Below are 49712 nucleotides of genomic sequence, written 5' to 3'. Positions count from 1 at the left end.
GGGCCGAGCCATCATGCCTCGGCCCCCTCATCCGTCTGCGCCAGCCCGCGGGCGCAAGGGGATCAGTCGCCGATCAGCTCCAGGACCTGGTCGTGCAGCAGTCCATTGCTGGCCACGGCGTTTCCGCTGAACGGGCCGGGGGCCCCGTCGAGCCCGGTGAAGCGTCCGCCGGCCTCCTCGACGATCGGGACCAGCGCGGCCATGTCGTACAGGTTCAGCTCCGGCTCGGCGGCCAGGTCCACGGTGCCCTCGGCCACCAGGCAGTAGGACCAGAAGTCGCCGTAGGCGCGTGTGCGCCACACGCGGTCCGTGAGCTCCAGGAAGTCGTCGCGGCGCCCACGGTCCTTCCACCCGCTGAGCGAGGAGTAGGACAGCGAGGCGTCCTCGAGCCGATCCACCGACGAGACGCTGAGCCGCTCGGCCTTGGCCAGGGAGCGCCCTGCCCAGGCTCCGGTGCCGGCACCGGCCCACCAGCGCCGCTGCAGGGCGGGGGCGGAGACCAGCCCCACGACGGGGACGCCGTCGTCGATCAGGGCGATCAGCGTGGCCCACACGGGCACGCCGCGCACGAAGTTCTTGGTGCCGTCGATCGGGTCCACGACCCACTGCCGGGATCCGGCGCCGGTGGTGCCGAACTCCTCGCCCAGCACGGAGTCACGATTGCGGACTCGGGCCAGCTGGGCGCGGATGAGCTGCTCGGCGTCGCGGTCGGCATCGGTCACCGGGGTGAGATCTGGCTTGGTCTCGACCTGCAGCTGCTGGGAGCGGAACCGCGCCATGGTGAGCGAGTCGACGGTGTCAGCAAGCACATGGGCGAGGCGGAGGTCATCCGTGTAGGAACCGTGAGGGCGCATGCGCTCCAGGCTAGCGGAGGCTCAGGTCCCCAGGGTCTTGGACTCGGTCTCCTGCTCATGTCCGGCGCTCAGCAGGCGGCGCAGGGACTCCAGCCGCTCAGGGCCGGCCTGACCTGCATGTCCGTGCGCGACCCAGTCGTCCAGGGCGCAGCCGGGTGCCTCCGCCAGATGCGTGCAGCCCTTGGGGCACTCGGCGATGGCCGGGCCCAGCTCGTCGAAGGCCTCGACGATCCGATCGGCCTCCACATGCGCCAGACCGAACGAGCGGACGCCGGGGGTGTCGATGATCCAGGTGCCGGCAGGGGCGTCTGGCATCCGCAGTGCCAGCGCCGAGGACGAGGTGTGCCGACCCCTCCCGGTCACGGCGTTGACGCCGCCGGTGGCCCGCTGCGACCCGGTCAGCGCATTGACCAGTGTGGACTTGCCGACTCCGGAGTGCCCGAGCACCACGGAGACGCTGCCCAGCAGCTGCTCTCGCACATCGTGGACCAGCTGCTGATCCAGCGGTAGCGAGTCCTCCTCCGCCTCGGCCGCATCCTCACCGGCGGCACCGGAGGTCAGCACGGTCAGCTCGAGCGCCCGGTAGTGCTCGATGAGCCACGACGGGTCCTGCAGATCCGTCTTGGTGATGACCAGCAGCGCCTCGAGGCCGGCGTCGTAGGCGGCGACCAGGGAGCGGTCGATGAAACCGGTGCGCGGCTGCGGATCGGCAGCGGCCACCACGATCACGAGTCGATCGGCATTGGCCACGACCACTCGCTCCACGGGATCCGTGTCATCGGCGCTGCGGCGCAGCAGCGTGGTGCGAGGCTCCAGACGCACCAGACGGGCAAGGGTGTCAGGACGCCCGGAGACGTCCCCGACGAGGCCGACTCGGTCCCCGGCCACGATGGGGGTGCGCCGCAGCTGCTTGGCGCGCACTGCGGTGACCAGGCGCTCGTCGTGCGAGGACTCGTGGACCACGACGGTGAAGCGGCCCCGATCCACGGCCACGACCCGCCCGATCACGGCGTCCTCGTGGGCCGGGCGGTCCTTGGTGCGCGGCCGCGATCCCTTCTTGTTGGCCCGGACCCGGACGTCCGACTCGTCCAGCTCGTCCCACGATGCCGCCCCGCGATCAGCGCGCGCCATGGCTGTCCGAGTGCTCGGCGGCGGGGGAGGAGTCGGTCTGATCGGGCGCGGCGCCGGTCTCCGGCATGGAGTCGGTGAGCATCTGATGCCACAGCTGCGGGAACTGCGGCAGGGTCTTGGCGGTCGTGGCGATGTCCTCGACCTGCACGCCGTCCAGGACCAGGCCGATCACAGCGGCAGCCGTGGCCATGCGGTGATCCTCGTAGGAGTGCATGACGGCAGGGTGCAGCTGCCCTGGCTCGATCCGCAGGCCATCGGGGGTCTCCTGCGCATGCCCGCCGATCCGTCGGATCTCCGCGACCAGGGCGGCCAGGCGGTCGGTCTCGTGCCCGCGCAGGTGGGCGATCCCGCGAAGCACCGACGGCGAGTCGGCCACCGCGCAGATCGCAGCGGCGGTAGGGGCGAGCTCGCCGGCCTGGCTGAGGTCCAGGTCCACGCCGTGCGGCGGCTTGGACGAGCTGACGGTGAAGGTGCCCAGCTGTCCGTCGGCCTCCGGCTCCAGGGTGACCTGGGCGCCGAAGGCCGGGAGGATCTCCTGCCAGTGGGCCCCGCCCTGCGTGGTGCGCAGCGGCCAGTGGGGGATCGAGACGGTGCCGCCCGAGACGACGGCCGCCGCCAGGAACGGCCCGGCGTTCGACAGGTCCTGCTCGATGCTCAGATCCACGGCCTGCACGGGCCCGGGAGCCACCGACCAGGCGGCGGGCTCGGAGTCCTCGACCTGCACGCCGGCCTCCCGCAGGCACTGCAGGGTCATCTCCACGTGCGGCATGGACGGCACGCCCGCGCCGGCGGCACTGACGTGGCGCAGCTGCAGGCCGTGCTCGAAGCGGGCGGCCACCAGCAGCAGTGCGGAGACGAACTGCGAGGACACGGAGGCGTCGATGCTCAGAACGCCGCCGGGCAGGGCGCTGCGCCCGATGACCGCGAACGGCAGACGGCCCGGCACACCGAGCTCCTCGACCTCCACACCGAGCCCGCGCAGCGCCTCGATGACCGGCCCCATGGGGCGGCGCTCGGCGGCGGCATCGCCGTGGAACTCCGTGCGCCCGGGCACCAGTGCCGCCAGCGCCGGCACGAAGCGCATGACGGTGCCGGCCAGTCCGCAGTCGATGCGCCGCGGGGCGGAGGCGGGGTCGCCTGACTCCCGGCAGGCCTCGGCGCAGGCTGCGGTGCCCAGCCGCTCGAACGGAATGGGCGTGACGAGCCAGTCATCGCCGAAGTCGCCGTGCCCCGGGACGTCCTGGACCTGCGCGCCGAGCTCGCGCAGGGCCTGGGCCATCAGCTCGGTGTCGCGGGAGCGCAGCGGGGCCCTCAGCCGCGACGGGGCATCAGCCACGGCGGCCAGCAGGAGCCAGCGATTGGTCAGCGACTTGGAGCCGGGGACGGTGAGAGAGGCCTGGACGGGACGGGAGCCGAGGAAAGGAGCCGGCCACAGCGCCATGGCTGCGACCGGCTCCTGGCCCTCGTGCTCCGTCGGGAGATCGCGGGTCACGCAGTGCTCCGTTCGGGGTTCGACGAGAAGGTGGCTCTGAGGAGGCGCTCAGTGCTTCTTCTGGGCCTTCTTGGCCGCCTTCTGCGCCTGCTTGATGCGCTCGGCGGCGCGCTTCTGCGCCTGCTCGGCTACCTTCTTGGCCGCCTTCCGCGAACCGCGGGTGGACTTCTCCGCGGACTTCTGAGCCTGCTCGAGGCGCTTGGAGGCATCCGCGGCGAAGCTGCTGGAGGACTTGGAGGCGGAGTCCACGAAGTGCTTGGCGCGCCAGGCCAGCGACGGACGGCCGTTGGTGTCCACGGTGGCCAGCATGGTGGCGCCGATCAGCGAGACGTTCTTCAGCCCGGAGCTGCGGCGCGCGGCCTTCTGCTCCTTGGTGCCGTGCTCGGCGGCCTGGAAGTCCAGGTAGGCGTTGAGGCTGGTGGTCACGACCAGCACGGAGGCGGCGGCGCGGGGGAACTTGCCCAGGCCGTAGGCCACCCCGGCGGTGACCTGCGCGGCGGCAAGGCCCTGGGCCACGACGGCGCTGTTGGACACGGCGGGCTTGGCCTGCGGGACGGCGCGCTCGACCCCGGACAGGACGGGGGCCAGGTGCTCGGCGGAGCGCGACGAGTTGCGGAAGGCGTCGACTCCGCTGACCACGAATCCGGTGGCCAGCAGCGGGCGGGCGATGATGCGGACGATGCTCATAAGGGGTCCTCCTGGATGTACTGGCGGTCCGGCGTGCGCGGACCGGTGGCCCTTCTCCTCACCCATCCTAACCAGGCTGTCGGACGTCGCACCGGCGCGCTCGCCCGAGATGTCGGGGACGCTGCCCGGGCGCGGCAGCAGGACGCGGGTTCGGCGGGGGCCTTCCCTGCCGCTGTGCTGTGATCGCGGCTCTCGCGGCCGTGCCCTCGAGAGCCGGGGTCACGGAATAGGCGAGCGCCGCGCACCGTTGCGCCCTGTAGAGAGGCCGGGGAACCGCACATCCCGGAACGAGACTCAGGGAAGCCGCAGGCCTCCCGCACCGAGAAGCCAGGGGAGGCAGGGACATGGCGCTGACAGCCACCCGCGCGGTCGAGCCGGAACCGGCGCGCCTAGACTTGCCGGCGATGAGTGAATCAGAGGACACCGCGGACCGGACCGAGCTGAGCGCGCAGGACGGCGTCATCGTGGAGGATTCCGGCCAGGACCCGGGGACCGACCCGGAAGCGAGCGCGCCCGAGGAGCAGACCGTGGATCTCGAGACCGAGACCCCGGAGCAGCGCGCCGAGCGCTTCGAGCGCGAGGCCATGGTCTACGTGGATCAGCTCTACGCGGCGGCGCTGCGCATGGCCCGCAATGCCGCCGATGCAGAGGACCTCGTCCAGGAGGCCTACACCAAGGCGTTCTCGTCCTTCCACCAGTACCGCCCCGGCACGAATCTCAAGGCGTGGTTGTACCGGATCCTGACGAACACGTACATCAACCTGTACCGCAAGCGCCAGCGCGAGCCCAAGCAGTCGGACACCGAGACGGTCGAGGACTGGCAGCTGCACCGCGCGGAGCAGCACACCTCCTCGGGACTGCGCTCGGCGGAGGTCGAGGCCCTCGACCATCTGCCCGACTCGGACGTCAAGCGCGCTCTGCAGGAGCTGCCGGAGGACTTCCGCATGGCGGTCTACCTCTCCGATGTGGAGGGCTTCGCCTACAAGGAGATCGCCGAGATCATGGCCACGCCGATCGGCACCGTGATGTCTCGGCTGCACCGCGGCCGTCGGCTCCTGCGGGAGATGCTCAGCGAATACGCGGCCGATCGCGGGATCGACACCACCAAGGGCGGTCGGCGCAAGTCCTCGGCCACGCAGCGGGCCGCCGCCGACACCACGTCCGCCGCCAGGGCACGGGCCGCCCAGCGCACCACCGATGAGAAGCAGAAGGACTGACCATGACCGACCCCCAGCGCGACGCTCACAACGACGGCACGCCCTGCGGCTGCTCGCAGGCTCAGCTCGAGCGGATCCACGAGTACCTGGACGGCGCTCTGACCGTGGATGACGTCCGAGCCATCGCCGAGCACCTGGACGACTGCCCGGACTGCACGAACGAGCATGACCTCGAGCGAGAGATCCGCATTGCCGTGCGACGCTCCTGCGCGGAGACCGCCCCGCAGACCCTGCGAGCCTCGATCATGTCCCGCATCAACGAGGCCTGCGGCCGCACCGGCGCGGAGGCCTCGTCGCAGTCGGCCCCGGCGAGCCCGCAGTGAGCCGACGCGCGGGGCTGCGGCTTCCGCGCACATGACGAAGGCCCCGACCGGAGGAGCTCGAGGAACTCGAGCCGCCCTGGTCGGGGCCTTCGTGCAATGCTGTCCCAGTCCTGCCCGGGAACGGGCTCAGGAGTTGGGGCGCTTGCCGTGGTTCGCGTTGTTCTTGCGACGGTCCTTGCGCTTGCGTCCACGCTTGCTCATGCGTGCCTCCTCGGTCGAGTGGTCGGGGATCCGGCGGGGGCGGACGGCGCACAGCCGCCCGCAGCCTTCCGCGGACATCCGCCCATTGTTCCACATCCGCGCAGGCGGAGGGAACGAGACGGCGCCGATCGCGCGCGGATCACTGCGGCTCGGGCAGATCCAGCCAGGAGTACCAGCCGCGGTGCAGCACGAGCCAGGCGATGAGACCGTAACCGGCCTGGCCGGGGCGGCCGTCGTTGGCCGAGAGGTCCTTGCGCCACTGCTCGTGGTGCTGCAGCGGGTTGAAGGTGTCGACGTAGATGTGGTTGCGCCGCGTGACCACGTCCGCGAAGGCCGCCGAGAGATCGGCGATGCGCCGGTTGCGATCCGGATCCAGCGTGGGCGGAGGCCCGACCACGAGCACCTTCACGTTGGACTGGGCCGCAGTGTCGACCATATTGGCCATGTGCAGGCGCGAACGCGCCGTGGTGATGGACAGATCGACGTCGCGCGTGGACGGCGCGATCACCAGGCGGTTGTCTGCGCCGGCGGCGAAGCGGAGGGATGCCTCGCCGAACCAGCGGTCGTTGAGCGCCTCGCTGCCCTCGCCGGGGGCGGCGAGGACGTAGGAGGAGATCGGGACCACGTCATGGGGCGTGCGGGCCAGCACCCGGCCGTACCAGCCCAGCGCACGGGGGTCTCCGGCGCCGGCCAGCAGCTCGTCGCCGACCGCGACCATTCTGATCCTGCGTTGCTCCACGGGGTTCCTCTTCTTGATGTTCAGCACGGATGGTTGATGGTTCGGTCCCGATCGGGCCTCGGGGGAGGGCCTCGATAGAACCGCCGGTGACTCAGGCACCCGTCTCGCACAGCCTGTGCGGCCGCTGTGGCAACGGTACATCCTGCGGCGCCGCGCACGGGCACCGCGCGGGACATGGGGCGACGGGTGACGTGTCATCGTGACGACGGCGCCCGGCCCTCCTGCCGCCGCAGCGGGAGGCGGACCGGGCGCCGTGATCAGGTGCGCCTGAGTGACGCGGGGATCGGCTCAGCGGCCCTCGAAGAGCTCCTCGATGAGAGTCTCGAGCTCGAGCGCGTGGCGCTTGGCCGAGCCGGCGGCCGGGGAGGCCGAGGCCGGGCGCGAGATCAGCGAGACGCGGCGGTCGAGGTCCGGGACCAGGTTGACGGCCATGAAGGGCCACGGGCCCTGGTTGGCCGGCTCGTCCTGCGCCCACACGACCTCGGCGTTCGGGTACTTGGCCAGCTCCGCGCGGATCTCCTCGCTCGGCAGCGGGTAGAGCTGCTCGACGCGCACGATGGCCGTGCTGCGATCGTCGCTCTTCTCGCGGTGCGCGGCGAGGTCGTAGTACAGGCGGCCGGAGACGAGCACCACGCGGGTGACCTTCTCGGCATCCAGACCGGCCTGGTCCTCGATCACCGGGCGGAACGTGCCCGAGGTGAAGTCCTCGACCTGCGAGCTGGCGGCCTTCAGCCGCAGCAGCTGCTTGGGGGCGGCCACGATCAGCGGCTTGCGCGGACGGACGTGGGCCTGACGACGCAGCATGTGGAAGTGGTTCGCCGGGGTCGACGGCTGCGCCACGATCATGTTGCGCTCGGCGCACAGCGCGAGGAAGCGCTCGATGCGGGCTGAGGAGTGGTCCGGGCCCTGACCCTCGTAGCCGTGCGGCAGCAGCATGACCAGCGACGAGCGCTGGCCCCACTTCTGCTCGGCCGAGGAGACGAACTCGTCCACGATCGTCTGGGCGCCGTTGATGAAGTCGCCGAACTGCGCCTCCCACACGGTCAGGGCGTCCGGACGCTCGACCGAGTAGCCGTACTCGAAGCCGAGGACGCCGTACTCGGAGAGCAGCGAGTTGTAGATCGCCAGCGACTCCTGATCATCGACCAGGCCGTTGATCGGGATCCAGGACTTGCCGGTCTCGTTGTCGAAGAGCACCGCGTGGCGCTGGGTGAACGTGCCGCGCTGGACGTCCTGGCCCGACATCCGCACCGGGATGCCCTCCATCAGCAGGGATCCGAAGGCCATGATCTCGCCCATGCCCCAGTCGATGCCGCCGTCGACGGTCATCTTGGCGCGGCGCTCGAGCAGCTTGGTGAGCTTGCGGTGGACCGTGAAGTCCTCCGGCGACTCGAGGTGGGCCTGGCCGATACGACGGGCGGTGTCCACGGAGATGGCGGTCGAGCGGGGGATGGAGATCCCGGAATCGGCCTGCTGGGCCGAGGGGCGCTCGATGTTCGAGATCGCGGCGGCATCGCCGGTGACCAGCGGGGCCTCGGAGGTCTGGGCCTCGTGGGTCTCGGTGAACACCCGCTCCAGGCGCTCCTGGTAGTCCTTGAGCGCGCGATCGGCCTCGTCCTGGCTGATGTCGCCGCGGCCCACGAGGTTCTCGGTGTAGACCCGGCGCGTGGAGCGCTTCTGATCGATCAGGTCGTACATCACCGGCTGGGTCATCGAGGGGTCATCGCCCTCGTTGTGACCGCGGCGGCGGTAGCAGATCAGGTCGATCACGACGTCCTTGTGGAAGCGCTCGCGGTACTCGAAGGCCATCTGGCCCACGTGGGTGACGGCCTCGGGGTCATCGGCGTTGACGTGGAAGGTCGGCACCTGCACGGAGCGGGCGACGTCCGTGGCGTAGGTCGAGGTGCGACCGGCCTCCGGACCGGTGGTGAACCCGATCTGGTTGTTCACCACGACGTGCACCGTGCCGCCCGTGGCGTAGGCGGGCAGCTCGGCCATCTGCATGACCTCGTAGACCACGCCCTGACCGGCCACGGCGGCATCGCCGTGGACCTGGATGGGCAGCACCGGGAAGGTGCCGTCGCCCTCGGGGCCTGCCCCGAGGACATCGGTCTTGGCGCGGGCGACGCCCTCGATCACCGGGTCGGCGGCCTCGAGGTGCGACGGGTTGGCACCCAGGTAGACCTGGGTCTGGTTGCCGGCATCCGAGGTGAAGGTGCCCTCGGTGCCCAGGTGGTACTTGACGTCGCCGGAGCCCTCGGCGCGGGGATCCTGGCCGCCGTCGAACTCGCGGAAGACCTGGGCGTAGGACTTGCCGGCGATGTTCGTCAGCACGTTGAGGCGCCCCCGGTGGGCCATGGTGATGGCCACGCCGGCGAGGTTCTGATCGGCGGCATCGGAGATCACGGCGTCGAGCAGCGGGATCAGCGACTCGCCGCCCTCCAGCGAGAAGCGCTTCTGGCCGACGTACTTGGTCTGCAGGAAGGTCTCGAAGGCCTCGGCCGCGTTGAGGCGGCTGAGGATGCGGAACTGCTCCTCGCGCGAGGGCTTGGTGTAGCCCTTCTCCAGGCGCTCCTGGAAGAACTCGCGCTCCTGGGGTGCGTCCAGGTGCATGTACTCGATGCCGATCGTGCGGCAGTAGGCATCGCGCAGCAGGCCCAGGATGGTGCGCAGGGTCAGCATGCGCGCCCCGCCGAAGCCGCCGGTGGGCCACTCGCGGTCCAGGTCCCACAGCGACAGGCCGTAGGTGCGGATGTCCAGATCCGGGTGGGCGCGCTGTTCGTAGCCCAGCGGGTTGATGGCGGCCATCAGGTGGCCCCGGACGCGGTAGGCGTGGATCAGCTGCTGGATCCGGGCGACCTTGTTGACCTCGGTCTCCGGGTTCACCTGGTTGTCGGTGACCCAGCGCACGGGCTCGTAGGGGATCTTCAGCCCGTGGAAGACCTCGTCCCAGAACTCGTCGCCGAGCAGGTAGGACTCGATCAGCTTCAGGAACTCGCCGGAGCCGGCGCCCTGGATGACGCGGTGGTCATAGGTCGAGGTCAGGGTGATGACCTTGGAGATCGCATTGCGCGCCAAGGTGCGGGGGGAGGAGCCGCGGAACTCGGCGGGGTAGTCCAGCGCGCCGACGCCCACGATCGTGGCCTGGCCCTTGGACAGGCGGGGCACGGAGTGCACGGTGCCGATGCCGCCGGGGTTGGTCAGCGAGACCGTTGTGCCGGCGTAGTCGTCCATGGTCAGCTCGCCCTTGCGGGCACGGCCGACCATGTCCTCGTAGGCATCCCAGAACTCGCGGAAGGTGAGGTCCTCGGCGCCCTTGATGTTGGGCACCACCAGGTTGCGCGAGCCGTCCTTGTTGGGCAGGTCGATCGCCAGGCCGAAGTTGACGTGCGCCGGTTGGATGGCCACCGGCTTGCCGTCCTGCTCCTCATAGGTGACGTTCATGGACGGCATGTTCTTCAGCGCCTTGATGACGGCGTAGCCGATCAGGTGCGTGAAGGAGACCTTGCCGCCGCGGTTGCGGGCCAGGTGGGAGTTGATGACGATGCGGTTGTCGATCAGCAGCTTGGCCGGCACCGCGCGCACGGTCGTGGCGGTGGGGACCGACAGGGAGGCCTCCATGTTGGCGGCCACGGCCTTGGCCGGCCCGCGCAGCTTCACCGCCTTGTCCTGCGGCTCGTCCTGCGGCTGCTCTGCGGATCCTGCCGAGGTGGACTCCACTGGGGTGCTCTCCTGGGTGCTCTTGTTCGTGGTCTTCTGGGGGGCGGGCTTCGAGGCGGCGGCGCTCGGGCCCTTCTGCTGCGCCGCGGAGGACGGCGCCGGCTTCTTCCCCGGTGCCTCCGCCTCTGCTGCGGACTCGTTCGTCGTGGCCTCTGCCGGGGGCTTCGGGGAAGCTGCCGCGCTGTCGCGGCCGGAGGATGCGGCGCGGTCCATGGCCTCGAACACCGGCCACCAGTCACGATCGACCGAGTCGCGATCCTTCCGGTAGCGCTCGTAGAGGTCCTCGACCAGCCACTCGTTGCCCGCGAACTCTTCCGGGATCAGATCTCGTGGTGTGCTTGGCACGTGCCTTACGCCTCATTCTCTCGTCTGTGTTCCGCGGCCGCTTCCGGTCGCGTCCGAGGACCGCTGCACCGGTTCCGGGGGCACCGGCGGGTCATCGTCGAGACGCCGCCCCGGCCCGGTCCGGGAGGCGGTGGAACGCACTGCTCCCGGGGGCGGTCATACGGGGCATGAGTCTAGTGGGACGAATGGGCCAGGGCTAGCAGGCCGGGGGCGCCTAGACTCGTCGACGTGCGATTGCTGAACACTCCCGTGACCGATCTGACCTACGACGACGCCTTCCTGGTCCCGTCGTCGTCGCAGATCTCCTCGCGCTTCGACACCGACCTGTCCGCGCCCGATCCCACCGGATCCACGATCCCGATCGTGTCCGCGAACATGACCGCGGTGACCGGCAAGCGGATGGTCGAGACCATGGCCCGGCGCGGAGGGCTGGGCGTGCTGCCGCAGGACCTGCCGCTGGAGGTCATCGCCCGCGAGACCGCCTGGGTCAAGGATCGCCCCCGCCGCTTCCTCGCAGCGCGGGCCATGCGCGCCCAGGACTGCGTGCAGGAAGCCCGTCTCCGGATGGGCGAGTACGCCCACGGCGGCATCCTGGTGGTCGACGACGACGGCCGCCTGCTCGGCCTCGTCCAGGAGCAGCAGTGCCGGGAAGCCGACGGCAGCGCTGCACTGCGCACGGTCATGCGCACGGACCTGCCGGCGATCCCTGAGCAGGACCTGCTGGGCGATGATCCCTCTGCGGCCCCGGCGTCCCTGGTGCCGACCATGGCCGCCGTCAGCCAGCGCCTGGCGCAGGCCGGCACGGAGATCGCCCCGGTGGTCTCCGACGAGGGCCTCGCGCTCGGCGTGATCACCGCCCAGGCCGCCGTGCGTGCCACGATCTACACGCCGAACCTGGACTCCGAGGGGCGCCTGAAGGTCGCAGCGGCCATCGGCATCAACGGCGATGTCGCCGGCCGGGCTCGGGCGCTGATCGAGGCCGGTGTGGACGTGCTGGTGGTGGACACCGCGCACGGCCACCAGCAGAAGATGGGACAGGCGCTGGAGGCCGTGCGTGCGATCGGCGGCTCCCGGCCGATCGTGGCCGGCAACGTGGTCACCGCCGAAGGCGTGCGTGACCTGCTCGCAGCCGGGGCGGACATCGTCAAGGTCGGCGTGGGCCCGGGTGCCATGTGCACGACCCGCATGATGACCGCCGTGGGGCGCCCCCAGCTGTCGGCCGTGCTCGAATGCGCCCAGGCGGCCGCGGAGCTGGGCGGGGCCGTGTGGGCCGACGGCGGCGTGAAGCATCCCCGCGACGCGTCCCTGGCGCTGGCGGCAGGCGCCAGCCAGGTCATGGTCGGGTCCTGGTTCGCCGGGACCTTCGAGGGTCCGGGGGAGCTGAAGCGATCCGCCGACGGCCGCCTCTACAAGGAGAGCTTCGGCATGGCCTCCACGCGCGCCGTGCTCAGCCGCACCGCGGGCCTGGAGGCCTTCGAGCGCTCGCGCCGGGCGATGTTCGAGGAGGGCATCTCGAGCTCCAGGATGTACCTGGACCCGCGTCGTCCGGGGGTGGAGGATTTGATCGACCACCTCACGGCCGGGGTGCGCAGCTCCATGACCTACGCCGGGGCCGTCGACCTGGAGCAGTTCGCCGAGCGGGCGGTGATGGGAATCCAGAGCAGCTCGGGCTACGAGGAGGGCCGCGCCCGCACTGAGAGCTGGAGCTGAGGCGCGCCGGAGATCGCGGTTCGCGCGAGGGCCCCGGCGTCCGTGCGGCCCGAGGTGACCGAGGGTGCGGGTGCTGTTACAGTGCGTCGAGCAAATGAAAATCATTATCAAGAAGGTGCCTGCCCACCTTGCTGATCGACCGCGGCGCCTGCGCCGCTGGAATGGACTCGACTCCGTGCACAGCATCAACCCCCCTCGAGACCGCAGCGCACGCAGCTGGGCGCCTCCTCGCGCCGCGACGGCCGCCGCGGTGCTCAGCGCCTCCGCGCTGGGGCTGTCGGCCTGCGGCCAGGGAGCGGCTGAGATCCAGAGCGGCCACGAGATCACGGTCGTGACCTCGACCTCGGTCTACGCGGATGTCGCCGAGCAGGTCGCCGGCGATGGCGTGGAGGTCATCCCGATCATCGACTCGCCCGCCCAGGACCCGCACTCATTCGAGGCGGCGCCGGCGGATCGGCTCACCGTCGAGGACGCGGATCTGGTGATCGTCAACGGCGGCGGCTACGACGCCTTCATGGAGGATCTGCTCGGCGATTCCGAGGGCCCCGTCATCGACGCCGTCGAGCTCTCCGGTCTGGAGGGCGCCGAGGCCGCGGCCGAGCAGGAGCACGACCACGCCGAGGGCGAGGACCACGACCACGACCACAGCGGCTTCAACGAGCATGTCTGGTACGACCTCGGCACCGTCGATGCGGTGGCCCAGGCGACCGCTGACCGGCTCGGCGAGCTGGATCCGGACGGGGCGCAGGACTACTCGCAGCGCGGCGAGGACTTCGGCGACGAGCTCGAGGCGCTGGGTCAGCGCCTCGACGACCTCGACGCCCAGGGCGACTACCTGGCCACCGAGCCCGTGGCCGATCACCTGCTCGAGCGCGCGGGCCTGCACGACGCCACCCCGGAGGAGTTCACCGCCGCGGTCGAGGACGGCGCGGACATCCCTCCGCTGACCTACACCGAGGTCGAGGAGACGGTCGATGAGGGGCGGTTGGCGCTCTTCGCCTACAACGAGCACACGGCCGGTGGGCAGACCGAGCGGCTCCGTGAGGCCGCGGACACGGCAGGCGTCCCGGTCGTCTCCTTCACCGAGACCATGCCCGAGGGCGAGTCCTACCTCGCGTGGATGAGCGCCAATATCGGCTCGATCGAGCAGGCGGCGTGAGCGAGCAGGACGCCCCCATCGCCGCCTTCCGGGGTGCAGAGCTGGCCCTCGGTCGGCGTCGTCTGTGGTCCGGGCTGGACCTGGAGATCGGGCGCGGCGAGTACCTCGCCGTGCTGGGCGGCAACGGCACCGGCAAGACATCCCTGCTGCGCGTCCTGCTCGGGCTGCTGCCGCTGTCCGACGGCAGCGTGGCGATCAACGGCCATGCCCCGCGCCGCGGCTCCACCGAGATCGGCTACGTCCCGCAGCAGCGTGCCTTCGCCGCCGAGGTCCCCATGCGAGCCCGCGATCTGGTGGCGCTGGGGATCGACGGGCACCGCTGGGGTCCCCGTCTGCTCGGACGCGGCGCCGTGCGGCGGCGGGTCGACGAAGCCCTCGAGCGCGTGGGCGCCCAGGACTACGCGGACGAGCCCGTGGGGACCCTGTCCGGAGGCGAGCAGCAGCGCCTGCGCATCGCCCAGGCGCTGATCACCGACCCCGGTCTGCTGCTGCTCGACGAGGCTCTGCTCTCGCTGGACCTCACGCATCAGCGCGAGGTCGCTGATCTGGTGCTCGAGCAGAAGGAGCGCACCGGGGCGGCCACCGTGTTCGTGACCCACGACGTCAATCCGATCATCGACGACGTCGACCGGGTGCTGTATCTGGCCAACGGATCGTTCCGCATCGGCACGCCCGGGGAGGTGCTGCGCACGGAGGTGCTCTCCGGGCTCTACGGCGCGCCCATCGAGGTCGCCGAGGTCGCCGGGCGGATCGTGGTGGTCGGCGCCGAGCGCGAGGACGCCCACCACATGCCCCTGGATGACACCCCGCACACCACCCCTTCCGCCGAGCCGCGCCTGGGCACGCAGCGGCCCCGAGGAGGAGCCTCCTGATGAACGACACGCTGAGCCTGCAGGGACTGCTCGATCAGGTCTTCGTCTTCGAGCGCTACGGCGAGCTGGTCGTCCTGCTGCAGAACGCTCTGTGGGCGGGGGCTCTGATCGGGCTCGTCGGCGGGATGATCGGGACCTTCGTGGTCATGCGCGACATGGCCTTCTCGGTGCACGCGGTGGCGGAGCTGTCCTTCGCCGGAGGCGCGATCGCTCTGCTGGCCGGCACCAGCATCGTCACGGGCTCCCTGGCGGGCTCGGTGGTCGCCGCGGTGCTGATCGGTCTGCTGGGCTCCCGGGCGCGGGCGTCGAACTCGGTGGTGGGCGTGCTCATGCCGTTCGGACTCGGCGTGGGGATCCTGGCCCTGTCGCTCTATCAGGGGCGCAGCGCCAATCAGTTCGCTCTGCTCACGGGCCAGATCGTCTCGGTCTCCGAGGTCCAGGTGGCTGCCATGGCCGCGCTGTCGGTCGTGGTGCTCGCGGGGCTCGCCGTGATCTGGAGGCCGCTGTCGTTCGCGAGCCTGGATCCGGCCGTGGCCCAGGCCCGCGGCGTGCCCACGCGGGCGCTGTCGGTCGTGTTCATGCTCCTGCTGGGCGTGGCCGTGGCCATGTCGGTGCAGATCATCGGCGCCCTTCTGGTGCTCGCCCTGCTCGTGACACCGGCGGCCGCCGCCATCAGCCTCACGGCTTCTCCGGCGCGGATCGTGATCCTCTCCGTGGTCTTCGCCGAGATCTCGATGGTGGGCGGGATCCTGCTGGCGCTGGGCGGCGCGCTGCCGATCAGCCCGTATGTCACCACGATCTCCTTCGCTCTGTGGGGCGCTGCCCGGATCATTGCGCGGTTGCGCTCGGGGCGCTCCGGGCGAGCTGGGGCGGGGGAGGCTCCGGCCGAGAGCCGGTCGGCCCAGGCCGGCCCGACCGTCTGAGCCGGACAGCAGCTTCGAGCGGCGTTCAGGCGGTCCCGGAGCGGCGCTGCACCCCGGGGATCTCAGAACAGGACGGGCAGTGCGGCCGGGGCCACGGAGATGATCGCCGGGCCTCGACCCACGGACTCGCCGTCGGCGCAGATGAGGTTGGGGGCATCGACCTCGACCCGCACTGCGGGCTCGATCGCCACCTCGTCGAGCCCCAGATGGGCGCCGAGGATCAGCCGCGGGAAGAGCAGGAGGATGCGGGCCCGCGACAGCGCCCGGACCTGGAAGACCTCGAGCCGGCCGTCGCGCGGGTCGGCGTGGGGCACGATCGACAGCCCGCCGCCGATCGACGACGTGTTCGCGACCGAGAGCATCAGCGTGCGCCGCGAACTCAGCAGCTCGGTCCCGTCAGGACGACGGATCGCCAGCGCCATGTGCGATTGGCGGTAGCGCATGGCCTCGACCGGGACGGCGGCCGCGTACTTGGCCGAGCCGCGAGGCCAGCTCCAGGTGTTCGCCAGCTCGTTGACCACGGCGTCGATCCCGCAGCACGCGGCGGTGGCGAACCAGCGGCGCGTGCCGTCGGCGAGTTCGATGAGGCCCAGGTCCATGTCCGCGGGTCCCTCGTCGAGGCGGCGCAGCACGCGCCCGGCGGCCATCTCCGGATCGCCGTGGGGCAGGCGCATGTGCCGGGCGAGGTCGTTGCCCGTGCCGGTGGGGATCAGCCCGAACGGGATCGGCGGACCGCCGCGCTCCTGATGCTCCTGCAGCACGTTGAGCACGGTGTGCGACATGCCGTCGCCGCCCACGGCCAGCACGGCGGCGGGAGCGCTGCCGTCTTCCCGGCAGCGCTCCAGGCGCCGGTGCAGGGGCTGGCCCCAGGCCACGCCGGAGCCGCTGGAGGGGTCTTCGGACTGCCCGTCCTCGGAAGGCCCGCTCCACACGGCCTCGGTGGCATAGCCGCCGGTGCGCAGCATGGCCGCAGCGCGCTGGACGGGGCCGTCGCGGTGCCGGTGGGGGTCGGCGACCAGCAGGATCAGGGGTGCGGAGGAGTCGGTGCTCATGCCGGCTCGTGAGCCCGGGGCCCGCGCGCAGAGCACTCGGCGCACAGCCCGACGATCTCGATGGTGTGATCCACCTGCGTGAACCCGTGGCGCTGGGCGGTCTGGGAGGTCCAGCGCTCGATCTCCGGGGCCTCGAGCTCCACGGTGGCCCCGCAGCTGCGGCAGACCAGGTGATGGTGGTGGTGCTCGGCGGCGCACTGGCGGTAGATCGATTCGCCGTCCTCGCTGCGCAGGACATCGACCTCGCCGGCCTCCGACATGGACTGCAGGATCCGGTAGGTCGTGGCCAGGGAGACGGACTCGCCGCGCTCGCGCAGGATCTTGTGCAGGTCCTGGGTGGAGACGAAATCGGTCTGCACGGCCATGGCGGCCTGCACGGCACGACGCTGCCGCGTGACGCGCACGGCGGCCTGCGGCTGCGGGGCTGACGGCGAGGGCACTTCGGAACTCCTTCTCGGGATCGCCGCCGCTGTCACCACATCTCGGCGGGCGGAGGCCCTGCCATGCTACCCGCGGGCTCGGAGGGCCCGGCAGGCGGCCACGGCGTGCGGGCCGAGGCGGCCACCGGCGCCGAGCCGGTGCGTCGTCGTCGGGGATCAGTAGGCTGGGCCTCGACCACCGGTCAGGTGCCGCCCGCGAGTGGCCGCATCACCGGTGACCGCACCCGAGCACAGGAGCGCAAGGTGAAGCTGACCAAGTACACGCACTCGTGCGTGCGCCTCGAGATCGACGGCACCGTCCTGGTCCTGGACCCCGGCAACTTCTCCGAGGTCGAGGAGGCCATGGCCGGAGCCGATCACCTGCTGATCACGCACACCCATCCCGATCACCTGGATCCGCAGCGCGTCCCGGAGCAGCTGCGCGCCCGGCGCGACCTGCAGGTCTGGGCCCCGGGCTCGGTGGCCGCGGACCTGCGCGAGCAGCTCGGCCAGGAGGCCGTCGATTCGCAGGGCCGGGTCCGCATCCACGACGTCGACGCCGAGACCGAGCTGGACCTGTCCGGTGTGCGCGTGCGCACCTTCGGTGGGCAGCACGCGCTGATCCACCCGCTGATCCGCACCGTCGACAACGTCGGCTACCTCATCGAGGAGCGCGTCTACCACCCCGGGGACTCGCTGGTCGTCCCGGACGGCATCACGCCGTCCACCGTGCTGGTCCCGCTGCACGCCCCATGGTCCAAGATGGCGGAGGTCATCGACTTCCTCATCGCCGTCGGCGCGCAGAAGGCGTACCCCATCCACGACGCCCTCCTCTCGGACAACGGCTTCGGCATCGTGGAGAAGCAGGTCACCGCCTTCGCGGCCAAGTACGGCACCGACTACGAGCACCTCGACCCCGGCACCGCGGTGGAGGCCTGAGTCCCCGCTCACTCTTCCGCCGAGACACCCTCTGACCCACCCGCAGACCCAGGAGGACGCAGTGACGACCATCTTCACCCGCATCATCGACGGCGAGATCCCCGGCAGGTTCGTCTGGACGGACGACCAGTGCGTCGCCTTCCTCTCGGCCGACCCCCTGTCCACCGGGCACACCCTCGTGGTGCCCCGTCAGGAGGTGGACCACTGGCTCGACCTGGATCCTGAGCTGGCAGCGCACCTCATGCGCGTCTCACAGCAGATCGGCCAGGCCCAGCGCCAGGCCTTCCAGCCGCGGCGCGTGGGCCAGATGATCCAGGGCTTCGAGGTCCCGCACTGCCATGTGCACGTGTGGCCGGTGTCCTCGACCTCGGACTTCGACTTCGCCAACGCCGACCACGACCCGGATCAGGCGGTCATGGACCAGGCTGCCCAGCAGATCCGCGACGCCCTGCGCTCGGCCGGTCATCAGGAGCACGTTCCGCAGGACTGAGCCGGAGGGGGCTGTCTCACCGCCCCTTCCGGGCCGTGGCCCTCAGCGGGCAGCTGCCTCCCTGAGGGCCTTGCGCACGCGCTTGGCCGAGACCGTGTGGGCGGTGCCGAGCTCCTGGGCGAACAGCGAGACGCGCAGCTCCTCGAGCTCCCACTCGATCACCGCCAGCGACTCGGGCACCGGCAGGCCCTTCGGCACGGCGGCCACGGCCTTGTCGAACTCATCCTCCAGGGACTGGATCTCGGTCATGCTCACGGCGTCGCGCTGGATGTTGGCGGTGCCCACGAGCTTGTCGATGCGCAGCTCCATGGCCTTCAGATACCGGGGCAGGTGCTGCAGGTGCGCCCATCCGATCCGGGTCACGAAGCCTGGCTCGACCAGGCGGTCGAGCTGCTCGCGGATGTCGGCGAACGCGCTCACGGCCGCCATCGAGGACGGCCGCTTGATCCGCTTGCGCACCGAATTCGCCAGCGTGAGGACCTCGGCCACCAGGGCCGTGACCAGGAAGACGGTCTCGATCTGCTCGGCACGGACGTCGTCGAAGAGCCGGTCGAACTCCTGACGCGTCCAGGGCGGCTCGGTCGGCACCAGCTTGTCCACGGCAGCGCGGGTGCAGTCCTGTATCAGGGCCTCGACCGAGCCGTGCGGATTCTGGGTGAAGACGATCTTCTCCCGGTTGTCCAAGTGCTCCGAGATGAACCGCTGCGTGTTCGGCAGGCGCCGCAGCAGCAGCGAGATCGTCCCGGAGCGCTGGGCCGCCCTCTGGTCCTGCTCCGAGGTGAAGACGCGGATATCGGCGGTGGGCTCGGCGGCATCGGCTCCGGGGGAGGCCACGAGAGCCGGCCAGCCCGTGATGCGCTGCCCGGAGACCACGGTGTCGACCTTGCGGGGCAGGTCCTGCTCGGGCCATTCGGTGAGCCCAGTGCGTTCCAGCGCCGGTCCTGCGGCCTCCTTGTCTCCGCCGCGAGGGGCCGCGGCCTGCTTCTGCGCTGCGGAGCCGCGCTTGCCGCTGCCGGGTCCGGGGACGGCGCCGGGGCCGGGCGTCGGCAGCGCCGAGGCCGAGGTGCCCAGCGATTCGGCCAGTGCGGCGCGGACCTGGTCCCGCAGGGCGACCTGCAGGTGCTCGAGGTCCTCGCCCTCGCCGAGGACCCGGTTGCGTGCGTCGCGGACCTGGAAGTGCATGCGCAGGTGCTCGGGGACCGCCGACCAGTCCCAGGACCCCGGCGGGATGACGATGCCCTTGAGCTGGCGCAGGGCGCGCTCCAGCGCCTGCTCCAGGTCGTCCTGCTCCGGGTCGGCCTGCGCGTCGAGCAGCTCGACGGCCCGGCGCGCGACATCCGGGGCTGGGACCACGGCCTTGCGCACCTGCTTGGGCAGCGAGCGGATCAGGGCGGTCACCAGCTCGGTGCGCAGCCCCGGGATCAGCCAGCGGAAGGGGCCGGGGCTCAGCTGGTGCAGGAAGAGGATCGGCACCCGCACGGTGACGCCGTCGGCCTGGCGCCTGGAGCCCTTCTGTCCGGAGGCCCCGCCGCCGGAGCCGGGGGCGAACGTGTAGTCCAGATCAAGGCTGAGCTCGCCGCCGTCGGTGCGGGCGATCCAGTGCCGCGGGTAGGCGGAGTCGTCCCAGGTCTCGGCCTGGTCGTCGATCAGCTGCTCGGGGTCGAAGTCGAGCAGGTGCTCGTCCTGGCGCGAGGCCTTCTTCCACCAGGTGTCGAAGTGGGTCTGGGAGACGACCTCGGCGGGGACCCGGGCGTCGAAGAACTCGTAGAGGGCCTGGTCGTCCACTCGCAGGTCCTTGCGGCGCAGGCGGGACTCGAGCTGCTCGACCTCGGCGAGCTTCTTCCGGTTGCGCTGCACGAAGCGGTGCCGGGTTTGCCAGTCGCCTTCCACCAGGGCCTTCTGGAGGAAGATCTCGCGCGAGGCGACCGGGTCGATCCGCCAGTAGCCCACGGGCCGATCGGCCGCCAGTGGGACGCCATAGAGCGTGGCCCGCTCCTTGGCCATCACCGCGCCCTGGCTGCGGGACCAGTACGGCTCCGCATAGGTGCGCTTGACCAGGTCGCCGGCGACTTCCTCGATCCACTGCGGCTCCACCGCCGCGTTGACGCGAGCCCACAGCCGGGAGGTCTCCACGAGCTCGGCGGAGACCACGAAGTCCGGCTTCTTCTTGAACAGCGCCGAGCCCGGGAAGATCGCGAAGCGCGTGCCGCGGGCTCCCTGATAGTCGCGGGTGCGCTCATCGCGCAGGCCGATATGGCTGAGCAGCCCTGCCAGCAGTGACTTGTGGACGTCATCGGACTTGGCGGCCGGGTCGATCTCCCGGTCGCGGCCGACCTCGATGCCCACCGAGCGGCCCATCTGGCGCAGCTGGGTGTAGAGGTCCTGCCACTCGCGGATGCGCAGGAAGTTCAGGAACTCGCGCTGCACGGTCTTGCGGAACTGCGAGCTCGACAGCTGCTCCTGCTGCTGCTGGAGGTGCTGCCACAGCAGCAGGAAGCCCAGGAAGTCGGAGGTCGTGTCCTTGAACCGGGCGTGCAGCTCATCGGCCTGTGCCCGCTTCTCGAGCGGGCGCTCGCGCGGGTCCTGGATGGTCAGCGCGGCGGCCAGGATCATGACCTCGCGGGCGCAGCCGCGACGCTGGCCCTCCACGATCATGCGGCCCAGTCGGGGATCCACCGGCAGGGCGGCCAGGGTGCGTCCGGTGCGGGTCAGCGGGGAGCGGTCGTCGTCGTGGCCCCGGCCCCGACGGCCCCGGGAGCGTCCGCGCGACCCGCGCCCGGAGCGGTCGTCGTCCTGCCCTGCCCGACGACCGCGGGAGGACTCTGACGAGCGCAGGGCCCCGAGCTCGCGCAGCAGCATCACGCCGTCCTTCACGGCGCGGGACTCGGGCGGCTCCACGAAGGGGAAGCGGCTGATGTCCTCGGGGGAGCGGACCACCCCGGCGGAGGTCATCTGCAGGATGACGGAGGCCAGGTTGGTGCGCAGGATCTCCGGATCCGTGAATTCGGGGCGGGACTCGTAGTCCTCCTGCGAGTACAGCCGGATGCAGATGCCGTCGGAGACGCGCCCGCAGCGGCCCGCGCGCTGATTCGCCGAGGCCTGAGAGATCCGCTCGATCGGCAGGCGCTGGACCTTGGTGCGCGTGGAGTACCGGGAGATGCGCGCGGTGCCGGTGTCGATCACGTACTTGATGCCGGGCACGGTCAGCGAGGTCTCGGCCACGTTGGTGGCCAGCACGATCCGCCGCGACGAGCCGCGGGAGAAGACGCGGTGCTGCTCGGCCATCGACAGCCGCCCGAACAGGGGCAGGACCTCGGTGCCGCGCAGGCGCGGGCGGTCAGCCACCAGCGACTCGATCGCCTCCTGGGCATCGCGGATCTCGCGCTCGCCGGAGAAGAAGATCAGGATGTCGCCGCGGTCCTCGTGGGACAGCTCCTCGACGGCCTCGCACACGGCCTCGAGCGGATCGCGGTCCTCGTCCTCGAGGCCGTCGTCGGTGTCCTCGTCGAGATCCTGCTGGCCCTCCAGCGGCCGGTAGCGGATCTCGACGGGATACGTGCGCCCGGAGACTTCGATGATCGGCGCGGGCTCGGGCCGGGCGTCCTGCGGGGCGTCAGTCGGCAGAGGCTCGTGGAAGTGCTCGGCGAAGCGCTCCGGGTCGATCGTGGCCGAGGTGATGATCAGCTTCAGATCCGGGCGCTGCGGCAGGATCGTCTTGAGGTAGCCGAGCAGGAAGTCGATGTTCAGCGACCGCTCGTGGGCCTCGTCCACGATGATCGTGGAGTAGCGCGAGAGCAGGCGGTCGTGCTGGATCTCGGCCAGCAGGATGCCGTCGGTCATGAGCTTGATCTGCGAGTTCCGGCCGACCTCCGAGGTGAAGCGGACCTGGTAGCCGACCGTCTGCCCGATCTTCTCACCCATCTCCTCGGCGATGCGCTCGGCGACCGAGCGCGCGGCGATGCGCCGGGGCTGGGTGTGCCCGATCATGCCGGAGTCCCCGAGACCCAGCTCGAGGCACATCTTGGGGATCTGGGTGGTCTTGCCGGAGCCGGTCTCGCCGGCGATCACGACGACCTGATGGTCGCGGATCGCCGCTTGGATGTCCTGGCGCCGGCCCGAGACCGGCAGCTGTTCGGGGTAGACGATCCGAGGGCCTGTGCCCTCATGCGCGGTGGTGGTCATAGCCGGGCCATCCTACGGGGCGGGGACGACGGCACTGACGGCACTGTCCGCCCCTGAGCGCTCGCGGACCGGGCCGTCGCTTCAGAGCAGCCCGAGCGCGCTGCGGGCGGCTCGGGACGTGGCTGCCAGGTAGGACCCGCCGCGCGGCGGATCGAACAGCACGGCGTGGGCGATCAGCACGAAGAGCTGATGGAGCCCAGTGCGCTCGCGCCATCCGTCGTCCAGCGGATGCGCCTCCTGGTAGCCGACCAGGATCTCCTCCATGTGCGGGGCGCCGAAGACTTCGAGGAAGGCCAGATCCTGCTCCCGGTGATCGCCGTGGGCGGCGGGATCGATCAGCACCGCGCCCTGGTCGTCCCACAGGAGGTTGCCTGCCCAGAGGTCGCCGTGGATGCGGGCGGGGCGGTCGCCGTCGTCGAAGTCACCGGCCTCGAGGGCCTCGGTGACCCGCTCGATGTCCTCGAGCTCCCGGCTTGCGACACCGCGGGAGCGCAGCCGTTCGAGCATGGGGCGCAGCCGCTGACCGCCGTAGAACGCACCCCAGGACCCGGTCGGCTCCAGCGGCACCTCGAGCGGCTGCTCGAGCGGTCCGAACCAGCCGGTGCGCCAGCCGTCCTGCGGTGCCGGCTGGGTCCAGTCGCTGCTGCCGACCGGCACCGGGGGAGCGGCGCCGAATCCGTCGGCGCCGAGATCGTGTGTCTGCGCCAGGGCGCGGCCGAAGGCGCGAGCGGCCTCGGCCGTGGGGCGCGCCGGGTCGATGCGGGTCAGCTCCAGGAAGTCCGCACCGACGTCGTGGACACCTGCGCAGCGCACCGGTCCCTCGTCGAGCCACAGCAGCCCGGCGGCCTCCAGGGCGAAGACGCCGGGGGAGGAGCCGTCGGAGGTCTTGCGGTGGATCTGGTGCTCAGCAGGCTTGCGGTTCGGGGTCATGCCTCGAGTGTGGCGGCATTAGGCTGGATTCGCACGTCCTGAGAGGGGCGTGTGCCGGACGGACGACGATGCCGAGGACCACCGCCATGCCCAGGACACCGCAGCAGCAGCGAGCCCGACGCCGCCGCGTCGCAGGCCTGCTGGCCCTCGTGGGCATCATCCTGCTGCTGGTATCCACCTACGCCGTGCCCATGGGCATCATCTACTGGGCCCGGGCCAACTCGCAGGAAGCACCGATCCCGCTCACCGACGGCGCTCTGCTCACGATCATCGCCGGTCCTGTCTCACTGGTGCTCGGCGGCGTCCTGAGCATTGCTGCCTTCCAGATCAGTCGCTCCAACGCCGAGCCCCGCAGCCATGAGGATCGCGAGCTCGACGAGCAGTGGGGCGACGAGGTCCTGATGGACTTCGATCCGACGGAGTTCAACAGCGGGCACCGTTCAGCGCGCCAGCGCGAGCGAGAGCGCGACCGCTGGAGCTGAGCAGACTCAGCTGAGCAGGCATGGAGGCGCCCAGGGGCGCAGCACCCGATGTCCGCAGGTGCTGCGCCCCTGGGCGCTCACGGTCCTTCTCGTCCGCAGCGGTCCTTCAGGATCGGCGACGACGCCGCAGCGCGCTCCCGCCCACCAGGCCGGCACCGGCCAGCAGGAGGACGCCGCCGGCGATGACCAGGGACCCGTTCGAGACGCCGGTGTGCGGCAGCTGCTCGCCCCACCACTGCTGCGCGGGGGAGGCCTCGGCCTCCTGAGCAGGGCCGGCCTGCTCAGGGCCCGCCTGCTCCGGGGCGGCCGGGGCAGGTTCCGGTGCGGCGCCGTCGCCGGGGGCCGCTGTATCCGGACCGTCGCCCGGGGCCGCGGCACCCGGGGTCGAGGTGGCCGTCGGCTGCGGGACGATGGGCTCCTGCGACGGCTGTCGGGTCGGCTGGGCGGTCGGCGTCGGCGTCGACGACGAGGTCGGGGCCGGCGTTGGCTCCTCGGTCGGCTCCTCCGTCGGCTCCGTGGAGGGTGTCGGGGTGGGCTCCGCCGTCGGCTCCGGCGTGGGCGCCTCGGTGAGCTCTTCCGTGGGCTCCGCTGTGGGGCTGGGTGTGGGTTCCGGAGCCGGTGTCGGGGTGGGCTCATCGGCGGCGGTGGTCAGGGTCTGGTCGATCGCAATGATCGGCTGCCCATCGGATCCGGAGACGGCTGCGGTGAGCCACGGCTCCCGTGCCCTCGGCATCCGTGCGGAAGGTCGCGGTCGTGACCTGACCGCCGGGTCCGGTGACGACCACGGTGTACTCGGTATCCGGAGTCAGATGCTCGTGGCGGATGGTCCAAGGGTTGGTCGCGCTGCCCTGGTCGTCTCCGCTGGAGAGCGTGACGGAGTGGGGCTGCGCCAGCACTGCCGCGTCGGTGACCAGCGCCTGGGCGAGGGGGCTCAGGTGAAACTACGGGGGAGAGGCCGGCTCCGACGGCGAGAGGCTGCCATGCGGAAAAGACCCGAGCCGGGGCGCCGTCTCTCGACGATGCCCCGGCTCGGGTCGGAAGGTGCCCGAGATAGGATTCGAACCTACGACTTCCTGCTCCGGAGGCAGGCGCTCTATCCCCTGAGCTACTCGGGCGGGGGGGTCGGTGCAGCGGCGCTGATGCCGTGATCGACCCGACGACTCTACCACCACGCCCGCTCCGGGGCGCACCGGCACCACCGGCGGCGGTCCCGTCGGCCGATCCGGCTCGGCGAAGGCCCGCAGGTACACTGTCCCGGTGACTCCCGAAGAACTCTCCGCAGCCCTGTCCGCCAGCCTCGAGCAGGCCGTCGCCTCGGGGGAGCTCGCTCTCGCAGAGGACGCGCAGCTGCCCGAGCTGAAGGTGGAGCGTCCCAAGAGCCGAGCCCACGGCGACTGGGCCACGAATATCGCCATGCAGCTGACCAAGAAGGTCGGGATGCCTCCGCGCGAGGTCGCCGCGGTGCTGAAGGCCCGCTTCGAGCAGATCGACGGCATCGCCTCCGTCGACATCGCCGGGCCAGGCTTCCTGAACATCGTCCTGGACGCCGCCGCCGCAGGCGAGCTCGCCCGCTCCATCGTGGAGGCCGGCCGGGACTTCGGCCGCGGCACCGGCATGCAGGGCCGCAGCATCAACCTCGAGTTCGTCTCCGCCAACCCCACCGGCCCCATCCACCTGGGCGGCACCCGCTGGGCCGCCGTCGGCGACTCCTTGGCCCGCGTGTTCGAGGCTCAGGGGGCAGAGGTCACCCGCGAGTACTACTTCAACGATCACGGAGCCCAGATCGATCGCTTCGCCCGCTCCCTGCTGGCCCGCGCCCAGGGCGAGCCCGCCCCGGAGGACGGCTACGGCGGGGAGTACATCTCGGACATCGCCCAGCGCGTGCTGGCCGCGAACCCGGGCGCCCTGGAGTCGGCGGACCCGCAGGAGGTCTTCCGGGCCGCCGGCGTGGAGTTCATGTTCGGCGACATCAAGCAGTCCCTGCACGAGTTCGGCGTCGACTTCGACGTCTGGTTCCACGAGGACTCACTGTTCAAGGACGGCTCCGTGGAGACCCTGCTGGAGCAGCTCAAAGCCAGCGGCGCCCTCTACTTCGCCGAGGGCGCGTGGTGGCTGCGCTCCACCGACCACGGCGACGACAAGGACCGCGTGGTCGTGAAGTCGGACGGCAACGCGGCCTACATCGCCGGCGACATCGCCTACTACAAGGACAAGCGCGAGCGCGGAGCCGACCTGTGCCTCTACCTGCTGGGTGCGGATCACCACGGCTACGTGGCCCGGCTCAAGGCCGTGGCCGCCTCGCTGGGCGACTCCCCGGATCGGGTGGAGGTCATGATCGGGCAGATGGTCAACCTGGTCCGGGACGGGGCGGCGGTGCGCATGTCCAAGCGCGCCGGCACCGTCGTGACCATGGAGGATCTGGTGGAGGCCGTCGGCGTCGACGCCGCGCGCTACTCGCTGACCCGGTACTCGATCGACTCCAACATCGACATCGACCTGGACCTGCTGACCAAGCGCTCCAACGAGAACCCGGTGTTCTACGTCCAGTACGCCCACGCCCGCACCTGCGCGGTGGGCCGCAACGCGGCCGCCGTCGGCGTGACCCGCGTCGGGGAGGACGCTCAGGACGCCTTCGATGCCTCCCTGCTGTCGGATGAGACCGAGACCGAGCTGCTGGCAGGGCTGGGGCAGTACCCGCGCATCGTCGCCGAGGCCGCGCAGCTGCGCGAGCCGCACCGCGTGGCACGCCACCTGGAGGCGCTGGCCGGGTCCTACCACCGCTGGTACGGCGCCTGCCGCGTGACCCCGCAGGGCGACGAGCAGATCACCGACACCCACCGCACCCGCCTGTGGCTCAACGATGCCACGCGCCAGGTCCTGGCCAACGGCCTCGAGCTGCTGGGCGTGAGCGCTCCGGAGAGGATGTGAGCATGTCCCAGGACAGTGATCCTTCGCAGGAGCAGGCCGAGGACGTCGTGACCACCGGCTTCCGGCTGCAGCCGGTCCCGCTGCTCGAGCCCGCCCGGGGGGAGCAGATCCACACCGGACCCAGCCCGCTGGCGCCCGAGTGGCTCGAGGTCCCGCAGGACTGGACGAGCCTGGATCCCGCGATCTGGCCGGAGCAGTTCGGCCGCGACCACGAGGGCACCCTCACCGTCTCCGGCATTCCCACCACGGCCCTGGCGGAGCACTACGGCACCGCGCTCTACGTGGTCTCTGAGGACGCCTTCCGGCAGCGCGCCGCCCAGTTCCGCACGGCCTTCCAGGGCGCCTTCGCCGCCATCGGCGCAGAAGCCTCCGTCTACTACGCCGGCAAGGCCTTCCTGACCCCGGAGATCGCCCGCTGGGTGCAGGAGGAGGGGCTCAACCTCGACACGGCCTCCGGCGGCGAGATGGCGGCAGGGCTGCGCGGCGGCATGCCCGCCGAGCGCATGGCGCTGCACGGCAACAACAAGTCCGCCGCGGAGATCACCATGGCGCTGGACGCCGGCGTGGGCCGCATCGTCGTGGACTCCCTGCAGGAGATCGAGCTCGTGGGGCGGCTGGCCCGCACGCTCGGGGTGAAGGCTCCGGTGATGATCCGGGTGACCCCGGGCATCCACGCCGAGACCCACGAGTTCATCGCCACTGCCCACGAGGACCAGAAGTTCGGGCTGTCCATGACCGCCGAGGACGGCGAGTCCCCGGCTCTGCACGCCATCAGCGACTGCGTGGCGCATCCGGACATCAAGCTGATGGGGCTGCACTGCCATATCGGCTCGCAGATCTTCGCCGCTGACGGCTTCGCCCAGGCCGCCGATCGCGTGCTCGGTCTCATGAGCGAGGTCGAGGGCCGCTTCGGCGTCACGCTGCCGCAGCTGGATCTCGGCGGCGGCTACGGCATCGGCTACACCGCCGCCGATGTTCCGCGCCCGGCGGCGGAGATCGCCCAGGACATCGCCCGGGCCGTCCAGGACTCATGCCGACGGCTGGGCCTGGCAGTCCCGCACCTGTCCTTCGAGCCCGGTCGCTCGATCACCGGACCCGCCGGGATCAGCCTCTACACCGTGGGGACCTGCAAGTCCGTCACGGTCCAGGACGGCCTGCGCCGTCGCTACCTCTCTGTCGACGGCGGCATGTCGGACAACGCCCGTCCCGTGCTCTACGGCGCGGACTACTCGGTGGTCGTGGCCGATCGCGCACAGGAGCACCGCGGCCAGGCCGCCGCGCTGTCCCGCGTGGTCGGCAAGCACTGCGAGTCCGGTGACATCCTGGTGCACAGCGCCTACCTGCCCGAGGGTGTGCGCGCCGGCGACCTGCTGGCCGTGCCCGCCACCGGCGCGTACTGCTGGGCGCTGTCCAGCAACTACAACTGGCTGCCGCGACCCGGCGTGGTCGCGGTGCGCACCGTCGACGGCGCCGCCGAGGCCCGCCTGATCGTGCGCGGGGAGACCGAGGACGACCTGTTCGCCCGCGATGTCTCCCAGGATCCCGAGGCCTCGCGCCCTCTGCGCCTCGGCGAGCGCTGAGACCGCAGCACCCACCCGCCCGAACGCCCTGACCCCACCCGTCTGGAGCCTCCACGTGACCCACGCCCACGACACCCGTCCCGACACCGTCCGGATCGCCCTGCTCGGCGCCGGCAACGTCGGCGCCGAGGTGGCCCGCGTCCTGCTCGAGCAGTCCGAGGAGCTGGGCCGCCGCATCGGCGCGCGCCCCGAGCTGATCGGCATCGCTGTGCGCGACACCTCCGCTCCGCGCACCGTGGAGCTGCCGCAGCAGCTGCTCACCACCGATGCCGAGTCGCTGATCGATGCCGCCGACGCGGTCGTCGAGCTGACCGGCGGCATCGAGCCGGCGCGCACCCGCATCCTGCGCGCGCTGAACGCGGGCAAGCCCGTGGTCAGTGGGAACAAGGCGCTGCTGGCCCGGCACGGGGAGGAGCTGCACAACGCTGCCGACGCCTCCGGGACCACGCTGAACTATGAGGCCGCCGTGGCCGGTGCCATCCCGATCGTGCGCCCGGTGCTCGAGTCGCTGTCCGGGGATCGCATCCACCGCGTGCTCGGCATCATGAACGGCACGACCAACTACATCCTCGATCAGATGGACACCACCGGGGCCTCGTTCGACGACGCCCTGGCCGAGGCCCAGCGCCTGGGCTTCGCGGAGGCCGATCCCACGGCCGATGTGGAGGGCCACGACGCCGCCGCCAAGGTCGCGATCCTGGGCGGGCTGGCCTTCCACTCGTCATACACGATCGACGACGTCTACTGCCGGGGCATCCGCGGGATCACCGCCGATGATGTCGAGGCCGCGCGCTCTGCGGGCTTCGTGATCAAGCTGCTCGGCGTGGCCGAGCGGGTCTCCTCGGGCGTCAACCTGCGCGTGGTGCCGACCATGATCCCGCGCAGCCACCCGCTGGCCAGCGTGCACGGCGGCTACAACGCGGTGTTCGTGGAGGCCGAGGGCGCCGAGGAGCTGATGTTCTACGGCCCCGGCGCCGGCGGCGGCCCCACGGCCTCGGCCGTGCTGGGCGATCTCGTCTCGGCGCTGCGCCGCGTGGTCGCGGGCGGTCCGGGCATCGGCCCGGCCGTGCACGGGCGCCTGGCGGCCACCGGCGTCGACGACGTCCAGACCAGCTTCTCCCTGACCCTGCTGTGCCCCGATCAGACCGGGGTGCTCGCGGAGGTGGCGGGCGTGTTCGCCGAGCACGGCGTCTCGGTCTCGACCATGCGTCAGGACGACGTCCGCGACGACCCCCGTCGACCCGGCGAGGACCTGGCCGAGATCCGCATCGTGACGCACCGGGCCCGCAACGCGGATCTCGTGCGCACCGTCGAGGCCGTGCGCGGCCTGGAGGTGGTCTACGAGCTCTCCGGACTGATCCGGGTCGAGTCCGAGGACTGAGCCGGACCCGTCCCGGCCGGCGCGGGCCGGTGAACCCGTGAGTGCGACGGGCCGCAGCGGCCCGGGCACGACGAGGCAGTGACAACCCAGCGGCCCCGCCCTCCAGGCGCGGGGACCGCAGCGAAGCGAGGAGCAGCAATGGCACATCAGTGGCAGGGCGTCATCAACGAGTACCGCGACCGCCTTCCGGTCTCCGATTCCACCCCCGTCGTCTCGATGGGCGAGGGCGGCACCCCGCTGATCCGCGCCCGTGCGCTGTCCGAGCTGACCGGGTGCGAGGTCTGGGTCAAGTTCGAGGGCATGAACCCCACCGGCTCCTTCAAGGACCGCGGCATGACCATGGCCATCACCAAGGCCAAGGAGGAGGGGGCCAAGGCGGTCGTGTGCGCCTCGACCGGCAACACCTCGGCCTCTGCGGCCGCCTATGCCAAGCAGGCCGGCATGCGCTGCGCCGTGCTGGTGCCCGAGGGCAAGATCGCCATGGGCAAGATGGCCCAGGCCGTAGCCCACGGCGCCGACATCATCCAGATCACCGGCAACTTCGACAACTGCCTCGAGGTCGCGCGCAAGCTCTCCGAGTCCTACCCGGTGTTCCTGGTCAACTCGGTCAACCCGTACCGCATCCAGGGTCAGAAGACCGGCGCGTTCGAGGTCGTCGACGCCCTGGGCGATGCTCCGGACCTGCACATCCTGCCGGTGGGCAACGCGGGCAACATCACCGCGTACTGGAAGGGCTACCAGGAGTACGCCGCCGAGTTCACGAACGACGCCGGCCACGTCCTGCCGGCGGTGGCGACCCGGACCCCCACCATGTGGGGCTTCCAGGCCGAGGGATCGGCGCCGCTGGTGGCCGGTCACCCGATCGACGACCCCGACACCGTGGCCACCGCCATCCGGATCGGCAACCCCGCCTCGTGGGACACGGCGATCGCCGCGCGCGACGAGTCCGGTGGACTGATCGAGGCCGTCTCGGACACCGAGATCATCGCAGCTCAGCGCTTCCTGTCCTCGAAGGACGGCGTGTTCGTGGAGCCCGGCTCCGCCGCCGGCGTGGCGGGCCTGCTCAAGAAGCACGAGCAGGGCCAGGTCCCGGCCGGTGCGCGGATCGTCATCACCGTGACCGGCCACGGCCTCAAGGACCCGCAGTGGGCCGTGAAGGGCGCCGAGGCCGAGGATCCGCACGCCGCCGAGCCGGTGCGCGTGGACTTCGACGTCGTGTCCGTCGCCTCCGCACTGGATCTCGAGTGAGCCCGGCGGAGCGCCGGGACTGGCGCGATGTCCTGAGCCCTGGGCAGACTGTGGCCGTGAGCGTCCCCGCCTCGACCGGCAACGTGGGACCGGGCTTCGACACCCTGGGTCTGGCCCTCGAGCACCGCGACGAGGTCGAGCTCACCGTCCTGGAGTCCGGCCTGGAGTTCGAGCTGCAGGGCGAGGGTTCGGAGTCGGTGCCGCGCACAGAGGACCATCTGCTGGTGCGCGCCGTGCGCGCGGCCTGGCGGGAGGCGGGGCTGCGGGAACAGCCCGGCATGCGGATCGTGGCACGCAACCGCGTCCCGCACGGTCGCGGCATGGGCTCCTCGGCCGCCTGCGCCGTGGCCGGCGTGGTGGCGGGCAATGCTCTGCTGGCTGCGCAGCAGCGCCTTGACGAGGACACCGTCTTCCAAGTCTGCGCCAGTATGGAGGGCCACCCGGACAACGTGGCCCCGGCCCTGTACGGCGGCCTGACGATCTCGTGGGGCGAGCCCGGCGCTTGGCGCACGGCGCCGGTGGCCGTGCTGTCGCAGATCGTGCCGATCGTGGCGATCCCCAACTACGAGGTCTCCACCGCGCTGGCCCGCTCGCTGCTGCCCGAGACGGTCGAGCACCGCGAGGCCGCCCGCAACGCCGGGCGCTGCGCGCTGCTGATCGATGCCATGTCGCGCCGTCCCGAGCACCTGATGCCGGCCACCGCGGACAGCCTGCACCAGCCCTTCCGCGCCCCTGCCATGGCGCCCAGCGCGGCGCTGGTGACCGCGCTGCGCGAGCAGGGCCACGCCGCTCTGATCTCAGGAGCCGGGCCCACGGTGCTCGTGCTCTCCGGCTCCTCGGCTGCCGCAGAGGCTGCCGAGCAGGCCATCGGCGAGCTCGCCGCGCACCTGGGCCCGGACAGCGAGCACGTCACCTGGCGTGTTCTGCGGCTGTCCGTGCCGCAACAGGGTGCTAGGGTGAGCGAGCATCCGCACAGCATCTAGGATGCGCCCGGGCGTTCGAGCCCGATCCGACAGACCGCGGTCCGTCATCGGTTCTCGTCCTCTCCGCCCTACCCGACGGAAGCCCTTCTGCTCCGGCAGGACGGCTGCTCCGGTCCCCATCGCGATATCGCCTTCGGCGTGCCCTGCGCGCATGCCATGGGGCAGGCACCTTCCGCAGATGGGGCGCCGTCGGTGCGATCGTCGCCGTCTGCAGCGCGATCAGGCCCGCAGCCCGCGGCCCGTCATCATGCACAAGAGGTCCGGCGTCTGAGTGCCGAGACCTTCCACCGAGGGAGAAGGAAACCTTCGTGAGCGAATCCACCGACCTGACCTCAGGTACGGACCAGAACTCCGATCAGAACCAGGGCACCGGCCTCTCGGGCCTCAAGCTCGCCCAGCTGCAGGCCCTGGCCGCACAGCTCGGCATCACGGGGGCGCGCCGCATGCGCAAGTCCATGCTGGTCGATGCCATCCAGGCGCATCAGCGCGGCGGCGCCGTCGCAGAACGCGATGCCGAGGTGGCCGAGAAGATCGAGAAGACCGCCCAGCGCGCCGCTGCCAAGGCCCAGGGCGACGACGCCTCCTCTGCCCAGGCAGGGCAGCAGAAGGCGGAGTCCGTCTCGGATGATCTGCCCAAGGTCTCCGCGCGCACCGGCCGCGGTCGTCGCTCCTCCGACGCCGCAGAGGCGCAGAGCGAGCAGCAGGGCCAGAACGGCGAGGACCGCTCCGGCTCCGAGTCCGCCCCGAGCGGCCAGTCGGGCGACGACGCCCAGCAGCGCTCCGAGGGCGGGCGCCCGTCGCGTTCGCAGCGTCGCGGCCGCGGTCGCCAGAACGGCTCCGAGGACCAGGGCGGCCAGAACGGCGGCGACGGAGGCCAGCAGGACACCTCCACCGGCGATGGCCAGTCCAAGGGCCGCGGCCCCCGCGACGGCGACTCCTCAGAGTCCTCGGAGGAGTCCGGACGCCGCCAGAACGGCCAGAACGACGGCGGCGGCCGCGGGCGGGGCCGGAACAAGGGCCAGAACGCCCAGAATGACGGCGGCGGCAAGGACCAGAACAACGACGGCGGCGGCAAGGGGCAGAACAACCAGAACGACGGCGGCGGCAAGGGCCAGGGCGGCAAGGGCCAGGGCGGCAAGGGCCAGGGCGGCAAGCAGCAGTCCAAGCGCCAGGGCGGCAGCGACCAGCACGGCGACGACGAGGGCGGAAGCCGTCGCAGCCGACGCAATCGCAACCGCAATGATCGCAACGACCGCCGAAACAACCGCCGCAATCGCGGCGGCAACGGCCCCGAGGTCGATGACACCGAGCTGACCGAGGACGACGTCCTGCTGCCCGTGGCCGGCATCCTCGACGTCCTGGACAACTACGCGTTCGTGCGCACCTCCGGCTACCTGCCCGGCCCGAACGACGTCTACGTCTCGCTGGCCCAGGTGAAGAAGAACAACCTGCGCAAGGGCGACGCCGTCGTCGGCGCCATCCGCGCCCCGCGCGAGGGCGAGGAGAACCAGCGCGGCCAGCGCCAGAAGTTCAACGCCCTGGTGCAGCTGACCAGCGTCAACGGCAAGAAGCCGGAGGAGCAGGGCGATCGCACCGAGTTCTCCAAGCTGGTGCCGCTGTATCCCCAGGACCGTCTGCGCCTGGAGACCGAGCCCAAGAAGGTCGGCACGCGCGTGGTCGATCTGGTCTCGCCGATCGGCAAGGGCCAGCGCGGCCTGATCGTCTCTCCGCCCAAGGCCGGCAAGACCCTGATGCTGCAGTCGATCGCCAACGCGATCACCACGAACAACCCCGAGGTCCACCTCATGATGGTGCTCGTCGACGAGCGCCCCGAGGAGGTCACCGACATGCAGCGCACGGTGAAGGGCGAGGTCATCGCCTCGACCTTCGACCGCCCCGCCGACGACCACACGACCGTCGCGGAGCTGGCGATCGAGCGCGCCAAGCGCCTCGTGGAGCTGGGGATGGACGTGGTGGTCCTGCTGGACTCCATGACCCGTCTGGGCCGTGCCTACAACCTGGCTGCCCCGGCCTCCGGGCGCATCCTCTCCGGCGGTGTGGACTCGGCTGCGCTGTACCCGCCCAAGCGCTTCTTCGGCGCGGCGCGCAACATCGAGAACGGCGGCTCGCTGACCATCCTGGCCACCGCGCTGGTCGAGACCGGATCCAAGATGGACGAGGTCATCTTCGAGGAGTTCAAGGGCACCGGCAACATGGAGCTGCGCCTGTCCCGTCAGCTGGCGGACAAGCGCATCTTCCCGGCCGTGGACGTCAACTCCTCCAGCACGCGTCGTGAGGAGAACCTCATGGGCGCCGACGAGCTGAAGATCATGTGGAAGCTTCGTCGTGTGCTCTCGAGCCTGGATCAGCAGCAGGCCCTCGAGCTGCTGACCTCGAAGCTGCGCGACACCCAGTCGAACGCCGAGTTCCTCATGCAGGTCCAGAAGACCACCCTGAACGTCAAGGCGGACGACGACCGCTGAGCGATCGTCCTCAGCCCCGGCGTCCTCCTGCCGAGCCGGAGGACGCCGGGGCTGTCTCGTCCCGAGACGGCAGCCGACGGCCCGGGGGGGGGGGCACCCTGTCGAGACGGCCAGCCCTGTCAGCTTCACCTCCCCGGCCCAGGGGAGTCCTTCCACGCCGCAGCACCAGGAGGCCCCTTCCGTGACCGAGAGCGAATCCCGCGAGGGAGCAGGGCCCGTCGAGGCCCTTCTGCAGGAGCACGAGCAGCTGCAGCAGCGTCTGGCCGATCCGGCGGTGCACGCCGATCCGCTGCTGGCTCGCCGGCTCAACCGCCGTTACGCCGAGCTCGATCGGGTGGTGGTCGCCCACCGCGAGCTCGAGTCGCTGCGTGCGGATCTGGAGACTGCTCGCGAGCTGGCCCCGGAGGCCCCGGAGTTCGCCGCCGAGGCCGAGCAGCTGCAGGCGCGGATCGAGCCGGCCCGGGAGCGGCTGCGCCGGCTGCTGATCCCGCGCGATCCCGACGACGCCCGCGATGCCATCCTCGAGATCAAGGCGGGGGAGGGCGGCGCCGAGGCCGCGCTGTTCGCCGGCGACCTGCTGCGCATGTACCTGCGCTTCGCGGAGTCCCAGGGCTGGAAGACCGAGATCCTCAGCGACACCCCTGCTGAGCTGGGCGGGCACAAGGATGTCCAGCTCGCCGTCAAGGGCAGGTCGCAGGACCCGGCCGAGGGCGTGTGGGCCAAGCTCAAGTACGAGGGCGGGGTGCATCGCGTCCAGCGGGTCCCGGCCACCGAATCCCAGGGCCGGATCCACACCTCTGCTGCCGGGGTGCTGGCCTTTCCGGAGGCCGATGCCCCCGAGGAGGTCGAGATCACCCAGAACGACCTGAAGATCGACGTCTACCGCTCCTCCGGTCCGGGCGGTCAGTCCGTGAACACCACGGACTCGGCGGTGCGGATCACCCACCTGCCCACGGGGATCGTCGTGGCCATGCAGAACGAGAAGTCGCAGCTGCAGAACAAGGAGGCCGCCATGCGCGTGCTGCGCGCTCGCCTCCTGGCGCATCAGCAGGAGCAGCTCGATGCCGAGGCGTCCCAGGCTCGGCGCAGCCAGGTGCGCACCATGGACCGCTCCGAGCGGGTGCGCACCTACAACTTCCCCGAGAACCGGATCGCCGATCACCGCACCGGCTACAAGGCCTACAACCTCGACGCCGTCCTGGACGGCGCGCTCGGACCCGTCGTCGAATCCGCGATCGCCCTCGACGAGCAGCACCGGCTCGAGCAGATCGGCCAGGGCGCCGGCTCGCAGGACCGCAGCTGATGGCCGAGACGCTCGCCCAGGCCCTGCGGCGGGCCACCGCCCGGCTCGAGGAGGCAGGAGTGCCCGCGGCGCAGGCCGATGCCGTCCAGCTGGCCGGGCACCTGCTGGGGCTCGACCGCGGGGAGGTCGCCGCGCGCGCCATCCTCGGCACCGGGGCGCCCGAGGGCCTCGAGGAGCTGGTCGCCCGGCGCGCTGCCCGCGAGCCGCTGCAGCACATCGTGGGAACGGCCCCCTTCCGCCGCCTGGAGCTGCAGGTGGGACCCGGGGTCTTCATCCCGCGTCCAGAGACCGAGCTGCTCGTCGAGCTGCTCGTCGAGCGCCTGCGCGAGGACCTGGCACAGGGCCAGGGCCGCCCCGTCGTCGTGGATCTGTGCACCGGCTCGGGGGCGATCGCCGCAGCCATCGCCGATGAGGTGACCCACGCCCGCGTGCACGCAATCGAGCTGGACCCCCAGGCCCTGCAGTGGGCCCGGCGCAATCTCGAGGGCACCCGGGTGGACCTGCGCGAGGGCGATGCCACGAAGGCCCCCGAGGACCTGCGAGGGCGCTGTGCGGCCGTGGTGTCGAATCCGCCATACGTGCCTGCGCGCGAGCCCATCACCCAGCCGGAGGTGCTCATCCACGATCCCGCGGCCGCGCTGTGGGGCGGCGGGGCTGACGGCATGGACATGCCCCGTCGGATCATCGCCGCGGCCGCTGAGCTGCTGCGCCCCGGCGGGTGGTGCGTGCTCGAGCACGCCGAGTCGCAGGCCGAGGACATGCAGGGCCAGATGCGCCGCGCGGGCTTCGAGCAGGTGCAGGGGCATCAGGACCTGGCCGGACGGGCCCGGGCCACCAGCGGGGTGCTCGCGTGAGCCGGACCGCAGGCGGCCCCGGGGGTGCGCGCGGCGGGGGAGTGCAACAATGAGCGGCGTGAACGACACTTCCAGCGATCGCCCCCAGAACCCCGACGACCTCGGATCGCAGCCCCAGGACGCGGTGCCGGCCGAGCCCTCATCCGAGGAGGCTCCCCTGAAAGCCGACTCCGAGCACGGCAGCGACTTGCCCGAGGACGCTCCCGTGCCGGCGGAGTTCTTCCGCATCCAGGACGAGCGCTCACGCGGCGCGGCTGTCAATGCCGCCCGGCGCGAACTGGCCCGCCATCAGGTCGTCGTGATCCCCACCGACACCGTCTACGGCGTCGCGGCCAACGCGTTCTCGGCTCAAGCCGTGCAGCGCCTGCTCGAGGCCAAGGGGCGCGATCGCACTATGCCCCCGCCTGTGCTGATCGCCCACAGCGGCGTGCTCGACGGTCTCGCGGACTCGGTCACGGAGGAGGCCCGTGCCCTGGCCGGCGCCTTCTGGCCGGGCGGGCTGACGCTGATCTGCCACGCGCAGGGCTCGCTGCAGTGGGATCTGGGCGAGACCCGCGGCACGGTCGCCCTGCGCGTGCCCGACGACCCCGTGGCCCAGCAGCTGCTGCAGGAGACCGGTCCGCTGGCCGTGTCCTCGGCCAACCGCACCGGGATGACCGCGGCTGTGACCGCCGAGCAGGCCCGTGAGATGCTCGGCGACTCGGTGCGCGTCTACCTCGAGGACGGCCCGCGCACCGAGGGCATGGACCCCGCCGGAGCAGACTCGGCCGCCGTGCCCGTGGCCTCCACGATCGTCGACTGCACCGGCGGCGTGCCGGTCGTGGTGCGCGACGGCCGGATCTCCCTGACCCGGCTGCGCGAGGTCGTCCCGTCGGTCATCGCCCGAGACGGCAGCGCCGCCCCTGCCGAGTCGGCATCCGAAGACCCGGCAGAGGAAGCGCAGCCGGAGCCCGTCCCCGAGCACGCAGCGGATGAGGCCGCCGAAGCCCCGGACCAGGACCCCGCCGAGCGGGCTCAGCCCTCGGGTCGGGACCTCGCTGACGAGCAGGCGAGTGCGGGGCCGGATCGCGCCGACGCCGACGAGCAGCCGCAACGCCATGGCGAGAGCTCCGGCGGCAGCACCGTCGCCGATCCGGAGATCGGGATCGTCGAGCAGGCTCGCGCCGAGCAGGACGACGCGGCGCCTGCGCCCGAGGACTTCTCGGGGACGAGCTCCACCGGGATCTCCGCCGCAGCGGCCGTCGTGGCCGCCGGCGGGGCGAGCGCAGAGCCGGGGGCCCCGGATCAGAACCGTACCCGGCCGAGGCGCAGGGACCCCGAGGGCGTCCGCCCGCTGGGCGTGGCCCAGGCCAGCGCGCTCGTGGCCCGTGCCGCTGCCGAGGCCGAGCAGCAGTCGGTCCAGACGCAGGCAGGGGTGGACCAGCAGCGCTGAGATCCTGCTCCGAGACCACGGGAGGGCCCGCCGGGCGAGGAATCCGATCCTCTGCCCTGGCGGACCCTGTCCTTGTTGCGCGGGGGCCTGCGCTCGCCGCCGCAGGTCCTGCTCGGCGAGCGCGGCAGCGGCTCAGCGAGCCTGTGCTGTATGCACGGCCCGCAGCACGGGTGTGATGGCCGGGGCGGGGAGCATGTCGTGCTCCTGGACCCAGCCGGGGACCTGCTCCTGGCCGAACCAGGTGACCTCGAGGCGGCGCAGCGCGCCGTGCCAGCGGGTCCCCGCGGCCGAGGAGAGGAGATAGCCCAGGCGCAGGGCACCGCGGCACAGCGCAGCAGGCAGGTGCAGGGGCTCGCGGCGGCCCGCATCGCGCAGGATCGAGGCGGTCGTGGCTCCCTCCCACGGCTGCAGCACGATCCGGGGCAGCTCGCCCTTGAAGGTGCCGAGACTGGCCACGAGCTCCGCCAGGGCCTCCGAGGAGGTCACCGGGGTGTGCGCGGTGCCGTCGCCGGCCACGGAGCTCAGCGGGGTCGCGGCGAACCTGGCCAGGCGCTGGGTGGTCGAGCGTCCCCGGCCCTGGACGGAGGTCGCCCGCAGCAGCACGAGCTCGGGCAGGCCCTCGCGGGTATCGGCCTCGCGGTCCAGCACGCGCAGCAGGGCGCGCTCGGCCAGGGCCTTGGAGAACGAGTAGGGGGAGAAGGGATCCGTCTGCGTGGTCTCGTCGAGGCACGGCGTGCTGCCCTGGACCGCCGCGGTGGACAGGTGGATCACGCGGGTGACGCTCGTGCGCTCGGCCGCGGCGAGGATCAGCAGCGGCAGGAGGGCGTTGGCGCCCACTAGGGCGTCCTGATCGGTGCCATCGGGGCGGGCGAGTCCCGCGGCGTTGACGACCATATCTGCACCGGCGAACGAGTCTGCCAGGTAGTCAATGACGGATTCCAGGTCCCGGGCGCGACCCATCAGGTGGTGGACGGTGCGCGCGCTGCTGGTCAGCCTGGGGGCGGAGACGGCCTGGACGGTGTGGCCTTCGGCACGCAGCCGGGCGGTGATCGCCGATCCTGCGAAGCCGGTCGCACCCACGACCCGCCAGTTCCTCGCCGTCATGAGAACTCTCCTGTCTGCAGACCCGCTGACCGCGGCGCCGCGGCCCATCGCTGCTCATCGTACAGAGGCCGCGGATCCGGCAAGCGGATGCACGAACCGTCCAGGGGAGCCTCAGGCAGGCCCCTGGAGGATCACAGAACGGGCGAAGGCGCCGGTGCTAATGTTCCGGAACCCGAGACAGGCCGCGCAGCCCCCGAGCCCCGCGCACCGGTCCTCGGACCCGAATCCGCGATTCCCGTCTGGAGCTGAAGCTGTGCCCGTCTCTGCGAGCGAGCCCGTAGTGGTCGCCGTCGTCGTGAGCTTCAATCGAGCTCGCCTGCTGACGACCACGCTGCAGGGCCTGGCCTCCGGCGAACGCTCACCGGAGACCATCGTGGTCGTGGACAACGCCTCGGACGACGACTCCGTGAGCGTGGTGGAGGACTTCGCCCGCCAGGCCGAGGTGGCCGTGGATCTGATCAGGCTGCCGCGCAACGTCGGGGGAGCTGGCGGCTTCACCGTGGGCATCGACCGAGCGGCCCACCACCACGGCGCGGACCTGATCTGGGTCATGGACGACGACACCGAGCCGCTGGCGCAGACGCTGTCCTCGGCCGTGGCCGCCTGGCGGGACTACGACCCCCGGGGCGGCCGTCGCCCCGCCTTCGTGGCAAGCCGCGTGCTGTGGACCGATGGCTCCGAGCACCCCATGAACTCGATGATTGAGCGCATCGGCGCCGGGGCAGGGCGGCGCCGTCGGGCCGGAGCCGTGGGAGCCCGCACGATCCGCTCCGGCTCCTTCGTCTCGCTGCTGCTCGACGGCGATGCGGTGCGTGCCACCGGCGCGCCGTATGCGGACTTCTTCATCTGGAACGACGACTTCGAGTTCTCCACCCGGCTGGCACGCTGGGGCGATGCCCTCCAGCTTCCCGATTCGCAGGTCGTGCACCACACTGCCCGGCCGGTGACCACGGACGTGGATCCGGGGCCGCGGTTCTACTACGACGTGCGCAACAAGCTGTGGGTCTTCACCCGCTCGTCGTCGCTGGCCCCGTGGGAGAAGGTGCTCTACGGCGGGGCGACCGCACGGCTGTGGCTGCGGACCCTGCGCGGGTCGCAGCATCGCGGGGAGGTGCTGCGCCGCTTCGCAGCCGGCGTGCGCGATGCCGTGCGCGCTCCGCGCAGCAATGCCGAGGTCCTGGACGGCGTGTGGCAGCTCGAGGGGCCGCGGATGCGCGGCGAGGCGCATCCGCCCGCACGGGCGCTGCCCGAGTTCTCCGTGCTGCTGCCGGTCTACGCCGGAGACACCCCGCAGCGCTTCCGTCGTGCCGTCGTGTCCTCCACGCTCGAGCAGACCGTGCGCCCGAGCCAGGTCGTGATCGTGCGCGACGGCCCCGTGGCACCCGAGATGGCCGCTGCCCTCGAGGAGATCTCCGAGCAGCTGCGCACGGCACAGCCGCCGATCGACGTGATCCGCGCAGACCTGCCCGACAACCGCGGACTGACCGCCGTCCTGCGCCTGGGTCTGCAGCTGTGCACCCACGAGATCGTCGCCCGCGCGGATGCCGATGACGTCTCCTACCCGCAGCGCTTCGAGGCCCAGCTGCCGCTGATCCGCGACGGCGCCGACCTGGTGGGCTCCTCCATGAACGAGATCGGGGATGAGGAGCAGGTGCTGGCCGTCCGGCAGGCTCCCACCGACCCGGCGCGCATCGCGCAGATCTCGAAGCTGCGCAATCCGGTCTCCCACCCCACGGTGGTCTTCCGACGCGCTCGGGTGGATGCTGTCGGCGGCTACCAGGAACTGCCGCTGGCCGAGGACTACTGGCTGTGGGTGCGGATGCTGCGCGGCGGCGCACAGCTCCGCAACGTCGCTGAGCCCCTCGTGGGCTACCGCGTCTCGGACGGCGCCTACAGCCGCCGCGGCGGCCTTCGCATCTTCGCCGCCGAGATGCAGCTGCAGTCCCGGCTCTTCGGCCTGGGCCACCTCAGCCGCCTCGAGCTGGTGCGCAACGTCGTGGTGCGCGGCGGCTACCGGTTCATCCCGAGGCGCCTGCGCGAGCGCAGCTACCGCGCCCTGGTGAGCTCGCGCCGCGCGTGACCCGCCCCCGACCAGGGGGCGGCCTACCGGTCCGCGGGTCCGCCTGCGCCTAAACTGGGCGCACCGACTGCCCGGGCGGTGGAGCCGCCGGGCCGCACAGGGGCTGCTCGACAGGGCCGTCGCCCCGGGGCGGTCGGCGCACCGCCCCCGTACGCCTTCAGGAGGGACCGACCCCGATGCAGCCATCGCACGACGGCGACGGAGCCACATCCTCCTCCGGTCTGACCGGCTCCGCCTCGCTCGCGCTGAGCCGGGCCGCCGCCGATGAAAAGCCCACCGCATGGCTGTGGATCCAGATGATCCTGGACTCGATGTCCTGGATCGTGGCCATGACCGTGGCCCTCGTGCTGCGCTACGAGCTCAACCTCGACTTCATCAGCCCGCTGGGGATGTTCGTGATGTGCGCCGTGGCCGTGGTCTCGCAGCTGGCCGTCGGCTACTCCTTCGCCCTCTACCGGGGCCGCTACTCGTTCGGCAGCTTCGACGAGGCCAAGCTGCTCGTGGTGGTGACCGTCATCGTGGCGGCGATCCTGCAGATCCTGCTGCTGGTCACCGGCCCCTCGGTCGGGGTGCCTCGCTCGATCGCGCTGATCGCCTTCCCGTTCGCCTGTCTGCTGATGGCCGCCTTCCGCTATCTCAAGCGGATGTACCAGGAGTCGACGTCCAGGCCCGGCGAGGCCGCCCAGCACGTGGTCGTCTACGGCGCCGGACAGTCCGGCATGTTCATCATCCAGCGCATGATGCAGGACCCGGACTCGGAGTACGTGCCCGTCGGGATCATCGACGACGACCCCGCCAAGAAGCACCTGCGCATCTCCTCGGTGCCCGTGCTCGGCACCCTCGACGACGCCACCCACGTGCTCGAGCAGACGCGCTCGCAGATCCTGCTCGTGGCCATGTCGGGGGTCGACTCCAAGAAGCTGCAGCGGGTGGCGGACACGGTCGCGGGCACCGGCACGCGCGTGATGACCGTGCCGCCGCTGTCCAGCATGCTCACCGGCTCCGGCTCCAGCGTGGACATCCGCGACGTCAACCTCGAGGACCTGATCGGGCGCAGCCCCGTGGACATCGACACCCAGGGGATCTCCGGCTACATCGCAGGTCGCCGCGTGCTGGTCACGGGAGCCGGCGGCTCGATCGGCTCGGAGCTGTGCCGCCAGCTGCTGGCCTTCGAGCCGGGCGAGCTGATGATGCTGGATCGCGATGAGACCAACCTGCAGTCCACGCAGATCTCGATCACCGGCCGCGGTCTGCTCGACGGCCAGGACACCGTGCTCGCCGACATCCGCGACGCCGAGGCCATCGAGCAGCTCTTCCTCGAGCGCCGCCCTGAGGTGGTCTTCCACGCGGCGGCTCTGAAGCACGTCTCGCTGCTGGAGACCTACCCCGACGAAGCCTGGAAGACGAACGTGCTCGGCACCCTCAACGTGCTGGAGGCCGCGCGAAAGGCAGACGTGGGCGTGTTCGTCAATGTCTCGACCGACAAGGCCGCCAACCCCACCACCGCGCTGGGGCACTCCAAGCGGGTAGCCGAGAAGCTCACGGCCTGGATGGCCCAGGAGACCGGGAAGCGCTACGCCTCGGTGCGCTTCGGCAATGTCTTCGGCTCGCGCGGCTCCATGCTCCCGCTGTTCACGGAGCAGATCCGCCAGGGCGGGCCCATCACGGTCACCGATGCGCAGGCCACCCGCTACTTCATGACCATTCCCGAGGCCTGCCAGCTGGTGGTCCAGGCCGGTGCGATCGCCCGCGGAGGGGAGGTGCTCATCCTGGACATGGGCGAGCCGATCCGCATCCTCGACATCGCCGAGCGGCTGCGGACGCTGTCCGGGCGCGAGTCGATCGAGATCGTGATCACCGGGCTGCGGCCGGGGGAGAAGCTGCACGAGGAGCTGATCGGGCTCGGCGAGTCGGATGAGCGCCCGTTCCATCCCAAGATCTCGCACGCCAAGGCTGCCGCACTGTCCCCGGAGGGCCTGGATCGGCACACCTGGAAGCTGCGCGGCAACATGCCCACGACCGGCATGATCCCCGTGGTGCGCGCGCACTCCCAGCCTTCGCTCACGGACTTCCGCGCCGCGCGCCGGGAGTCCAGCTCCGTGCACGACATCAAGCCCGTCCGCGGCACGGATTCCCAGGCAGTGCGCCCGGGCGAGGACGAGCTGCCGTACGACCAGGATCAGGACAGCGCCTCATGAGTGCCGTCGTGAGCCCAGCCGAGCTGTCGGGCGGCCAGGAGAGGACCATCTCGGTGCTGTCCACCGATCCCGGTGCCTGGCCGACCGCCGAGGAGCTGCAGACCCTGCTGCACCTGGGCCTGAGCTTCGGCTCCGCCGCCCTGGCGCTGAGCCTGGCCATGCCGCTGGCGGTCAAGCCCGTGCTGCGTCGGCTCGGCGTGGTGGACATCCCCACGGAGCGCTCCTCGCACACGCGCACCGTGATCCGCGGCATGGGCCTGGCCGTGGCCTTGGCCGTGGTGGTCGTGCAGCTGCTGGCCCTGCTGACCGGTGCGGTCGCGACCGACCGCTCGATCGCGCTGGTCGTCCTGTTCGGCACCGCGCTCGCGGCCGGGCTCGGGTGGGCCGAGGACATCAGGGGACTCTCGGTGCGCTGGCGACTGGCCGGACAGCTGCTGATCGGCCTGGTCTGCGCCGGCGCGCTGACGGCCGTCCTGGGCACGGGAGTCTGGTGGTGGCCGGTGTGCGCCCTGGCGGTGGCCACCTACATCAACGTCGCGAACTTCATGGACGGCCTCAACGGCATCTCGGGAATGCACGGCTTCGTCGTGGGCCTGGTCTACGCATGGGCCGGGGCCTCCAACGACCTCGCCTGGATGATCGTCGCGGGGCTCGTGGTCGCCTTCGCCTTCCTGGGCTTCCTGCCCTGGAACTTCTCCCGGGACTCCGTCTTCCTGGGCGACGTGGGCTCCTACCTGCTGGGCGGGTCGCTGATCATGATCGCGATCGCGGCCTTCCTGTCCGGGGTGTACGTCGAGTACCTGCTGCCGGCGCTGTCCGTGTACCTGGCGGACACCGGCTGGACCCTGCTGCGGCGGATCCGCCGCGGCGAGGCATGGTGGCGTCCGCACCGCGAGCACGTCTACCAGCGGCTGACGGATGTCGGACTCACGCACGCGGCCTCGTCGCTGACCGTCGCGGTGTTCACCCTGGTCGTGTCCCTGGTGGGGCTCACGGGCCTGTGGCTGCACCAGCTCCCCGCGGTGGTGCCGGGTCTGGCGGTGCTGGCCGTGCTCGTGCTGTACCTGTCCCTGCCGCGCCTGCTGTCCGGGCGATCCGCAGCGAGCAGCGCGGAGGCCGGGGCATGACCGCCCGCGGTTCTCGCCGTCGAGGGCTGAGCACTGTCGGCGGCAGCCCCTGGGCAGTGATGCTGCGACACGGCCTCATCGCCGGTGCGGTCGCCTGCCTGGTGCTCGTGGTCGCGGCCGCGATCTCCTCGGGGGGAGGGGCCGCCGCCTCGGCTGCGACCGCCTCGGCCGTCGTCGCCGTGCCCTTCGGGCTCTCGGGGCTGGCGCTGTGGTGGGCAAGCCGGCTCTCGACCTACGCGCCGCCGCTGGTCATGCTCTTCGCCTACCTCGTGCTGGTGCTGGTCGGCGCCATGCTCATGGCCTCGGTCCAGGCACCGGGCTGGTTGCGACCGCACTGGCTGATGGCAGCGGCCGCCGTGGCCGTCGCGGCCTGGCTGGCGGGCATGGCCACTGGCCTGCGCCGGGCCCGCATGCCGGTCTACGACGTCGCCGTGCCCGGCGACCACGACACCGAGAGGACCTCCTGATGGCCCCTGACCCGCACCCGGATGACGCGCCGAGGCAGGATCGCCCCGGCAAGCGGAACGCCTCCGAGAAGGACTCGCTGAGCACCGCGGGAGAGCTCGTGCAGGCCGGCGGAAACCGCGCCGCGCTGGGGATCATGACCTATCTGGTGATTGGGACGGCCTTCTGGGGTCTGATAGGATTCCTGCTGGATTACCTGGTGGGAACACAGTGGATGGTCTATGCCGGTGCGGGCCTCGGGCTCGCGGCAGGCCTCGCTCTCTCCTACCTCCGCCTGCAGGCCGGGCTGCGGATCAGCGAGGACCCGCAGGATCATGGTGCCGCCCGGAAACGCCGAGACGCCCCGTATCACTCCGAGACTCACCGGAGCTGGGACGGCGGCAGCAGAAAGGACCGCCAGTGATTGTCGCGCCGCCCCTCGAGGGAACAGGCCTAGAGGTCCCCGGCGTGGAGGACATGCACCTCCCGCCGCTGTTCGAGATCGGGTCCTTCGCCTTCGGCAAGCAGATGCTGCTGATCCTGCTGTCGGTGGCACTGATCTCCTTCTTCTTCCTCTGGGCCATCCGGCGCCAGTCGCTCGTGCCGTCCAAGGGCCAGTACCTCGGTGAGGTCGCCTACGGCTTCGTCCGCAACTCGCTGGGTCGCGATCTGATCGGCGAGAAGGAGCTGCGCCCCTGGCTGCCGTGGCTGTTCACCTTCTTCTTCTTCATCCTGGTGAACAACTTCTTCGGGTCCATCCCCATCCTGCAGCTGCCGAGCATGTCGCACGCCGGCTCGGCCTACGTGCTGGCGATCATCGCCTACGTCGCCTGGGTGGGCGTGGGGATCAAGCGCCACGGCTTCGGGAAGTTCATGGCCAAGATGACCATGCCGGAGGGCGTCCCCAAGATCCTCTACGTCATCCTGATCCCGATCGAGTTCCTCTCGAACCTGATCATCCGCCCCGTGACCCACGCTCTGCGTGTGTTCGCCACCATGTTTGCCGGCCACATGGCCATCATGGTCTCGGCCGGCCTCATGTCCCACCTCTTCGTGAACGTGGGCGGCTTCGGGTTCCTCGGCGGACTGGGCGCCCTCGTGCTCGGCATCTTCATCTTCTTCCTGGAGGTGCTGATCCAGGTGCTCCAGGCCTACATCTTCGTGCTGCTGTTCGCGGTCTACGTCGACGGCGCACTGAAGGAAGGGCACTGACCCCACAGTCTTGGTTCGGCAGCGACCGAGCCACACGCGGAGTACCGCTCCGACCTGTCAACCGCCATTCGTGGCACACCGCTCGCACTGCGCGGGCAGTCTGAAAGGAATCTCCAAGAATGGATATCACTGGTTCGCTCTCCGCCATCGGCTACGGTCTCGCTGCCATCGGCGGTGGAATCGGCGTGGGTCTGATCTTCGCCGCCTACATGCAGGCCGTCTCCCGCCAGCCGGAGGCCCAGCGCGTCCTGCAGCCCATGCTGTTCATGGGCTTCGCCGTGGTCGAGGCCCTGGCCATCCTGGGCTTCGTCATGTTCTTCCTGTGATCCTCCACCGCAGTGGAGATCTGACAGGAGCCGAAGAGAACAGGAACGACGTCCATGACCACTGACATCATGGCTGCCGAGGCGGCCAATCCGCTGATCCCCAATGGCTGGGAGATGCTGGTCACCGCCGTGGGGTTCTTCATCCTGCTGTTCGTCGCGATCAAGTGGATCGTCCCGATGTTCGAGCGCACCTACGCCGAGCGCAGCGAGGCGATCGAGGGCGGTCTCGCCAAGGCCGAGCAGGCCCAGGCAGAGGCCGACCGCGCCCGCGACGAGTACAACCAGCAGCTGGAGAGCGCCCGTCTCGAGGCCCAGAAGATCCGCGAGGAGGCTCGTCTTGAAGGCGAGAAGATCCTGGCTGACTTCAAGGACCGCGCGAACAGCGAGTCCGCCCGCATCACGGAGAACGCGCACAAGGCCATCGCCGCCGAGCGCTCCTCCGCCGCACTGTCGCTGCGCACCGAGGTCGGCTCGCTGGCCACGCAGCTGGCGTCCAAGGTCGTTGGGGAGTCCCTCTCCGATGATGATCGCTCGCGCCGCGTCATCGACCGGTTCATCTCCGAGCTCGAGAGCGCGCCGGCCGATCAGGGTGCCCAGCAGTGAGCGCCGCACGGTCTGAGCTCGGACGCGTGGATGTCGCGTCGCTGCTGCGCCCCTGGGCGGAGCAGGCGCACTCCTCGATCTCGCGCGAGCTGTTCGATGCGCTCGAGGCCGTGCAGGGCAACGATCTGCTGCGGCGCGCGCTGACCGATCCTTCCCGCTCGGGGGAGGAGCGCGGCGCCCTGGCGCGGCGCATCTTCTCCACCGCCGTGGGAGAGGCCGCCACCGGCATCCTCGAGCTGCTCAGCGCCCGCACCTGGGCCACCGAGGAGGCCTTCACCGAGGGCCTCGAGTCCTCGGCGGTCGTGCTGGCCGGCTTCGCCGCCGAGCGGCGCATGGGCCCCGAGGGCCTGGATGCAGTCGTCGACGACGCCCTGGGCATGCAGGCGGTCCTTGAAGAGGACCCCGAGCTGCAGCAGGCGCTCACGGATCCGCGGGCTCCGCGCGATGCCAAGCTGCGTCTGCTGGATCGCGTGGCTCCTTCGCTTCGCGAGGAGGGCCGTCTGCTCGCCGAGCAGGCCATCCTGACTCCGCGGGCGAATCGCCCGCACCGGGTGCTGGCCGACTGGGCCGAGCTGCTTGCCGAGGTCCGAGAGGGCGGCATCGCCCGCGTCCGCTACGCCGGAGCCCTCGACGACGCACAGGTCGAGCGCCTGCGCGGGGCGCTGTCGCGGCTCTACGGCCGCGAGCTGAAGATCGTGCTCGACGAGGACCGCACGCTGGTCGGGGGTCTGCGGATCACCGTCGGCGACGAGGTGATCGACGGCTCCGTGGCAGCGCGGCTGAACGAGCTGCAGGAGCGCATCCGCGCCTGAGGCCCCACCGGGGTCCGCACCGCGCCCGCCGGTCGGGATGATCCGACCGCACAGACGAAACAGCTGGTCATCGCCACGATGATCACGAACGAGGAAGCAGGGACACGAGATGGCCGAAGTGACCATCAATGCCGATGAGGTCCGCAGCGCGCTCCAGGAGTTCGCGGCGTCCTACGAGCCCGGCACCACCGAACGCACCGAGACCGGCCGCGTCACCACCGCAGCGGACGGCATCGCCCGAGTCGAGGGTCTTCCCTCGGTCATGGCCAACGAGCTGCTGCGCTTCGAGAACGGCCAGCTGGGCCTGGCGCAGGACCTTGACGTCCGCGACCTCGGCGTCGTCGTGCTCGGCGACTTCCGCGAGATCGAGGAGGGCCAGACGGTCGAGCGCACCGGGGAGATCCTCTCCGTGCCGGTCGGCGATGCCTTCCTCGGCCGCGTGGTCGACACCCTGGGCAACCCGCTCGATGATCTGGGCCCGATCGAAGCCGAGGGCCGCCGCGCTCTCGAGCTGCAGGCCCCGGGCGTGACCATGCGCAAGTCGGTCGACGAGCCGCTGCAGACCGGCCTCAAGGCCATCGACGCCATGGTCCCGATCGGGCGCGGCCAGCGCCAGCTGATCATCGGCGACCGCCAGACGGGCAAGACCGTCATCGGCATCGACACCATCCTGAACCAGCGCGAGAACTGGGAGAGCGGCGATCCGGACAAGCAGGTCCGCTGCATCTACGTCGCGATCGGTCAGAAGGCCTCCACGGTCGCGGGCATCCGCAAGACCCTCGAGGACAACAACGCCCTCGAGTACACGACCATCGTGACGGCCTCCGCCTCCGACTCGGCCGGCCTGAAGTACCTGGCGCCCTATGCCGGCTCGGCCATTGGCCAGCACTGGATGTACGGCGGCAAGCACGTTCTGATCATCTTCGATGACCTCTCCAAGCAGGCCGAGGCCTACCGCGCCACGTCGCTGCTGCTGCGCCGTCCGCCGGGACGCGAGGCCTATCCGGGTGACGTCTTCTACCTGCACTCCCGCCTGCTCGAGCGCTGCGCCAAGCTCTCGGACGAGCTGGGCGCAGGCTCCATGACCGGCCTGCCGATCGTGGAGACCAAGGCGAACGACGTCTCGGCGTTCATCCCCACCAACGTCATCTCCATCACCGACGGCCAGATCTTCCTGCAGTCGGACCTGTTCAACGCGGATCAGCGTCCCGCGGTCGACGTCGGCATCTCGGTGTCGCGAGTCGGCGGCGCGGCGCAGATCAAGGCCATGAAGAAGGTCTCCGGCACGCTGAAGCTGGACCTGGCGGCCTACCGCTCCATGCAGGCCTTCGCCATGTTCGCCTCGGATCTCGATGCGGCCTCGCGCCAGCAGCTGACCCGCGGCGCCCGGCTGATGGAGCTGCTGCGCCAGAAGCAGTACTCGCCGTACCGCGTCGAGGACCAGGTCGTGTCGATCTGGGCCGGAGCCAACGGACACCTGGACGACATCGAGGTCGCCGACGTCCTGGACTTCGAGCGCGCGCTGATCGATCAGGTCCGCCGCACCACCAACGTGACCGACTCGATCGTGAGCACGGGCAAGCTCGAGAACGACGCCGTCGAGGCGCTCGAGACCGCGGTGGCCGAGGTCAAGCGCGACTTCCGCGGAGCGAACCGCGACAACCACGCTCCGGGCACTCAGGAGTCCGAGCCGCTGTCCGACGCCGAGGTCGGCCAGGAGCAGATCTCCGCCGGCGGCAGCACTCGC

41 protein-coding genes and 1 tRNA gene are annotated in these 49712 nt (G+C 71.0%); 28 read left to right on the top strand and 14 right to left on the bottom strand.

Annotation, left to right across the window (positions count from 1 at the left end):
- Positions 1-62: 62 nt before the first annotated feature.
- The 4 genes from hisN to M3E84_RS05540 form a co-directional block, all read right to left on the bottom strand.
- On the bottom strand, positions 63-854 hold the full coding sequence (gene hisN / locus M3E84_RS05555) for a histidinol-phosphatase (RefSeq protein WP_259895138.1): 792 nt from the start codon (positions 852-854) through the stop codon (positions 63-65).
- A 21-nt stretch (positions 855-875) separates the two neighbouring features.
- A complete protein-coding gene (gene rsgA, locus M3E84_RS05550; RefSeq protein ID WP_259895136.1) occupies positions 876-1985 on the bottom strand; it encodes a ribosome small subunit-dependent GTPase A in 1110 nt (369 codons plus the stop codon).
- Positions 1972-3426 carry a 3-phosphoshikimate 1-carboxyvinyltransferase gene (gene aroA / locus M3E84_RS05545; protein WP_259895148.1) on the bottom strand — a complete coding sequence of 485 codons (1455 nt, stop codon included), beginning with the start codon at positions 3424-3426 and terminating at the stop codon, positions 1972-1974. Before aroA ends, rsgA begins: the two co-directional genes overlap by 14 nt.
- Positions 3427-3525: 99 nt before the next feature.
- On the bottom strand, positions 3526-4164 hold the full coding sequence (locus tag M3E84_RS05540) for a DoxX family membrane protein (RefSeq protein WP_259895135.1): 639 nt from the start codon (positions 4162-4164) through the stop codon (positions 3526-3528).
- 404 nt (positions 4165-4568) lie between these two features.
- Between M3E84_RS05540 and M3E84_RS05535 the strand changes: the two genes are divergently transcribed.
- Together M3E84_RS05535 and rsrA are read left to right on the top strand one after the other, a co-directional pair.
- Positions 4569-5381, top strand: coding sequence for a sigma-70 family RNA polymerase sigma factor (locus M3E84_RS05535; RefSeq protein ID WP_311200438.1), 813 nt, complete (start codon positions 4569-4571; stop codon positions 5379-5381).
- A gap of 2 nt (positions 5382-5383) precedes the next feature.
- Positions 5384-5704: a mycothiol system anti-sigma-R factor gene (gene rsrA / locus M3E84_RS05530; protein WP_259895134.1), complete on the top strand. Its 321-nt coding sequence runs from the start codon at positions 5384-5386 to the stop codon at positions 5702-5704.
- 126 nt (positions 5705-5830) lie between these two features.
- On the opposite strand, the gene M3E84_RS12480 is transcribed toward rsrA, so the two are convergent.
- The 3 genes from M3E84_RS12480 to M3E84_RS05515 form a co-directional block, all read right to left on the bottom strand.
- Positions 5831-5905: a 50S ribosomal protein bL37 gene (locus M3E84_RS12480; RefSeq protein WP_396415568.1), complete on the bottom strand. Its 75-nt coding sequence runs from the start codon at positions 5903-5905 to the stop codon at positions 5831-5833.
- Positions 5906-6044: 139 nt separating this feature from the next.
- Positions 6045-6644 carry a GDSL-type esterase/lipase family protein gene (locus M3E84_RS05520; RefSeq protein ID WP_259895144.1) on the bottom strand — a complete coding sequence of 200 codons (600 nt, stop codon included), beginning with the start codon at positions 6642-6644 and terminating at the stop codon, positions 6045-6047.
- 288 nt (positions 6645-6932) lie between these two features.
- Positions 6933-10709: a multifunctional oxoglutarate decarboxylase/oxoglutarate dehydrogenase thiamine pyrophosphate-binding subunit/dihydrolipoyllysine-residue succinyltransferase subunit gene (locus M3E84_RS05515; RefSeq protein ID WP_259895130.1), complete on the bottom strand. Its 3777-nt coding sequence runs from the start codon at positions 10707-10709 to the stop codon at positions 6933-6935.
- A 228-nt stretch (positions 10710-10937) separates the two neighbouring features.
- Between M3E84_RS05515 and M3E84_RS05510 the strand changes: the two genes are divergently transcribed.
- The 4 genes from M3E84_RS05510 (at position 10938) to M3E84_RS05495 (ending at position 15373) form a co-directional block, all read left to right on the top strand.
- Positions 10938-12419 (top strand): GuaB1 family IMP dehydrogenase-related protein, encoded by a 1482-nt coding sequence (locus M3E84_RS05510; RefSeq protein WP_259895129.1) that lies wholly within the window; start codon positions 10938-10940, stop codon positions 12417-12419.
- 175 nt (positions 12420-12594) lie between these two features.
- Positions 12595-13578, top strand: a complete 984-nt coding sequence (locus M3E84_RS05505; protein ID WP_259895127.1) for a metal ABC transporter solute-binding protein, Zn/Mn family — start codon at positions 12595-12597, stop codon at positions 13576-13578.
- The gene (locus M3E84_RS05500; RefSeq protein WP_259895125.1) at positions 13575-14450 is read left to right on the top strand and encodes a metal ABC transporter ATP-binding protein; all 876 of its coding nucleotides are present in this window, start codon (positions 13575-13577) and stop codon (positions 14448-14450) included. Before M3E84_RS05505 ends, M3E84_RS05500 begins: the two co-directional genes overlap by 4 nt.
- Positions 14450-15373 carry a metal ABC transporter permease gene (locus M3E84_RS05495; protein ID WP_259895123.1) on the top strand — a complete coding sequence of 308 codons (924 nt, stop codon included), beginning with the start codon at positions 14450-14452 and terminating at the stop codon, positions 15371-15373. Before M3E84_RS05500 ends, M3E84_RS05495 begins: the two co-directional genes overlap by 1 nt.
- A 62-nt stretch (positions 15374-15435) precedes the next feature.
- Here the strand turns inward: M3E84_RS05495 and M3E84_RS05490 are convergent, their stop codons facing one another.
- Together M3E84_RS05490 and M3E84_RS05485 are read right to left on the bottom strand one after the other, a co-directional pair.
- Positions 15436-16425 (bottom strand): diacylglycerol kinase family protein, encoded by a 990-nt coding sequence (locus tag M3E84_RS05490; RefSeq protein WP_259895122.1) that lies wholly within the window; start codon positions 16423-16425, stop codon positions 15436-15438.
- A complete protein-coding gene (locus tag M3E84_RS05485) occupies positions 16422-16865 on the bottom strand; it encodes a Fur family transcriptional regulator (protein ID WP_259895120.1) in 444 nt (147 codons plus the stop codon). Before M3E84_RS05485 ends, M3E84_RS05490 begins: the two co-directional genes overlap by 4 nt.
- A gap of 243 nt (positions 16866-17108) precedes the next feature.
- Here M3E84_RS05485 and M3E84_RS05480 point away from each other — a divergent pair, with 243 nt between their 5' ends.
- Together M3E84_RS05480 and M3E84_RS05475 are read left to right on the top strand one after the other, a co-directional pair.
- Positions 17109-17783 (top strand): MBL fold metallo-hydrolase, encoded by a 675-nt coding sequence (locus M3E84_RS05480; RefSeq protein WP_259895142.1) that lies wholly within the window; start codon positions 17109-17111, stop codon positions 17781-17783.
- 61 nt (positions 17784-17844) lie between these two features.
- Positions 17845-18273: an HIT family protein gene (locus tag M3E84_RS05475; protein WP_259895118.1), complete on the top strand. Its 429-nt coding sequence runs from the start codon at positions 17845-17847 to the stop codon at positions 18271-18273.
- A 42-nt stretch (positions 18274-18315) separates the two neighbouring features.
- Here M3E84_RS05475 and hrpA read toward each other — a convergent pair whose 3' ends face one another.
- Together hrpA and M3E84_RS05465 are read right to left on the bottom strand one after the other, a co-directional pair.
- The gene (hrpA, locus tag M3E84_RS05470) at positions 18316-22455 is read right to left on the bottom strand and encodes an ATP-dependent RNA helicase HrpA (RefSeq protein WP_259895116.1); all 4140 of its coding nucleotides are present in this window, start codon (positions 22453-22455) and stop codon (positions 18316-18318) included.
- 81 nt (positions 22456-22536) lie between these two features.
- The gene (locus M3E84_RS05465; RefSeq protein WP_259895114.1) at positions 22537-23385 is read right to left on the bottom strand and encodes a fructosamine kinase family protein; all 849 of its coding nucleotides are present in this window, start codon (positions 23383-23385) and stop codon (positions 22537-22539) included.
- Between the two features lie 86 nt (positions 23386-23471).
- Between M3E84_RS05465 and M3E84_RS05460 the strand changes: the two genes are divergently transcribed.
- On the top strand, positions 23472-23867 hold the full coding sequence (locus tag M3E84_RS05460) for a hypothetical protein (RefSeq protein WP_259895112.1): 396 nt from the start codon (positions 23472-23474) through the stop codon (positions 23865-23867).
- A 106-nt stretch (positions 23868-23973) separates the two neighbouring features.
- Here M3E84_RS05460 and M3E84_RS05455 read toward each other — a convergent pair whose 3' ends face one another.
- Both M3E84_RS05455 and M3E84_RS05450 read right to left on the bottom strand, forming a co-directional pair.
- Positions 23974-24600: an LPXTG cell wall anchor domain-containing protein gene (locus M3E84_RS05455; RefSeq protein WP_259895110.1), complete on the bottom strand. Its 627-nt coding sequence runs from the start codon at positions 24598-24600 to the stop codon at positions 23974-23976.
- Between the two features lie 309 nt (positions 24601-24909).
- Positions 24910-24982, bottom strand: a tRNA-Arg gene (locus M3E84_RS05450).
- Between the two features lie 142 nt (positions 24983-25124).
- On the opposite strand from M3E84_RS05450, the gene argS reads away from it, so the two are divergent.
- The 9 genes from argS (at position 25125) to M3E84_RS12400 (ending at position 38059) form a co-directional block, all read left to right on the top strand.
- The gene (gene argS / locus M3E84_RS05445; RefSeq protein WP_259895109.1) at positions 25125-26795 is read left to right on the top strand and encodes an arginine--tRNA ligase; all 1671 of its coding nucleotides are present in this window, start codon (positions 25125-25127) and stop codon (positions 26793-26795) included.
- A gap of 2 nt (positions 26796-26797) precedes the next feature.
- The gene (gene lysA / locus M3E84_RS05440; protein WP_259895107.1) at positions 26798-28375 is read left to right on the top strand and encodes a diaminopimelate decarboxylase; all 1578 of its coding nucleotides are present in this window, start codon (positions 26798-26800) and stop codon (positions 28373-28375) included.
- Between the two features lie 55 nt (positions 28376-28430).
- Positions 28431-29756, top strand: a complete 1326-nt coding sequence (locus M3E84_RS05435) for a homoserine dehydrogenase (RefSeq protein WP_259895105.1) — start codon at positions 28431-28433, stop codon at positions 29754-29756.
- Between the two features lie 138 nt (positions 29757-29894).
- Entirely contained in the window at positions 29895-31004 is a 1110-nt protein-coding gene (gene thrC / locus M3E84_RS05430; RefSeq protein WP_259895104.1) for a threonine synthase, read from the top strand.
- 56 nt (positions 31005-31060) lie between these two features.
- Complete coding sequence (thrB, locus tag M3E84_RS05425) at positions 31061-31987, top strand: homoserine kinase (RefSeq protein WP_259895103.1); 927 nt, start codon at positions 31061-31063, stop codon at positions 31985-31987.
- Positions 31988-32295: 308 nt separating this feature from the next.
- The gene (gene rho / locus M3E84_RS05420; protein WP_259895101.1) at positions 32296-34470 is read left to right on the top strand and encodes a transcription termination factor Rho; all 2175 of its coding nucleotides are present in this window, start codon (positions 32296-32298) and stop codon (positions 34468-34470) included.
- 181 nt (positions 34471-34651) lie between these two features.
- Positions 34652-35773, top strand: coding sequence for a peptide chain release factor 1 (prfA, locus tag M3E84_RS05415; protein WP_259895099.1), 1122 nt, complete (start codon positions 34652-34654; stop codon positions 35771-35773).
- Positions 35773-36627, top strand: coding sequence for a peptide chain release factor N(5)-glutamine methyltransferase (prmC, locus tag M3E84_RS05410; protein WP_259895098.1), 855 nt, complete (start codon positions 35773-35775; stop codon positions 36625-36627). The genes prfA and prmC overlap by 1 nt, the downstream gene beginning before the upstream one ends.
- A 58-nt stretch (positions 36628-36685) precedes the next feature.
- A complete protein-coding gene (locus M3E84_RS12400) occupies positions 36686-38059 on the top strand; it encodes an L-threonylcarbamoyladenylate synthase (RefSeq protein ID WP_311200437.1) in 1374 nt (457 codons plus the stop codon).
- A gap of 132 nt (positions 38060-38191) precedes the next feature.
- Here the strand turns inward: M3E84_RS12400 and M3E84_RS05400 are convergent, their stop codons facing one another.
- Positions 38192-39163 carry an NAD(P)-dependent oxidoreductase gene (locus M3E84_RS05400; RefSeq protein ID WP_259895096.1) on the bottom strand — a complete coding sequence of 324 codons (972 nt, stop codon included), beginning with the start codon at positions 39161-39163 and terminating at the stop codon, positions 38192-38194.
- 253 nt (positions 39164-39416) lie between these two features.
- Between M3E84_RS05400 and M3E84_RS05395 the strand changes: the two genes are divergently transcribed.
- The 10 genes from M3E84_RS05395 to atpA all read left to right on the top strand — a co-directional run.
- Positions 39417-41243, top strand: a complete 1827-nt coding sequence (locus M3E84_RS05395) for a glycosyltransferase (RefSeq protein ID WP_259895095.1) — start codon at positions 39417-39419, stop codon at positions 41241-41243.
- A 176-nt stretch (positions 41244-41419) separates the two neighbouring features.
- On the top strand, positions 41420-43441 hold the full coding sequence (locus tag M3E84_RS05390) for a nucleoside-diphosphate sugar epimerase/dehydratase (RefSeq protein ID WP_259895093.1): 2022 nt from the start codon (positions 41420-41422) through the stop codon (positions 43439-43441).
- Positions 43442-43449: 8 nt separating this feature from the next.
- Positions 43450-44568 (top strand): glycosyltransferase family 4 protein, encoded by a 1119-nt coding sequence (locus M3E84_RS05385; protein ID WP_259895092.1) that lies wholly within the window; start codon positions 43450-43452, stop codon positions 44566-44568.
- A complete protein-coding gene (locus M3E84_RS05380; protein ID WP_259895090.1) occupies positions 44565-45035 on the top strand; it encodes a hypothetical protein in 471 nt (156 codons plus the stop codon). The genes M3E84_RS05385 and M3E84_RS05380 overlap by 4 nt, the downstream gene beginning before the upstream one ends.
- Positions 45035-45436, top strand: coding sequence for a hypothetical protein (locus M3E84_RS05375; RefSeq protein WP_259895089.1), 402 nt, complete (start codon positions 45035-45037; stop codon positions 45434-45436). Before M3E84_RS05380 ends, M3E84_RS05375 begins: the two co-directional genes overlap by 1 nt.
- A gap of 53 nt (positions 45437-45489) precedes the next feature.
- Positions 45490-46224, top strand: a complete 735-nt coding sequence (gene atpB, locus M3E84_RS05370; protein WP_259895140.1) for a F0F1 ATP synthase subunit A — start codon at positions 45490-45492, stop codon at positions 46222-46224.
- Between the two features lie 119 nt (positions 46225-46343).
- On the top strand, positions 46344-46550 hold the full coding sequence (locus M3E84_RS05365; protein ID WP_006215213.1) for an ATP synthase F0 subunit C: 207 nt from the start codon (positions 46344-46346) through the stop codon (positions 46548-46550).
- 54 nt (positions 46551-46604) lie between these two features.
- Positions 46605-47153 carry a F0F1 ATP synthase subunit B gene (locus M3E84_RS05360; protein WP_006215212.1) on the top strand — a complete coding sequence of 183 codons (549 nt, stop codon included), beginning with the start codon at positions 46605-46607 and terminating at the stop codon, positions 47151-47153.
- On the top strand, positions 47150-47965 hold the full coding sequence (locus tag M3E84_RS05355; RefSeq protein ID WP_259895087.1) for a F0F1 ATP synthase subunit delta: 816 nt from the start codon (positions 47150-47152) through the stop codon (positions 47963-47965). Before M3E84_RS05360 ends, M3E84_RS05355 begins: the two co-directional genes overlap by 4 nt.
- 109 nt (positions 47966-48074) lie before the next feature.
- The coding region (atpA, locus tag M3E84_RS05350; protein WP_259895086.1) for a F0F1 ATP synthase subunit alpha at positions 48075-49712 on the top strand (1638 nt) is incomplete at its 3' end.

The sequence above is a fragment of the Kocuria sp. p3-SID1428 genome, assembly GCF_025149945.1.
Taxonomy (GTDB): domain Bacteria; phylum Actinomycetota; class Actinomycetes; order Actinomycetales; family Micrococcaceae; genus Kocuria.
This window is presented reverse-complemented; position numbering and strand designations above follow the sequence as displayed.

Bases quoted from the DNA above. Each gene is read 5' to 3' on its own strand.
- atpB (WP_259895140.1), top strand. From the start codon at position 45,490: ATGCACCTCCCGCCGCTGTTCGAGATCGGGTCCTTCGCCTTCGGCAAG.
- M3E84_RS05455 (WP_259895110.1), bottom strand. From the start codon at position 24,600: ATGCCGAGGGCACGGGAGCCGTGGCTCACCGCAGCCGTCTCCGGATCC.
- M3E84_RS05360 (WP_006215212.1), top strand. From the start codon at position 46,605: ATGACCACTGACATCATGGCTGCCGAGGCGGCCAATCCGCTGATCCCC.
- M3E84_RS05400 (WP_259895096.1), bottom strand. From the start codon at position 39,163: ATGACGGCGAGGAACTGGCGGGTCGTGGGTGCGACCGGCTTCGCAGGA.
- M3E84_RS05380 (WP_259895090.1), top strand. From the start codon at position 44,565: ATGACCGCCCGCGGTTCTCGCCGTCGAGGGCTGAGCACTGTCGGCGGC.
- lysA (WP_259895107.1), top strand. From the start codon at position 26,798: ATGTCCCAGGACAGTGATCCTTCGCAGGAGCAGGCCGAGGACGTCGTG.
- prmC (WP_259895098.1), top strand. From the start codon at position 35,773: ATGGCCGAGACGCTCGCCCAGGCCCTGCGGCGGGCCACCGCCCGGCTC.
- M3E84_RS05540 (WP_259895135.1), bottom strand. From the start codon at position 4,164: ATGAGCATCGTCCGCATCATCGCCCGCCCGCTGCTGGCCACCGGATTC.
- rsrA (WP_259895134.1), top strand. From the start codon at position 5,384: ATGACCGACCCCCAGCGCGACGCTCACAACGACGGCACGCCCTGCGGC.
- M3E84_RS05495 (WP_259895123.1), top strand. From the start codon at position 14,450: ATGAACGACACGCTGAGCCTGCAGGGACTGCTCGATCAGGTCTTCGTC.
- hrpA (WP_259895116.1), bottom strand. From the start codon at position 22,455: ATGACCACCACCGCGCATGAGGGCACAGGCCCTCGGATCGTCTACCCC.
- aroA (WP_259895148.1), bottom strand. From the start codon at position 3,426: ATGGCGCTGTGGCCGGCTCCTTTCCTCGGCTCCCGTCCCGTCCAGGCC.
- M3E84_RS05535 (WP_311200438.1), top strand. From the start codon at position 4,569: ATGAGTGAATCAGAGGACACCGCGGACCGGACCGAGCTGAGCGCGCAG.
- thrC (WP_259895104.1), top strand. From the start codon at position 29,895: ATGGCACATCAGTGGCAGGGCGTCATCAACGAGTACCGCGACCGCCTT.
- M3E84_RS05375 (WP_259895089.1), top strand. From the start codon at position 45,035: ATGGCCCCTGACCCGCACCCGGATGACGCGCCGAGGCAGGATCGCCCC.
- M3E84_RS05490 (WP_259895122.1), bottom strand. From the start codon at position 16,425: ATGAGCACCGACTCCTCCGCACCCCTGATCCTGCTGGTCGCCGACCCC.
- M3E84_RS05465 (WP_259895114.1), bottom strand. From the start codon at position 23,385: ATGACCCCGAACCGCAAGCCTGCTGAGCACCAGATCCACCGCAAGACC.
- rsgA (WP_259895136.1), bottom strand. From the start codon at position 1,985: ATGGCGCGCGCTGATCGCGGGGCGGCATCGTGGGACGAGCTGGACGAG.
- hisN (WP_259895138.1), bottom strand. From the start codon at position 854: ATGCGCCCTCACGGTTCCTACACGGATGACCTCCGCCTCGCCCATGTG.
- M3E84_RS05460 (WP_259895112.1), top strand. From the start codon at position 23,472: ATGCCCAGGACACCGCAGCAGCAGCGAGCCCGACGCCGCCGCGTCGCA.
- M3E84_RS05390 (WP_259895093.1), top strand. From the start codon at position 41,420: ATGCAGCCATCGCACGACGGCGACGGAGCCACATCCTCCTCCGGTCTG.
- M3E84_RS05365 (WP_006215213.1), top strand. From the start codon at position 46,344: ATGGATATCACTGGTTCGCTCTCCGCCATCGGCTACGGTCTCGCTGCC.